Genomic DNA, 56047 nt, shown 5'->3' with positions numbered 1-56047 from the left:
AACCGCGACCACCGCTGCGACAACTATCCACCCGACCAGAACCAGCGCCCCGCCCACCGGGCCCAGCACCGCGTCGGGCCGCGACCGGTACAGCATCGCGCCGGCCTCCCCCGGCAGCCAGCGGGCGTGCTCGGTGACCGCGGCGACCAGCGGAGGGAACACCACCACCAGGGCCAGCAGCCCGACCAGCGCCGGGACCATGTGCCTGACCGACGCGGTGACGAGGTGGGAGAACACCCCGACCAGGACGAGATACACGGCGGCACCGAGCAGGCGGGCTGCGTCGTCACCGGGGGTACTGCTGCCGGAGTCTCCTGTCACCGTCGCCATCAGTACCCCGCTGCCCAGCGTCAGGATCACCGCGCCCGCCACCACGGTGCCCGTGGCGACGGTCTTGCCGAGCAGCAGGTGCCCGCGACGGGGCTCCGCGGTCAGTGTGGTCCGGAACTGCCCCCCGGCGTACTCGTGCGCGGTCGGCAGGATCCCCAGCAGGATGATGCCGACCTGCAGGAAGGGAACGATCTGCAGCACCGGCATATCCTCCGACGGCCCTCCCATCGCCGCGGTGAACACCACGGTGAAAGCCACGGTCGCCAGGACTGTCACGGTCACCGCGGGGAGGGTGCGCAGTTTCTCCAGCTCCGCTGCCGTGGTGCGCGCGATGCTCCGCGTCGGTGTGGCTGCCGGCGTGTCTACGGTACCCATCACGTCACCCGTCCCGTCGTTCGAAGACGACACCGGCGATGACCAGCATCACCAGCGTCCACGCCAGCATCACCAGCGCACCGGGCAGGGGTTCCAGGCCGCCCTCGGCACCCTCGATGCCGAAGAGGTTGCGTCCGGCCATGTCCGGCAGCCAGTTCGCCAGCTCGGTCACCCGGCTCAACAGGAACGTCACCGACACCAACGAGCTGTTGGCGATGAAGACCACCAGGGGGATCGTCCCGCTGCGGGTCAGGACGGTGACGGCGAAGGCGATCAACCCCATGCACGCCCAGTACAGCGTCGCCCCGCCGGACCGCAGCAGGGCGTCCGACAGCGACACGCTCTCCTGCGCCACGGACCCGGTCACCACCCACGCCACACCGACCGACGCCGGGACCGCCACCAGGGCCGTCGCGACTACGAGGGCCACAACCGTGACGACCTTCGAGACCAGCAGGTCCACCCGGCGCGGGGACGACACCAGGGTGGTGGCGATCTGACGTCCGCCGCCGGACTCGGCACGGTCCGCGGTGTACTCGCTGCCGATGACCACCACGCCGATGACCAGCGCCCCGATCACGCCGGTGATCGGCATCGCCGTGACCGCGGACTCGAACGGCGAGGTGCCTGACGAATCGGCGATCATGTCCTCCTGCCCGGAGGACACGGCGCCGCGCACGCTGACGGCGTTGAGGACGGCCAGGGCCACCGACCCCACCACCGTCACGGCCGCCCCGGCCCACACCGCGGGGAGTGTGGCCGCCTTGCGCAGTTCCGCACCGACGGTCGTCCTCATCGCCGCACCCCCGTTCCGCCGGTGAGGTCGAAGAACGCGTCCTCCAACGTCGGGTAGCCGCGAGTCACGTCCGCCACCGGGCCGGTGGCGACGATCCGCCCGCCGGTGATCACGACGAGGTCGTCGGCGATCTCCGCGACCTCCCCCATCAGGTGGCTGGACAGCAGGACGGTGCCCCCGGCGTCCGCGTGCGCACGCAGCAGGCGGCGCAGCCACCGGATGCCCTCCGGGTCGAGCCCGTTGACCGGCTCGTCGAGGACCAGGACATCCGGCTCGCCCAGCAGCGCGGTCGCCAGGCCGAGTCGTTGCCCCATGCCCAGGGAGAAGCGTCCCACCCGGGTGCGTGCGGCGTCGGTCAGGTCGACGGCGGCGAGGACCTCGTCGACCCGGCCCGACGGGATCCCGTTGCTGCGGGCGACCCAGGCGAGGTGGTTGCGGGCGGTGCGGGAGCGGTGCGCGCCCGACCCGTCCAGCAGCGAACCGACGCGGGTGACGGGACGGTCCAGCGACGGGTACGGCCTACCGTCCACCAGGGCGGTGCCCGAGGTGGCCCGGTCGATGCCGAGCAGGATCCGCAGGGTGGACGACTTCCCCGCACCGTTCGGCCCCAGGAACCCGGTCACCGCCCCGGGACGGGCCTGGAAGGAGACGTCGTCGAGGATGGTCCGTGGTCCCCGCGTCTTCGTGAGACTGTCGATTCTGATCATGACACCCATCCCACCCGGCGGGCGCGCCGTCAGTCATCGGCCCGGGGACCGGACTTCGCGCGGACCCCACGGACCGTGGTCCCTCGTACCGTGGTCCGATGTGGGCGTCGTCGCCGGCGGATAGACTCCGGAGCTATGCATGATGACCGGCCGACCTGGCGTTCGCGGACGTGGCTCGCCGCGACCGTGGCCATCGCCCTGGTGTTGTGCGGGCTGCTGGCGATGGGTGTCGACAGCCCGGCGGCCGCGTGGACGGCGGTCCTGGCCGCGGTGGGGACGAGTCTCGCCCTCGCCGCGGGCGCGGCCCTGAAGGCCCGGTCGGAACGGCGTCGCTACGAGGCGGAGCTGGAGACGTGGGCGGCGGAGAAGGCCACGCAGACCGAGCGGCTCCGCATCGCCGGGGAACTGCATGACCTGGTCTCCCACGGTCTCGGCCTGATCACCGTCCGCGCGGCGGCGGCGTCGGGCGCGACAGGCCCGCAGGGTGACGCGGAACGTCGGGCCGCGTTGGCCGACATCGAGGCGGTAGGGCGGGAGACGACGACGGAGCTGCGCCGCATGCTCACCGTCCTGCGCTCCCCGGACGCCGCGCACGACGCGCCGGACGCGCCGCTGCGTCCCGCGGAGACGCTCGGGGACCTTCCGGCGATCGTCGACGCAGCCGTCGGCGCGGGCGTCCCGGCCGAGCTGCGGCTCGGCGAGCTCGGCCACGTCTCCCCCGGCGTGCAGGTCGCGGTGTGCGCGTCGGTGCGGGAGGCACTGGCCAACGTCCTGCGCCACGCCGGGCAGACACCGGCGACGGTGGACGTACGACGCGACGGCAGCGACGGCGGGGACTCAGGGGACGTTGTCGTCACCGTCACGGACGCGGGCCCCGCACCCGACCACCGTCCCCAGCCCGGGGCGGGTCACGGACTGTCCGCGTTACGCCGGCGCGCCGAGGGCCTGGGCGGCTCCCTGACGACGCTCAGACAGGCCGACGGGTTCCGGCTCCGCCTCCGTTTCCCGGACGGTGACCTCCGGTGATCCGGGTGCTGGTGGTCGACGACCAGCCGTTGCTGCGCCACAGCCTGCGGCTGATCATCGACGGCGCGGACGGGTTGTCCTCCGTGGGCGAGGCGGCCGACGGTGAGGACGCCGTCCGGCAGGCGCGGACCCTGCTCCCCGATGTCGTTCTGATGGACATCAGGATGCCCGGTCAGGACGGCCTGGAAGCCACCCGCCGGATCACCGCCGATCCGGCGCTGGCCGCGACGAAGGTGATCGTGCTCAGCATGTTCGACCTCGACGAGTACGTCCACGAGGCGTTGCGCGCCGGTGCCAGCGGATTCCTGCTGAAGGACGCCCGGCCCGACCAACTGGTCGACGCGGTGCGCCGGACCTGTGACGGGGAGTCGTTGTTCGCCCCGGCGATCCTGGCGCGGCTGGTGGAGCACTTCGTCCACTCGCCACGCACGGCCGCCGGTGGTGGGCGGGTCGCGGGCCTGGCGCGGTTGACCGCCCGGGAGACCGAGGTGCTCACCCTGGTGGCCCGGGGCCGGTCGAACGGCGAGATCGCCGATGACCTGACCATATCGATGCGCACGGTGAAGACCCATGTCGGCAACCTGCTGGCCAAACTGGACGCACGGGACAGGGCGCAGCTGGTGATCGCCGCCTACGAGGCGGGGATCGTGGGGCGGTGAGGGTGGTTGGGTTGGTGAGGCGGTCGCCTGGGCCCTTACCTGGCCATTCCTTGGCCATTCCCTGGCCAATCCCTGACCCTCCCTTACCTGGGAGCCCGGGCCATTGTCGGTTTCCGGGCCTCAAAACCACCAACGCCCCGGGTTCTCAGGCGCACACGGGCCCGACGGCCCCGGCCGGGGGCTGCCACCCCGGACCTTTCCCCACCTGTACCCGTCCTGTATCCTGAGCTCGGTGGCTCGATCCACCACACGCACTTCCACGTGACGACCACGTGAATCATCGCGGAGAGGCCTGACCAGATCAGGACATGTCCGGATGGGGTGTGGCGCACGACAGCGCCGACTTCACGCCACCGATGCCCCGCCATCGGTCGAGGAAAGGACACACCATGCCGTCATCATCGTCGTCTAAGGACGCGAAGAACCTCTCCCGGGTACTCGACAAGATCGCCGGGATGGACGAACCACGCCGGTCCGTCATGCAGCACGCACACGACATCATCATGGCCGCGGCCCCCGACCTGAAACCCCGGATCTGGTACGGGATGCCTGCCTACGCCGCGTCGGCAAGTACTCCGGCACTGGTGACACTCCGTAACGACGAGCGGCTCAACCTCGCCCTCACCGAGAAAGTCACCACCGCCCCTGCCGGGGGCGCAGACGGGACGTTGACGCCCGCCGCATGGTACTTCGACAGCATCGATGCGGATGCCGAGAAGCGGATCGCCGAGATCGTACGCTCCGCAGTCTCCTGACCCCCGGCAGCGACCCCCGCCGCACGACCCACCCGGCTCAGTACGCGAACTGCCACATGTAGCGTCGGCCCTCGAGCGCGTACCCACGGACCGCGGCGTAGTGCGCGGCCAGGCGGAACATCAGCGCGTAGAACACCAGCGGGGCCACGAACCCACGCTGGTCACCGTCAATGCCGGGCAGGTCGAGGTCACGGCTGTCCAGCACCACCGTCTCCCCGGAGTACCGGGACAGGAAGTCCAGTGCGCGCTCCCCCATCGGGCGGGTCGCGTCCTCGCCGAGGAACAGGAAACTCCGCGTCTCGCTGTCGAAGACCTCGAAGGGCCCCTGGAAGAAGGTGTTGGCGTTGATCGTGGCGGCGTGCATCCACTGCATCTCCTGCAGGAAACAGGAGGTGAAGGTCTCTCCCGGCCCGACGAGCGGCCCGGACGCCACGAGGTAGGTCACCGGCACGTCCTTCATGTCCGCGGCGATGCGTGCGGCGCGGGGTTCGAAGGCGTGCACCGCCGCCTCGAGCGCTTCCGGCAGCGCCTCCAGGGCGGCCAGTTCCCCGGCGACGTCGACCCCTTCGCGCTGCAGCACCGCCAGCGCCACCAGCTGGAGCAGCAACTGGTTTGCCCAGCCGGACGTCCCGACGAACGCCGTGGGGACGGCGTCCGCGAGGGGTGAGTCGCCGCCCATCGTCACAGCGGCGACGTTGGCGCCACGCGCCACCGCCCACTGGGCGGCACGCACGGTCTCGGGGGTCTCCCCCTTCCCGGAGAAGACGAGCACCAGCGACGTCCCGTCGACGCCCCGTGGTGCGCGTGACACGAACTCGGCCGGGTTGACGTGGTCCGACGCCGTGACGGCCCGGCTGTCGAGCACGTACTTCATCGCCGTCAGCCCGGCGAACGACCCGCCGGCGCCGACGAGGTAGATGTGACGGAGGTCCGGGATGTCACGGACCCAGGCGGCGATGCCGTCCCAGAGGGACAGCCCCTCCCGGAGGGTCGGGACGTAGTCGTCGGGGATCGCGGCGGGGGTGGTGGGGCCGAGGTAGGTTCCGTCGGTCATGGTGGTACTCCTTCTGGTTGTTGCCTGGTTGTCAGTGCTGGTTGTCAGTGCTGATTGTCAGTGGGGGCTGTGTTGTGCGGCGACGGTGTCCGGCGCGGGATGCCCGAACGCGGAGACGGTCCCGCAGGTCGTGGCGGCGGCCTCGGCGGCGGCGGCGAGGAACTCCGGTGGGGCCTCGTGGCGCAGCAGTCCGGTGAGCACTCTCGCGAGGAAGGTGTCGCCCGACCCGAGGGTGTCGACGACGTGCGTGGGTGTCGCCGCCACGGACCACTGCCGGGCCCCGTGGAACAGGACGGCACCTGCGGCTCCGCGGGTCACGAGCACCCATTCGGCGCCCGCCGCGGTGACGGTGCCGGCCAGCTCGGCGACCTCGGTGTCGGTGAGGCCGCCGCCGGACACCGTGGCCAGCCAGAGGTGCGGGGCGACTGCGGCGATACGCCGTCGGTCCCCGTAGGTGGAGAAGTCGTAGGACACCTTCGTCCGGGAGCCGAGTTCGGCGACCCAGTCGTCCATGTGGGAGGACGCGCCGACGTGCACCGCGTCCGCCCGGGCGATCGCCGCGAGGTCCGCCGCGTCCGGGGTAAACAGTGACACCCCCAGGTCGGATCCGAGGAAGACCCGGTCGCCGTCACGGTGTCCGATGAGACACCACGCCGTCTGTCCGCCGGGAACCGTCCTGAGCAGGGAGGTCCCGACGCCTTCGGCGTCGAGGGAGCCGGCGATGAGCGTCCCTGCGTCGTCGTCGCCGACGGCTCCGAGGTAGGACGACGTGAGGCCGGAGCGTCGGGCGAAGACGGCGACGTTGACGCAGTTTCCTCCCGGGTACATCGTCTCCAGCGCCTGGTAGCGGTCGACGACGTTGTCCCCGACGGTGATCAGGTGGGGGGATGCCATGGGCTACTCTCCCCGGCGGAAACGCGACGGACGGAAGGTGTCCAGCAGCGGTGACGCGACACCGTCCGCGATCTCGGTGGCGAGGAGCTCCCCGACGAGCAGCCCGAGGGTCGCCCCGGAGTGGCTGAACGCGGTGTACAGGCCGTCGACCCCGTCCACCCGGCCGACGACGGGTTCCCCGTCACCGGGGATCGGTTTGTAGCCGGCGCCGATGTGGTCGAGTTCCAGGGTCGGGTGCCCGGCGAGGACGGCCGACGCCTCCTCCATCAGCCTGGCGACGACCGCGTCGTCGATGTCCAGCGAGCCGTCCTCCGCGACCCGGACGGTCTCCTCGGACCATCCCGAGTCCATGACGAGGCCGCCGTCGACCGCACGGCGGATCGCCACGTTCGGGGTGTTCAGGACGGTCTGCAGGTCCGACTCCACCGGCCGGGTCACGGCGACGAAGGCGGCGGGGCTGTCGTCACCGACACCGACCCCCGTCTCCCCCAGCAACGCCGGTGTCTGCGGCCCCGCGGCGACCACGACGGCGTCCGCGTCGATCCGCGAGCCGTCCCCGGTGGCGACCGCCGTCGCCCGGCCGTCCCCGGTGACGACGCTGCACCGTCCGGCGTTCTCGACGACGCGGCCGCCCCGGTCACGCACCTCGGCGGCCAGGACGCCGATGACGGTGGGCAGGTCGACCCACCCTTCACCGGGGTTGAAGATCGCACCTTCCGCCGCGACGGCCCCCGGGTCGATGCCGGGGACCAGGTCGGCGGCCTGGTCGGCGCTGACCCACACCGAGTCATAGCCCAGGGAGCGTTCATGGTCGTGGCGGTCCCGGAACGACTCCCCGTCGCCCGCCCAGGTCAGCCCACCGGAGAATTGCAGGGCGTCCGCGTGTTCCGGGTGGTTCAACCGCCAGGTCTTCCACCGGTCGATGCCCGCGAGCCGGAGGGTGTGGTACGGCAGGGAGCGGTGGCCTGCGGTGTTCAACCAGGCCAGGGACCGTCCGGACGCTCCGGACGCCAGGGCGCCGTCGGTCACCAGGGTCACCCGGATGTCCCGGCGCGCCAACTGGACGGCGGTGGAGACCCCGAAGATCCCTCCTCCGAGGACCGCGACATGACCGGGGGTGGAGTAACTATTCACAGCTCGTGCCTTTCAGTTGATGATTCGTTCGATGGTGTCGATGACTTCCAGGACGGCGAGGGGGCCGAGGGGTCCCGCCGGGTCCACGGGGACGGGTGCCCCGGTGGTGATCGCCGCGGCGAGAGACCGGTAGAACGCGGCGTAGTCTCCGTCGACGGTGGCGACGGGGTGCCGTTCCCCGCCGGTGCCGAGCACGCCCCACCGGCTGGCCGGGGTGGTGGCGAAGCCGTCGTCGCCGGGGCGCATGCCGTCCTTCAGCTGGGTCTCCTGCGGGTCCAGGCCCCAGCTCGTGTAACCGGCGCCCGAGCCGGCCACGTGGAAGCGGGGGGCCGGTGCCGGGGCGACCGCACTCATCCACAGGTGGCTGCGGACACCGGAGGCATGGTGCAGGGCGACGAAGACGTCGTCCTCCGCGCTGACCCGGGGACGGCGGGTGTCGAGCTCGGCGTACACGGCGCCGGCGTCGTCCCGGACCGGCCCGAACAGCTGGAGGGCCTGGTCGATGAGGTGCGTGCCGAGGTCGTGGAGCAGGCCACCGCCCTGGGCCCGGGTGCTGGTGGTCTTCCACGAGGCGGCGGTCGTGCCCTGGTCGGGTTTCCACCACTCGAACCGGGACTCGAAGCGGTGGACCTCGCCGAGCGTGCCCTCGGCGAGGAGCTTCCTGAGGGTCAGGAAGTCGCCGTCCCACCGTCGGTTCTGGAACACGGTGAGGAGCCGGCCGGCACCGGCGGCCTTGTCGACCAGGCGCCTGCCGCCTGCCGCCGACAGGGCGAAGGGTTTGTCGACGACGACGTGCAGGCCCGCGTCCAACGCCCGGGCGGCCATCTCCTCGTGGGTCCCGCTCGGGGTCCCGACGACCATCAGGTCGTACTGCTCCGGGTGGGCGAACACCTCGTCGGCGCTGCGGAGCAGGCGTGCGTGCGGGTACTCGGCGGCGGCCTGCCTCCGACGCCCGTCGTCGCCGGTGACGATGGCGCTGACCTCGTAGGAGGAGTCCGCGGCGAGGAAGGGTGCGTGGAAGACCCGTCCCGACGTCCCGAAACCGAGGACCGCGGTGCGCACAGGTGGCTGGCCCGGCATCTACAGCACCTCCGACAGGAAGGTCTTGAGCCGCTCGCTCTGCGGGTTGTTGAAGACCTGGTCAGGCGTGCCGGCCTCGACCACGCGGCCTTCGTCCATGAACAGGACCTGGTCGGCGACCTGTGCGGCGAAGGCCATCTCGTGGGTGACCACGACCATCGTCATCCCCTGCCTCGCGAGACGTTCCATCAGGTCGAGGATCCCCTTGACCAGCTCCGGGTCCAGCGCGCTGGTGGCCTCGTCGAAGAGCATGACCTCGGGGGTCATCGCCAGCGCGCGTGCAATGGCCACGCGCTGCTGCTGGCCGCCGGAGAGGTCCCGCGGCTTGTGGTCGGCGCGCTCGGCCAGCCCGACGTCCAGGAGCCTCTCGCGTGCCACCGCCGACGCCTCCTCCTTTCCCATCTTCTTGACGTTGCGCAGCGCCATCATCACGTTCTGTTCTGCGGTGTGGTCCGGGAAGAGGTTGAAATGCTGGAAGACCATCCCGACGCGGCGGCGCAGGTCGTCCTCCTTCATCGCGATGGCGTCCTCGCCGGCGAGGGTGACGGCCCCGGACGCCGGTTCATGCAGCCGGTTGATCCCGCGGAGCAGGGTCGACTTCCCGGAGCCGGACGGGCCGATGATGCATGTCGTGGTCCCGGGTTCCACCTCGACACTGACACCGTGGATGACGGTGATGTCACCGAAGGAGAGGACGAGGTCCTGGATCGAGAGGCCGGACCCGTGGTACTCACGGCCTTCCCCGGGTGCTGACGTCGGAGTGGGTGTGTTCATGGTTGTCCCCTATTCGTTGTCGGTGCGGTCGGTGCGGTCGGTGCGTGTGGTTCGTGCTGTGCCCTCGGTGCCATCTCCACCGGAGGTCGGCATGGGCGCGGCGGACACCGCGTTGACCGCGGCGACCTCCTCCAGGCCGCTCACCGGGGCGGACGGCCTGCGCCTGGAAGAGCGCAGCCGGTCATCGAAGTAGTTGACCAGGTGGGTCAGCGGCACGGTGATGACAAGGTAGAAGATCCCGGCGAGCAGCAGCGGCGACAGGTTGCCGGTGAGGACGGCGGCATCCTGCCCGACCCGGAACAGCTCGCGCTCACTGGTGAGCAGCCCGAGGAAGTAGACCAGGGACGACGCCTTGATGACCGAGATGAACTGGTTCACCAGGGCGGGGAGGACCCGGCGGATGCCCTGCGGGATGACCACCAGTCGCATACCGGAGCTACGTGACATGCCGAGCGCCCTGCAGGCCTCCAACTGGCTCTTGTCGACCGACTGGATGCCGGAGCGGAAGATCTCGCCGATGTAGGCTCCGGCGATCAGGCTCAACGCCAGGATCCCCAGCGGGTACGGGGTGGCGCCGAAGATCTCCTGGCTGATGCGTGCGAAGCCCTGGCCGATCAGCAGGATCGTGACGACCTCGGGAAGGCCGCGGAAGATGTCGGTGTAGATACGTGCCGGGTAGCGCAGCCACCGTGACCTGGATATGCCCATCACGGCGAGGATCATGCCGAGGACAATGCCGATCACGGTCGCGATGACCGCGAGGATCAGCGTGTTCTTCAGTCCCGTCCCGATCATGTGGGGCAGTACCTCGCCCATCGCACCGAAATCCAGGAAGGTACTCCGTAGGTTCTCCAGCCAGTCCATGATGTTGTCCTTCGTTCAGCGTCGGTCGGGGTTGGTGGTGGCGTCCTGCTCGTCGGAGGGCAGGTACATCGCGGGCATCGGGGTGTCGGGGAAGTACTTCTCGTGGAGTCGCTTCCATGTGCCGTCCTCCATCGCGTCACGCAGACCCCGGTTCAGGGCCTCGCGGAGCTCGGGACGGTCCTTGGCGACGGCGAACCCGGCCGGGGCGTCGAACGACGGGACGTCCTCGATGCTGGTGAAGTCCGGGGTGGTGCCGAGGTAGAGCTTCGCCGACTCGAAGTCGAGGAAGTAGGTGTCGATGGTGCCGTTGCGCAGGGCGGCGGTGCCCGCGTTGTGTTCGGGGAAGCGGACGAGGTCGGCCTCGGGGAAGTTCTCGACGGCGTAGAGTTCCTGCAGCGAGCCCTGGGAGACGCCCATCCGGGTGCCCGCCAGATCGTCCCGGCTGGTCACCGGCCCTCCTTTCGTGCCGAGGATGGTGAGGTAACCGGCGAGGTACCCGTCGGAGAAATCCACGGTGCGCTGGCGGTCTTCGGTGATGCCGATCGCGGCGACCCCCACGTCGAACATGCCGGTGGCCACACCGGGGAGCACGGAGGCGAACTCCTGTCCGGCGAAGTTGACGTCCTCGATACCGATACGGTGCGCCACGTCGGTGAACAGCTCGACGTCGAATCCGGTGAACTCACCGGCCATGTTGGCGTACGTGTAGGGCCGGAGGTCCCCGACGGCGGCGACACGGAGGCTGCCCGGGGAGATGAGTCCGTAGGGGTTCTCGTCACTGCCGGGGGTCGACCCACAGGCAGCCACGGCGAAGCCGACCAGTGCCGTGACGACGACGGCGAGCAGGCTCCGCAGCGGCGTGCGGGGGCGTGCGCAGGGTTTCACGATGGTCCTCTCGTCGGTGCACTGATGTGAGTCCGGTCTCACTTTGGGTCTGATACCGGTCTCAGTTGCGGCAACAGTAGACGTGACTCAGATAACATGTCAAGAGGTAGTTTCGACAGGAGGACAACACATGGCCGACACCCCCGCTGGCAGACAGCGCGAAGTCACCGTCACCGATGTCGCACGTCTGGCCGGGGTGGGGAAAGCCACCGCCGCCCGCGCCCTCGGCGAATACGGGCACGTCAGCGAGGAGAAACGCGAGCTGGTCCTGGCAGCCGCGGAACGTCTCGGCTACCGTCCCAACGAACTCGCGCGCTCGATGAACACCGGGCGGACACGGACCCTCGGGGTCATCGTCGGCGACATCGAGAACTCGTATTTCGGGAACGCGACACGCGGGATCACCGACGTCGCCCGCCGTGCCGGGTACGACGTGATCCTGCTCAATACAGATGAAAATGTCACCGTCGAGATCGAGGCCGTCCGGGTCCTCACCGAGAAACGCGTCGACGCGATGATCGTCTCCCCCGCCTCCGCCTACGCAGTCGACCACCTGCAGCACCTGGTGGACACGAACTACCCACTGGTCCTGCTCGACCGGACGATCGCGGGCCTGCCGGCACCTGCGGCGGTGATCGACATCGTCCCCGCCGCCGAAGAGGCCACCGCGCGGCTCATCGCCCTCGGCCACCGGAGGATCGCCTTCCTGTCGGCGCTCACCACCGACGGGATGACGTTCCACGGCCTCCCGCTGGGGGTGTCCTCGGTGGCCGAACGCATCTCCGGGATGCTCGCCGCCCTCGAGGCCGCCGGCATCCGGCCCGACCACGACCTCCTACGGTTCGGCGCCGTCGACCGTGCCTCCACCGACCGGATCCTCGGCGAACTCCTCCAGCGGGACGCACCCCCCACCGCCCTCGTCGCCTCGGACAGCACTGTGGTCCGGGACGTACTGGCCGCCCTGAAATCCCGCGGCCTCCGCGTCCCGGCCGACATCTCGCTGGTGAGCTTCGACGACACAGGCTGGGAGGAGTTCACCGACCCGCCGCTCACCGTGGTCTCGCAACCGGTGCACGCGAACGGCGAGGACGCCGCACGCATGGCCCTGCGGATCCTCGGGGTCGACGTGCTCGGGACCGGTGACAGCGCCGGGCACGGCGACCGGCTGACCGCCCACCTGGTGGAGCGCAGTTCACTGGGACCGCCGGCCTCCTGAGAACCCGCGGCGATGGTGGTTCCGGTGGAGCGAAACCACCAATCCCCCGGGCTGACGGGTCACGCGGGCCCCGGTCCCATCGCCGGCACCACGACCAGGGTGAAGGCGACCGACAGCAGGACGAGCACGGCGAGGCTGAGGACGGTGAACCGGAGCCGGTCGCGGATCACCCCGGCGAATTCGCGGATCACCGCGCTCGGGTAGTAGTACCAGGCGGTAGGCGCGCCGACGGCATGTGCGTTCATCCCCAGGGTCCTGGTCAGCAGGGCGGCACGGAACACGTGGTAGCTGCTGGTCGCAACGACCACCGGCGAGGAGGGGTCGTCGAGGAGTGCGCGGGAGAACCGAAGGTTCTCCTCGGTGTTGCGCGACCGGGTTTCGGCGACCACGGTGGCCGGGTCGGCGCCCTGCCGGATGAGGTAGTCGCGCATAGCCTCCCCTTCGGGCCGTGGCTCGTCGGGTCCCTGTCCACCGCTGGCGATGATCACGGGTGTGCCGTGGAACTGCCTCTGGACGGCCAGCCCGCGGTCGAGTCTGGCCGCGAGCAGCGGCGTGACGTCGCCGTCGATCAGACCGGCACCCAGGACGATCACCACCTCCGGTGGCTTACGGATACGCCGCCACCGGTAGAGCAGTGAGGCGGCGGTGAAGGCGGCGAAGATGAAGCCGAAGTAGAGCACGACCAACGTGGCCGACATGTGTACCGCGTACCGGACCATGCCGACGGCGTCGGCGCGGGGTGTGTCCGACGGGGCGAGCATCCCGAGCGTCGTCGGCAGGAACAGCAGGCCCACGCCCGCGATGAGGGCGAGGGCGTTGCCCAGCGAACGGCTCTCCCTACGCAGCACGGTGGCGCCCGAGTACAGCAGGAACAGCACTAGCAACGGGTACCCGACGACGATGCCCAGCAGGAGCGTACCGATCACGATGACGCTGGCGACCGTGAGCGGGACCAGGTTGCCCCGTTCGGCGAACAGCAGGCCCACCCCGAGGGCGAGCAGCCCCAGGCCCATCGTCAGGTAGACAGGCGTGGCGATGCGCCGACCGTCCCGGATCAGGCCGACGACCCCAGCCGCCAGGAGGACGGCCCCCAGGGCGGTGACGACGGCCAGGACGACGGACGGTGCTGCCATGGAGACTCCTCGTACGACGCTGGGACGGTAACGGAAGAAAACGGTCTGCCCGTGCCGGAGCCGGGCAGACTGCCAACCGTAGCTGATCCGGATGTCGCCGCAGGTACCACCGGCGTTCGCGGTTCCGCTGACGGATATGCCTTCGGAAACTAACGTAAACGGCGTAAACCATGTGATTCCATAACCATGCTGTACATAGAATCTCTCCGAAGGAGCACCATGAGCGCATCCACCCCTGCCGTCACCCTCACGCAGATACCCACATTGGCGAAGGGGACACTGCCGCTGTTCAAGTCCGGGGTCCTCGGACCCATGTCGCCTGTCGCCATGGGCAAGGCCCTCAAGTACATCTACCAGTGGGAGTTCCTGCCCGCCGGCATCCTCGCCCTCGGTGCGGCGCGCGACCCCCACCACACCGCCATCATCGACGACGCTGGCTCCATAACCTACTCGGAACTGCATGAACAGACGAACCTGCTGGCGAAGGCCCTCTACCGCTCCGGGATCCGGGAGCGCGACAGGATCGGCGTCCTGTCCAGGAACCACCGCGGGTTCATCATGGCGCTGTGCGCGCACGGACGTCTGGGCACCGACATCGTCCTGTTCAACACCGGTGCGTCGGCCCACCAGACCCGCGCGGTGATCAAGGAGCAGAAGATCGACCTGCTCTTCATCGACGAGGAGTTCATCCCCCTGCTCCCGGCGGGGTTCGACGAGTGCCCCGTGATCGTCAACTGGGAGGAGAACCACACCACGGCCGCGCGGATCCCGGAGGGGCACCAGTACGACGAGGTCGAGTACGCGGGCAACGTCGCCGAGGCGACGGCCACCGCGAACCACGCGACCAGGAACCCGGACTGGCCGACGTTGACCCAGGTCCTGCGTTCCACCCCGCACGAGCAGAAGATCCCGGCCCGTCCGCGCCGTGGACGCACGATCATCCTCACCTCCGGCACGACCGGCACACCCAAGGGCGCACGGCGGCCGGAACCACGGACGTACCTGCCGGCGTCGTCGATCATGTCGCGGATCCCGCTGAAGCAGCACCGCGGGTACTACATCGCGGCGCCGATGTTCCACACCTGGGGCTTCGCGCAGATCCAGCTGGGTCTGGCACTGCGCAGCACCCTGATCCTCCAGCGCCGGTTCTCGCCGGTCGAGGCGGTGAAGCTGATCGAGGCGAACCGTCCGGACGCGATCGCGATCGTGCCGACGATGCTGCGGCGCCTGCTCGCGGCCGTGCCGGACGACTTCAACCCCGGGACCCGGGTCATCACCGCCTGCGGCGAGGCACTGCCACCGGCGGTGATCGAGGAGACCACCGCGAAATTCGGCAACGTGCTCTACAACCTCTACGGCTCCACCGAGGTCAGCTGGGCGTCCATCGCGAAGCCGGAGGAGCTGGCCGAGCACCCGACCACCGCCGGCAAGCCGCCGATGGCCACCGTCCTGAAGATCTTCGACGACAACGGCACGGAACTGCCCGAGGGCGAGATCGGACGGATCTTCGTCGGCAACGACATGCTGTTCGAGGGCTACACGCGCCCCGGCGTGGACAAGGAGACCATCCGGGGGCTCGTCGCCACCGGCGACCTGGGGTACTACCGGGACGGGCTGCTCTACATCGCCGGACGCAGCGACGACATGATCGTCTCCGGCGGCGAGAACGTCTTCCCGCAGGAGACCGAGGATGTCCTCTACGGACTACCTGAGGTCGAGGAAGTCCACGTGCAGGGCGTCGACGACGCCGACTTCGGCCAGTCCCTCTGCGCCTACGTCGTCCTCGCCGGCGACGCGGCCGGGACCGACCGGGAGGCCTTCACAGAGAAGGCGAAGGCGGCCGTCAAGGACAAGCTCGCCCGGCACAACGTCCCCCGCAGCTACGTCTTCCTGGAATCGCTCCCCCGCAACGCGGTGGGCAAGGTCGTCCCCCGCGAGCTGCCGGACCCCGCCGGGGAGTAGCGGCCGGGGCGCTCACAGCCGGTCGAGCAGGTCCGCCACCCGGGCGGCGATGTCGTCCCGGATCAGCCGCATCCGTTCCGCACCGTCGATCCCCCGGTCGGACGGCTCGTCGGTGGGCCACCGTTCCAGCGTCCCGACGGCGTCGGCCGGGAGCTCGAGCTGCGCCTGGTGCCCGACGACGATAACACGGTCCGCCCGTCGCAGGAGCCCCGGGTCGACCCCCTTCGGACGGTCGCCGGACATGTCGGCGCCGACCTCGGCGACCGCCAGCTCCGACTGCCCGTTGAGCCGGTCACCGGGGTGGGTGCCTGCGGAGTGCACCTCGACGGCCTCCCCGGCGCGGTGCCGGGTCAGGGCCGCGGCCATCTGGGACTTACCGGCGTTGCTGACGCAGACGAACAGGACGCAGGGACGGGTGGTCATGACGGGACGTGCTCCTTCGGTCGACGGGTGGGTAGCGGCGCGGTGGGGTCTCCGGCGAACAGTACCGGCCCGGCCCGCCGCATGACGTACACGAGCGCGACGAGGACGGGGACCTCGATCAACGGCCCGACAGTGCCCGCCAGCGCCTGGCCGGAGGCGGCACCGAACGTCCCGATGGCCACGGCGATCGCCAGCTCGAAGTTGTTGCCCGCCGCGGTGAACGCCACCGACGCCGACCGGGCGTAGTCGAGCCCCGACACCTTCGCCGTCACCAGTGCGAGGGCGAACATGCCCAGGAAGTAGATCACCAGCGGCACGGCCAGCCGCGCCACCGCCCACGGATTCGCCGCGATCTGCTCACCCTGGAGAGAGAACAACAGCACGATCGTGTACAGCAACCCGATCAGGGCCAGTGGGGAGATTCTCGGCAGGTAGCTGTTCTCGTACCAGTCGCGACCCTTCACCTTCTCCCCCAGCAGGCGTGAGGCCACCCCGGCGAGGAGCGGGATGCCCAGGAACACCAGCACCGAGGTCACGATCGTCCAGAAGGAGAACTCCGCCGAGGTTGTCTCCAACCCCAGCCAGGACGGCAGTACCTGCAGGTAGAACCAGCCGAGCACCGCGAACATGAGCACCTGGAACACGGAATTGATCGCCACCAGCACAGCGGTGGCCTCCCGGTCGGCGCACGACAGGTCGGACCAGACCAGCACCATGGCGATGCAGCGGGCGAGTCCGACGATGATCAACCCGGTGCGCAGTTCGGGCTGGTCCGGAAGAAAGACCCAGGCCAGGACGAACATGAGCAACGGGCCGACGATCCAGTTCAGGACCAGCGACACGCTCATCAGCCGGGTGTCCCCGGCGATCCTGCCGGCTTTGTCGTACCGGACCTTCGCCAGCGGCGGGTACATCATCACCAGCAGACCCACCGCGATAGGGATGGATATGCCGCCGATCTCCAATGCCCCCAGGGCATCCCGGAGGCCGGGGACCGTGCGGCTGATGACCAGGCCGGCGGCCATGGCCAGGATGATCCAGACCGGGAGAAAACGGTCCAGGAACGACATCCGGGCCGGCGCGGCGTCAGATCTCGGTGGTGGGGTCACGGGCCTCGTCCTCGCTCCATATCGACAGTGGTCAATATCAGAAGGTAGTTCCCGTATCGACATTCGTCAATGTAGCGTGGTGACCATGAGCACCGCCCAGCCCCTGCCCGCCGCTGCCCCGGACATCGAGCAGTGTTGTTCACTCGGGACCGGCCCGCTGACCCAGGACGAGTCGGTGCACTACGCCGGGCTGTTCAAGGTGCTGGCGGAGCCGGTACGGCTGCGCATCCTGTCGCAGCTGGCCGCCGCGGGATGCGAGCCGGCCAGTGTCGGTGAACTCACCGGGATGATGGGGCTGAGCCAGCCGACGATCTCGCACCACCTGAAGAAGATGACCGAGGCAGGCCTGCTGGCACGCCACCGTGACGGTCGCACCGTGATCCACCGGGTCCGGCCCGAGGTCTTCACCGCGCTGCGGACCGTGTTACAGATCGGCTGAGCCCCGCCGCCTCGTTCACCCAAAGTTCACCCGGTCCGCGTTGACCGGGGTGGCCCGAGGTTGTCAAGATCGTCACGTGCCCCGAACCCCGCCCCACGGCCGCGACGTACGACCAGGAAACACAGGAGCAACCTGGGAGGTCTTCCTCGTTTTCCTCCGCCTCGGCCTCACCAGCTTCGGCGGCCCGGTCGCCCATCTGGCGTTCTTCCGCGAGGCCTTCGTGGAGCGCCGCGCGTGGTTGTCCGAGAAGGCCTACGCGGACCTCGTCGCGCTGTGCCAGTTCCTCCCCGGCCCCGCGTCGTCCCAGGTGGGGATGACCATCGGACTCCAGAGAGCCGGGTACGCCGGGATGTTCGCCGCGTGGTTCGCGTTCACGATGCCCTCGGTCGTGCTTCTCGTCGCCTTCGCCTACGGCCTGGCCGCCGTCGGCGACCTCTCCGACGCCGGCTGGATCGACGGGCTGAAGGCCGCCGCCGTCGCCGTCGTCGCACACGCCGTCCTGGGTATGGCCCGGTCTCTGACGCCCGACGCACCCCGGGCCACCATCGCGGCGGCGGCGATGATCGTCGTCCTGCTCTTCCCCGGCCCGGCGACCCTGGCGATCGCCGTCGCGGTGGCCGGCCTCGTCGGTTTCCTCTGGCTCACCCCGCAGGAGCAGGCCCCGCGGGCGGAGGACGCCTTCGCGGTCCGGGTGTCCCGACGGACCGCTGTCGCGTGCCTGGGGTTGTTCGCCCTGCTGCTGGCCGGGCTTCCCCTGCTCGCCGCGTGGACGCAGAACGCCTACCTGTCGCTGGCCGACGTCTTCTACCGCGCGGGGTCGCTGGTCTTCGGCGGCGGCCATGTGGTGCTGCCGCTCCTGCAGGCGGAGACCGCCGGCCTCGTCGACCCCGAGGTCTTCCTCGCCGGGTACGGGGCCGCCCAGGCGGTCCCGGGGCCGTTGTTCACCGTCGCCGGTTTCCTCGGCGCATCCAGCTCCGGGACGGTGACCGGCATTGTCGGCGCACTGGTCGCCACCGTGGCGATATTCCTGCCGGCCGCGCTGCTGGTGGTGGGCACGCTACCCTTCTGGGAGGCACTGCGGGGAAACGCCGCCACCCGCAGGGTACTGACGGGCATCAACGCCGGGGTGGTGGGCATCCTCGCCGCCGCGCTGTACGACCCGGTGTTCACCACCGGAATCCTCGGCAACGGCGTCAACGCCCTGGTACTGGCCGTCGCGGCGTTCGTGGCGCTCCACAGCTGGAAGGTCCCGGCCTGGGCCGTGGTGATCGCCGCGGGCGCCCTGGGGTGGGTCGTTTTCTAGGGGACCGTCACCGGAAACCGCAGGTCAGGGGACGCTACGCCACCAGGTTGTCCGACGCCCACTTCAGGTGCTCTGCGACTGCGCGACGGGCCGCCTCCGGGTCACCGGCCTCGATGGCCTTCACGATCTCCATGTGCTTCCCCACGTCCATGTTCCCCACCGCACGCTCCACCCCCGCATACATGATCGACATGCGGATCGACCCCTCCAACGACGTCCACGAGTGCAGCAATGTCGCGTTGCCGGTCAGGCTGCACAGCGCACGGTGAAAGCTGAGGTCGCACTCGATGCGGTCATCCAGTCGTTCGGTCCCGGCCTCTGCCATCCGGTCCAGTGCGGACTGAAGTTCCGCGACAGTCCCCGTGCGGTCGTCCTGGAGCGCCAGCTCAGCAGCAGCGAGCCCCTCCAGCGCAGAACGGACGACGAAGATCTCGCGGATCTCATGTGCCTCGAGGCTCCTCACCGACAGGCGACCGCGATCCCCCAGGACGACGAGTCCCTCCTGCTGCAGCTGACGGAGCGCTTCACGCAGGGTCCCTCTGCTGATACCGAGCTGTTCCGACAGTTCGGTCTCGATCAACGCACTCCGGGGCGGAAGACCTCCCCGGGTGATCGCCGTCCGCAGCGCAGACAGCGCCTGCTCCCGGAGATTCGTCTTCTTCAGCCCCAGAAGAGCATTCTGCTTCTCCGACACGTTCCACGTCCTCTCACACCACTGCTGACAGTCGTCAACCGACATAAGAACTGTACATCGACAGCGGGCAAACGCAGCACGAACGCAGTGACCGGGCCGCACGGACCGGTCAACCTACACCATCGCTCCGCACCTGCAGGCTTTCATTGTCGACAGTTAACCGTTACCGGTTGACAATATCTCGCGAAGGGGGGAGTCTTGAATCACACCAGTTTCACCGCTATCGGACAGATCACAGGCGTCCGGCGAGACAAAAAAGAAGGAGCAGGACCACATGTCACTCAGCACCCCACCCGAGATCGGCCAGCGCACTGCCGTGGTCACCGGAGCCGCCTCCCCCCGCGGCATCGGTCAGGCCACGGCCCGCCGGTACGCCCGCGAAGGCTGGGCGGTCGTCGTCCTCGACCTGGACGCGGCCTCCGCGCAGGCCGCGGCAGAGTCCATCGCCTCCGAATTCGGGGTCCCCTCCGCCGGCTTCGCCTGTGACGTGACCTCAGAGGACTCCGTGGCAAACGCGGCACAGACCATCGTCGACAGCGACCTGCCGCCCGTCGGGGCCCTCGCCAACATCGCGGGGATCCCCTCCCCCTCGGCATTCGAGGAGCTCGGACTCGACGAATGGAACCGCGTGATCGCCGTCAACCTCACCGGCAGCTTCCTGACCAGCAAGGAATTCGTCCCGCAGATGATCGCCGGCGGCTACGGCCGGATCGTCAACATGTCGTCGGTCACCGCACAACACGGGGGCGGGGTCTTCTCCAGAACCGCCTACGCCGCCGCGAAGGCCGGCGTCATCGGGCTCACCCGTGGCCTGGCGCGTGAACTCGCCGAACACGGCATCACCGTCAACGCCGTCGCCCCGGGGGTCGTCGACACCGACATCCGTGCCGGGTCCGACGACGAGAACGAGCGTCGACTCGCCCAGGCTGTGCCGCTCCGCAGGCAGGGCACTCCGGACGAGATGGCGGCGCTGTTCGTCTGGCTCTCCAGCCACGACGCCGGCTACATCACCGGCACGACCCAGAACATCAACGGCGGCTCCTACATCAGCTGACGGTCACCGCCCGTAGGCCACGACAGCGGGCAGAGAAAAGTCTGGCCCCGTGCACGGATCCGGGTGGATTCCGTGCACGGGGCCAGACTTCTTCTGTCACGTCCCCGCCCGGGGAAGCTCCCCGGCCGCCATTGTCCGGAAGCTCGTCAGGACGCTCGTCAGGACACTACGGGACGACGACCCAGAGTCCGCACGTGATGGCAAATCCGGTGAGGGCAAGCGTCAGGCCCATGACCGACCAAGTCTTCAGCCCATCGATGACGGAGAGACCGAGGTACCGCGTGGTGATCCAGAAGGCCGAGTCATTGACGTGCGTGAGGGAGTTCGATCCACAACCGATCGCGATCGTCAACAAGGCGACCTGGACGACGCTGTAGTCCCCCGACAGCACGGTCGCCGCGATGATGCCTCCGGTGGTCTGCGCAGCGACCGTCCCCGAGCCCTGCGCCGCCTTCAACGCCGCAGCAAGGAGGAACACCAGCGGCAGAATGGGCATACCCGTCGCAAGGAGCGCGTCGGATATCGCTTCGCCGATGCCGGTGGCCGTCAGAACTGCCGCGAATACCCCACCGGCGCCGGTGACGAAGACCACGACCGCTGCCGGACCAAGCGCGTCGTCCATGATTTCGGAGACCTTCGCACCGCGACGCTTATGCCGGATCCCCAGGAGGTAGTATCCGAGCACCGCAGCCACCAGGAGGGCGAAGGCCGGGGCACCGATGAAGCTCGTGTACTCAAGGGCCGCATGCCCGTCAGGAAGAACCAGGTCAGTGACCGTTCCGACCGCAATCATCAGCAGCGGAAGGAGGATACACAACAAGACTTCCCATGTTGCAGGAGTGGTCACATGGGCCGATTCATCGTCGACACGACCGTCGGCATCATCGCCATCCCCTCCGGCGTCACCGCCACCACCGTCACCGCCACCACCGTCACCGCCACCACCGTCACCGCCACCACGGACCGGTTGCGCATGTGCCGATGTCGAGACAGCTGCGAATCGCCGCGCGACATCGGGCGTCATGACATAGTCCTTCAGGTTCAGGAACTTCGCCATGTAGACCGCCACGAACCCGACCGGCACCGCGACAACCAACCCGACCATGAGCAGGACACCGACGTCTCCGCCGAGACTTTCCGTGGCCGCAGTGATTCCGGGATGCGGGGGCAACGTGTTGTGCAGGTAGACCATGAAAGGAGCAATGGGGAGTCCGAGGATCACCGGACTTCGATGCCCCGCCATCCGGGCGAAAGAATAGACGATCGGCACCAGCAGGATGAAAGCCACGTCATAGAAGATGGGTATGGCGACGAGTGATGCGGCGAGGAGAAGTGCGGTTCCGGACCGTTTCTCCCCGAGACGGCTCCGGAAGGAATGTGCGAGAACGGCAGCGGAACCGGATTTCTCCAGGATCCCGCCCAGCATCGCCCCGAGACCGACGAGGAGCGCCACACTTCCCAGGGTGCTTCCCATGCCGTCGATGATGAGTGGCATCACCTCACTCGGCGACGTCCCGGCGGCCAACGCCGTGACGACCGCGACGGCAAGCAAGGCGATATACGCGGGCCACTTCATGACCGTAACCAGAACGAGAAGGGCCACGATAGCGACAATCGCGAGAACTATTAAGTAACCGGCACCCATGGTGCCCCCTTTCACGTAAGCGCCCGGATGCTCACATCGGAAAGAAAATATGACGCAAACAACGCCTGCCATCACTGCAACATAGCAGCACGCAACGATTCCTCACCGCAGCCTCAGGCACTTACCCTTGAATTTTCCCGTGCCCCTCGGAGAAGCACGCGTACCGGACCAGAAATTCATCAACCCTGACTGGAACGAATGGTTCGTTCCATTGCCCCAGCACTGATTCCGTAGCGCTCCTCGAGGGTGGGGAGCGCGCCCGCACTCGGGAATTCATCAGGTAGTGCGATCGGCGTGATCTTCCGGCCGACGCCGTTCCGCGCGGCAGCTGACGCCACGGCAGAGAAGAGCCCGCCGACAACCGAATGGTTCTCCGCGGTGAACACCGGGCGCTCGGAACGGACGATCGCGTCGATGACCGCCTTCTCGTCGAGGGGCTTGATGGTCGCCAGGTGAAGAACCTCGACCTCGATACCGTCCCTGTCCAGCTTCTCAGCGGCCTCCAGGACACGTTGGGTTGCGAGACCGGAGCTGATGACCAGGGCATTCCCTCCGTCCCGCAGCTTCCGGGCCTTTCCGAGCTCGAACTCCCCGTCGTAGTTGTGCAGGATCTTGGGCACCCGCCCCCGCAGGAGACGCATATAGGTCGGTCCGTCGACCGCCGCCATCGCCGGCGTCGCCGCCTGGATGTCGGTCGCGTCACAGGGATCGAGGATCGTCAGGTGCGGACACGCCTGGAGGATCGCCAGGTCATCGAAGGCCATGTGACTGGGACCGTAGCCGGTCGTCAGCCCGGGCAGGGCACACACGAGGTTGACGTTGAGTTTCTGCTCGGCGATGTCGAGGAGCAGCCAGTCGTAGGCTCGACGGGTCGCGAACACGGAGTACGTGGATGCGAACGGTACGAAACCCTCCTGCGCGAGTCCCGCCGCTGCACCCATCATCGCCATCTCGGCCATGCCCACCTGGTAGAAGCGATCTGGGAGCGCGTCACGGAAGATGTGCATGTCCGTGTACTTCGCGAGGTCCGCCGACAACCCGACGATGCGGTCGTCGTTCTCCGCGGCGTCGAGCAACGCGTGCCCCAGGGGTGCGGACACCGTCTCGACACCCTCGCCCGCCACGTCGGCGATCATCGCGCCGGAGCGCAGGACCGTTCCGCTGTTCTTGTCACTGACCATTGCCGAATCCTTCCTTGAGCTGCTTTTTCACCTGTACCCACTCCTCTTCGTCGACCCTCATGAAGTGGAGCTTGTCCCTGTTCTCCAGCATGGGGACCCCCTTCCCCATCACGGTCCGACAGACAAGCACGTGGGGTCGTCCGTCCTCGGCGGCGCGGGCGGTCTCCAGGGCCCGGATGAGAGCCTCGATGTCGTGGCCGTCCACGTCATGCGCGGTCCAGCCGAAGGCTTCGAACCGCCGTGCCGTCGCGGAACCGTCCAGCAGTTCGCCAGGCCGCGTCGAACCGTCAGCCTGCTGACCGTTGACGTCGACGACAGCGACGATGTTCTTCAACTTCAGGTCACCGGCGACCTTGGCGGCTTCCCACGTCGACCCTTCGTCCAGCTCACCGTCCGACAGCAGATTCACGACGATCTGAGAACCGCCCTTCCTCGCCAACGCCATCGCGGCACCCAGCGCGATCGGAAGACCGTGACCGAGTGAACCTCCCGAGATCTCGACACCGGGCGTGTAGACCGCCATCGCCGACATCGGCAGCCGGGAGTCATCCGCGGCGTAGGTCTGGAGCTCCTCCTCCGGCAGGAACTTCGCCTCCACCAGGGCCGCGTAGAGGGCGAGACCGTAGTGCCCCATCGACATGAAGCACCGGTCACGCTCCGGGTCCGCGACGTCGTGTGGGTTGAGAACCAGCTGGTCGGCATAGAGGACCGCCAGAATGTCCGCGAGATCCAGAGCCTGGCCGATGTACCCCTGCCCTTGGAGTTCCGCCTGCGTGATGGCGTACTGCCGGATGCGGTACGCCGATTCCCGGATCCGCTGCACGCGTTCTGGGTCGATGACGTCATGAGCCACTGTCATTACCCGTCCCTTTCGTTGTCAACTGTTAACAATGCACCTGTACAGTGTGACCTGGATCGCAATCATTGTCAACAGTCAACTTTCCCCATCGTGATCACACGGCAGCGAAGGCCGTGCAGGTCTCCCCGTGACACACTCGCCCACCGCCCCAGCGAACAACCGCGCTGGACCTCATCGGGCAGGACTCACCTCTGACCCGACCCTGGGTTGTTCGAGGTGAAGCCCGACCCCCGCCCGGAATGCCCCGCACCCCGCAAATACCTGTCCGCACTGCGCGAAAACGTCACCCAACCTTCGGACGGGTACGGGTCAACAACAGCCGGATAGTCCATGTCCAGCTGTTGCACGACGGGACCGATGTCATCCGTAGCACCGTGTAGCGACCCAGGCATCGACCCAAGGACAAAGAGGGGCGAGTGACCCTGGCGTGCCAGACATCAGCCAACAACACCACCACGAAATGGTGAAACACCAGATCAGTGCCGGCCAGCCGCTCATCACCTGTCCGATAACGACTGAGGCTCGCCGCCGCACTCTACGACCCGGTGTTCACCACCGGAATCCTCGGCAACTGCGTCAACGCCCTGGTACTGGCCGTCGCGGCGTTCGTGGCGCTCCACAGCTGGAAGGTCCCGGCCTGGGCCGTGGTGATCGCCGCGGGCGCCCTGGGGTGGGCGGTACTCTAGGGGCGCCCCCACATAAACATCGGTACGCGCAGCGATCAGACCAACGTCCCCAGGAAGAAGCCGATGGCCGCATAGACCACACCCCAGAACAGGGCATTCGTCACGATAGGTTTGTGTGGCCCGACGGGAAGCTTCTCGGGATCCGAGCCGCGCCCCTCCTCGAACCTCGCCTTACGCTCGGCATGCGCCTTGCGGCTTTTCGGGGTTGCCATCGCCCATGCCAGCGCCGGCCCTCCGAGCCCACCCATCAGCACCGCCATGATGATCGATTCCACCGCAACTCTCCCTCTCTCGCGCTTTTCCTTGCCACGGGCATGCCGTGTTAATTTGTACACTGTACAGACTAACATAGCTTCACAAACACAAGGAGAATGATCCCCATGCTCACCACCCGGGCCAGAATCTTCGGCGTCGGCTGCGCCGCGGTCACACTGACACTCCCCCTGGCCGCCTGTTCCGGAGGGCAGAGTGTCCACGAGGCATGCCTGCAGACGAACATCGCCCTCTCAGCAACAAGGGTCGCACTGGACACCAACCTTGAAGCTGAGGCACAGAGTGCCGCGCAGGGCGGAGACATCGACCTCAACGAGGTGTACGCCGAGACACTCGCCCCCGGCACCGAGGCCCTCGAGCGCGCACAGGACGATGTCTCGAACAGCGAGGTCAAGGAAGCTCTGGACCGTTTCGCAGAGGAGTACCAGGCGTACGTGACCACCATCGCGGAGGCCGACCTCAGCACCTATGCGGCGTTCCACCAGCTCGACCCCGACTCAGGCGAGTACCTCCAGACCGTCGATGAGGTAGAAGCCACGTCCTTGGCGCTGCAGGACAAGATCACGGCGCACATGGAAAGTCTCCACGAGTCCAGCAGCGCACTCGTCGACGTCTGCAAGGAGTAGACTGCACCCGTAAACTCCGTGCGCGACCGATTCGGGAGAGGTTTTCGTACAGCACCCCATGGCGGATCACCAGGCGAAGAGGGGCCCACGCGGCGACATCAACCAGGACATGATCCTCAGGGCAGGTGACCGGCTCCTGCGTAACCGGGGCTCCCTGGAGGGCGTGTCGCTACGCGCGATCGCCACCGAGGTGGGGGTCGCCACGAACGCGCTGTACACCTACTTCCCGTCGTTGGCACGTATCTGGCACGACCTCGGGGACGAGCGTCTGGGCATGCTGCACCCGGAGGAGCTGCTGTCGTCGACCTGCCGGCACTGCGCCTTCCTCAGTCTCGCACAGCGCGCCCAGGAGATGATGACCGTTCCAGGCACACTCTCGCTGCTGCGCCACCAACCGATTCTCGGCACCCACTCGTTCCGCCTCAGTGAGACGATCCTCGCCCTCACCGCCGACGCCTGCGTCAATCCCCGTGACGCCCACGATCTTCTCCTCGCCTGGTTCTACGGCAGCATGTCGCTCCTGGAGGAGGGGTGGACGAGCGCGACCGACGAGATCAGGTCCCATAATGAACTCGCCGATTTCCCGTTGGTCGCCGCCAGGTCCGAACCGGACCTCGCCGCCCAGTTGGACGCGATTCTGCGGGGGATCGGAATCATGCACACATGCGGTGTCCGCTGAGCCCGCCGACGACTCCCGATCCCGTGCGTCACGCCCCCTCGCCGCCGAGCCGGCCCGAGAACCGGTCGAGGCGTTCCTGGCTGGCGCCGTCGAGACCGATGATGTCGACGGTCTTTCCACGTGCCCGGAACTTCGTGGTGATGCTGTCGAAGGTGGCGACCGTGGAGGCGTCCCACACGTCGGCCTCCGTCAGGTCGATGACGATGTGTTCGGCCGGGTCGGTGTAGTCGAAGCTGTAGACGAGGTCATTACTGGAGGCGAAGAACAACTGCCCGTGCACCCGGTAGGTACGGGTGCCGATCGCGCCGTCGTGGTCGGTGTCGAGTTCCGCGACTTTCTCGACGCTCACCAGGTGGGCGACCCGTCGGGCGAACATGATCATCGCCGTGACGACGCCGAGCACCACGCCGATGGCCAGGTTGTGGGTGGCCAGGGTCGCAACCACGGTCACCACCATCACGGCCGTCTCACTCAGCGGCATCATCGGCAAGGTCCGTAGGGAATGCCAGTCCATGGTGCCCACCGACACCATGACCATCACCGCGACGAGGGCCGCCATCGGGATCAGCCCGACGATGTCACCGAGGGCGACGACCAGGATCAGCAGGAAGATTCCCGCCAACAGGGTGGACAGGCGGGTGCGGGCGCCGGAGGAACGCACGTTGATCATGGTCTGTCCGATCATGGCGCACCCTCCCATGCCACCGAACAGGGAGCTGACGATGTTGGCGACACCCTGCCCCCAGCCTTCCCGGGTCTTGTCGGAGTGCACGTCGGTGATGTCGTCGACGAACTTCGCCGTCATCAGTGACTCCATCAGGCCCACGAGCGCCATGGCCAGGGCATAGGGCGCGATGATCGTCAGGGTGTCCAGGTTCAGCGGGACGTCGGGGACGAAGAGGCCGGGCAGACTGTCGGGGAGCTCCCCCTGGTCGCTGACGTCGGGCACACTCCAACCGCTGACCACGACCACGACGGTGATCAGGACGATCGCGACCAGCGGGGCGGGGATCACCGTGGTCAGCTTCGGGAAACCGACCATGATGACCAGGCCGACCGCCACCAGTGGGTAGACCAGCCAAGGCACGCCGAGCAGGTGGGGAAGCTGGGCGGTGAAGATCAGGATCGCCAGGGCGTTGACGAAGCCGATCATCACCGAGCGGGGGATGAAGCGCATCAGCTTGGCGACCCCGAGCACGCTGAGGGCGACCTGGAAGACGCCCGCGAGCAGGACGGTGGCGATGAAGTAGTCCATGCCGTGGTCGCGGGCGACCGGCGCGATCACCACCGCGACGGCACCGGTGGCCGCCGAGATCATCGCCGGCCGTCCGCCCGTGAAGGCGATGGTCACCGCCATCGTGAAGGAGGCGAACAGCCCGACCCTGGGATCCACACCGGCCAGGATGGAGAACGAGATGGCTTCCGGGATCAACGCGAGTGCGACGACCAGCCCGGCGAGTACTTCGGTGCGCAGGCGCGGAAGTGAACTGAACGCGTAGCGGAACGAGGCGACGACCCCGGTCGGGGCGGGCGGGTCGGATCGCGTGGCCTGGTCGGCGCCAGACTCAGTGGTAGATTGGGTCACGAAGAACCTCCGAGAATAGTGGGTCCAGGCCCGCTGAGACAGACGACCTGGCGAGACATAGTGAAATCAGCATTAGAGCGAACTCTACCGTAACGGTAGGGTTTCCCGGAGGCAATCCCGGTGCGCTGACAGCGCCCCGTGGCAGGACGGCAGAGGGAGCGGACATGGCGGTACACGGCAGCAAGATCGGCCAGGTCGCCGACGCCACAGGCATGTCGATCCGCACCTTGCGCCACTACGACGAACTAGGAATCGTCAGCCCGTCCGGCCGTAGCGCAGGCGGCTTCCGCCTCTACAGCGACGGGGACGTGGAACGGATCCTGCTGATCCGCCGCATGAAGCCGCTGGATTTCACACTGGAGGAGATCGGTGTCTTCCTCCGCGCCGTGGACACCCTCGCCTCGACAGATGCCACCCCAGCCGACAAGGAACACGCCAGCCAGCTCATCGCGGACGTCCGTTCACAGACCGGTGAGCGCCTCGAGAAGCTGCGGACCCGGGTCGCGTACGCCGAGGAGTTCCTGACCCAGCTCGACGAGCTTCCCGACGAGGCGTGACGCCCCGTCCGGGAAACACCTTCTACACCACCGCCCCCAGCTGCTCGGCGATGAACCGCTGCCCGGCCTGCGAGGGATGGATGATCATCTTGTAGTCCGGCGTGGTGGTGTCGACGAGACCGGCGATGTACCGCTCGGCGTCCGGGGCGCAGGAGTCGTGGCCCCGGCTGGCGGCCTTCAGGTCCACGAACCTCGCCCCGATCTCCGCGGCGGACTGCCGCTGCATCGTCTGCACCGCGCTCTCGGCCGTCGCCAGGTACGGCACCGACAGACCCGCGGGACGGTCCGGCACCACGTTGACGACGCAGTACCGGTCGCCGTCGCCGATCTGCGGCATCCCGCCGACCACCAGCGAGGCGCCCGGGGCGACGGCGCGGACCCGGCGCGCCGCTTCACGCATGTCCGCCCGGTACGCGTCCTGCACCGCATCGACGTCGGTGACGTCGACACCGTCCTTCTGTCCCCACGGGCCGAAGTTGTTCAGCCCGACGGGAAAGATCACCGTATCGGTGTCGGCGGTGAGGTCGCCGGCGGCGATGCTGGCGTCGATCCGGTCGAGCATCGTGCGGGACGTCTGCGCGGTGCAGGACCAGTCACGCACGTCCACTCCCCTGTCCCGGAGCAGACGCGGCCAGTTGTCCGGGGCCTGGAGGCACTCCTTGCCCGACGCCAGTCGGCCGGTCCTCGGGTAGTCGGCGAGGAACGGCTTGAGCTCCTCGTACTGGTTCGCCACGCCGACGACCTGGCTGGGGTTGGCGGTGTAGGAGTCGCCGTAGGTGACCACCGTGGTGGAGGCCGGCGCAGCCTCGCCGGCCGCTGCGGCGGGACCGACGGCCGCGGACGACAGCAGGCAGGTGGCGAGAACGCCGGTGATGTAGGGGATACGGGTGAATCGACGCATTGAGGGGTGTCCTTCCGGGGAGAGTCCGGCCGCCGGTGCGACCGGCCACCCAGAACTGTATCCCGCAGACGGCCGGCCCACAGGGTGTGCGGGAACGTCGGCAGCGTCAGCCGCGCTTCCCCGTGTCACTGAGCACGGCGTGGGTGTGGCGGATCATCATGTGCGCCAGCTTCCGGTTCGCCCGCGCACCCAGCACCGCCCCGACCCCGAGGGGCAGCATCTTCGCGAAGGCCGCACCCGCCATGCGTCGGCGCAACTGCCGAAAGGCGATACGTCCCAGCCGTGAGTTGATGGTCCTTTTCTCCGCGTCGCTGGCACTACCGAGCTTCCGGAGCCCCTTGACACCCTTCGCTCCCGAGGCCGCCGAGACCGCCTCGTTGCCGGCGGCGCCGGCGATGCTGAACAGGATCAGGCGTCGACGTGCCTCCCGGTGGCTGATGTCGATTCCCCGCAGCCGCGCACTGGACAGGGTGTACAGGGCGAAGACCTCCACGACGCCGAGGGCCTCCCCGCTCGCTGCCCCCATGCTGAGCAGCGTCCCGATTCCGGGGAAGAACGCCAGCGCACCCGTCCCGGCGCCGGTGCCGGTCGCCAAGGTCCGGAAATGACGGTCGATGACCTTCTGCTGCCGGTCGACGGACTTCCTGCCGTGCCGTTGCCGGATGTAGCCGACGTACTTCTCGATCGCCGGGGCCTGGATCTCGGAGGCCTTGTCCACGGCCTTGAAGAACTGGCGGGCGAGCTTCCCCTCCGGCTCGTCGAGGTCCGCGATCCCCTTGAGTGCTTCCCTGGACTCGGGGGACAGTTCATCGTCGCCGACCTCGGGGGCCTGGGTCCGCACAGGGTCGACCGGAGTGGAGGCGTCGGCATGACGACGGGAGAAAGGCTTCGGGAGCTTCACGGTGGTCCTCCGGTGTGTTGGCGGTGTGCTGGCGGTGTGACCGGGTCGATTCTAGCGACTTCGCCGGTCCATCCGGCGTGCTAAATATTCACCGTCAGGTACCACACCGTGCCTGGCGATGCCGGGCCGAACCGGGCCGAACCGGGCCACGGTAGCCTGGAGCACCATGGACGACTCCGCGCGCCCCACGCTCGATGCCTCGCTCAGCGGTGCTGAGTTCCGTCGCTGGTACTGGTTGAAGGACGAACTCGCCGACGCCGCCCGCGCACTCGGTATCCGCTCCACCGGGAGCAAGGACATCCTCTCCGCCCGTATCGCCGCCGCCCTGGACGGCGCCCCCTTCACCGAACCGACGTCGACACGACGGCCGTCGACGCCACAGCTTTCCGGGCCGCTGACCGCAGCGACCGTGATTCCCGCGGGGCAGCGGTGCAGCCAGCCGGTACGTGCCTGGTTCGTCGAGCAGGTCGGCACGTCCTTCCGCTTCGATGCCGCGATGCGTGGGTTCTTCTCCCGCACCGACGGTACCCAGACACTGCAGGACGCCCTCGACCACTACCGGGCCACCCGCGACCCGGCACCGACCGACATCGACGCCCAGTTCGAGTACAACCGCTTCACGCGTGCCTGGCACCAGGCCAACTTGACCGGATCCCGACGCGAACTCTCGGCCGCGTGGCAGGCCTACCGGAGCCTTCCCGTCGATGAGCGCGGACACGCCTGATCTGCGGCGCACAGACCACAGCGGTCACGACGGGGACCGGCTCACTCCCGACTGGCGTCATCCGACGGACCGGGGCCGTCACCGTCACCAACGACAGGGTCCGCGGCAGCGCCGAGCTCCCGCAGTAACTCCAGCCCCTGTCGGGCCCAGGCGATCTCCATCTCCGCTCTGGCGACCCTCCCCTCGTAGGCGAACCGCTTGAACGCGATGGTCTCGCAGTGCCTGTCCTCCGGGGTCCTCGCCAGTCGCCGGACCAGGTTCGGGCTGGTTCCGGCGTCGATCCGGTTGAGCTCGTCCCGGGCCAGGGACTGCTGGGCCTCGAAGTGGGAGATGTGCTCCCTCAAGTTGTTCTCCGCCACCCCTGGCGCAGCCATCTCGAAGTAGGCCGCCTTCAGCCGGGCGGGGTCACGGTCCGGAACGTAGACGATGGGCTCGGCCTGCCACTCACGCAGTGCCGTCAATCCCAGGTCGTTGATGGAGTACTCGGTCTTGGTGACGCCCTTGGACCCCCAGGGAACCTCCCGGGTGTCCAGCAGCCCCTCCTTCTCGAGCCTGCGCAGTTCCGGGTAGATCTGCGAGTTCGCCGCATGCCACAGGAAGCCCACCGACGACGCGAACCTCTTCGCCACGTCGTACCCGGTCATCGGGCCGGAAGACAGCAGTGCAAGCAGCGCGTTCCTTAAGGTCACGCCCCCGTTGTACCCCACCGGTCACACAATCCCAAGCACACCGCCGCCGGGACGCGACGACCCCCGCACCCCACCATTTGACTTACCCCACAAAAGCACTTAGTTTGTGATGCACGACACTGACTATCTATCGACTTAGATAGTCGCCTAGACATTCGTTCCTGGAGCCTCATCATGACAGCACCGTCCACCGCCGCCACGACCGCCAAGATCCTCTCGCACCCGCTCAACGCCTGGTACGCCGCCGCATGGGACCACGAAGTGACCGCCAAGGGGATCACCGCCCGCACAGTCGCCAACAAACCCCTCGCGCTCTACCGCACCCAGGACGGCCGCGCCGTCGCGCTGGCCGACGCGTGCTGGCACCGCCTCGCCCCGCTGTCCAAGGGCAAGCTCGTGGGACGGGACGGCATCCAGTGCCCGTACCACGGGCTCCAGTACAACTCCGCCGGCCGGTGCACCGCGATGCCTGCCCAGGAGACCCTGAACCCCTCGGCTGCCGTCCCCTCGTACCCGGTGGTCGAGAAGTACCGCTACGTGTGGATCTGGCTCGGTGACCCCACCCTCGCCGATCCCGCCCTGGTACCCGACATGCACCAGATGACGCACCCCGACTGGACCGGCGACGGAAGAACCATCGCCGCTGCCTGCAACTACCAGCTCGTCCTGGACAACCTGATGGACCTGACCCACGAAGAGTTCGTCCACGCCTCGTCGATCGGCCAGGACGAGCTGTCCGAGGCGGAGTTCGTCACCACGCACACCGAAAGCTCCGTCACCGTGACGCGCTGGATGCGGAACATCGACGCTCCGCCGTTCTGGAAGAAGAACATGAACGACAAGTTCCCCGGCTTCGACGGCAAGGTCGACAGGTGGCAGATCATCCACTACTACTACCCCTCCACCATCTGCATCGATGTCGGCGTCGCCAAGGCCGGGACCGGCGCCCCGGAGGGGGACCGCAGCCAGGGCGTCAACGGCTACGTGATGAACACGATCACCCCCGAGACCGACCGGTCCTCCCACTACTTCTGGTCGTTCCAACGTAACTACCGGCTGGACAGCCAGCTCATCACCACGCAGCTGCGCGACGGCGTCCACGGCGTCTTCGGGGAGGACGAGGAGATGCTGACCGCCCAGCAGGACGCCATCGACGCCAACCCGGACCACGAGTTCTACGACCTCAACATCGACGCCGGCGGTATGTGGGTGCGTCGCATCCTCGAGGAGGCACTCGCGGCCGAGGACCGTCTGAACATCCCCACCACGTCCCCGACGAAGAAGGCGTAGCACCGATGGCGATATCACACTCTGTCACCTGGCAGGACGCCACCGTCGCGGAAACCTCGACGGTCGCCGAGAGGATCCGCCGGATCACCCTGCGTCCGGAGGTCCCCCGCCCCGTCCGCCCCGGCGAACACGTGAAGGTCCTCGTCGACATCGACGGGTCGTCCGCCACCCGGTCCTACTCCGTCGTCGACGCCGCCGACGACGGCTCCGAGATGTCGCTCAGCGTGTTCCATACCCCGCACTCCCGGGGCGGTTCGTCGTACATGCACTCACTGCGTGCGGGGGACCGGCTGCGGGTCAGCGCCCCACTGCAGGATTTTCCCCTGCGCATCGGCGCACCTGACTACATTCTCGTCGCCGGCGGCATCGGGATCACCGCCATCCGCGGCATGGCTTCGCTGCTCAGGCGTCTCGGCGCCGACTACGTGATCCACTACTCGGCACGGTCCCCCGAAGCCATGGCCTACCGGGACGAGCTGCGGAGCGAGCACGGCGACCGACTCCACTGCTACCTCGACTCGGACGGCGAGTTCCTGGACATCCCGGGGCTCGTCGCCGCGGCCACACCGGGGACCGAGCTCTACATGTGCGGTCCGATCCGTCTGATGGACGCGATACGACGGGCGTGGGGAGCGAGCGACCTGGACCCGACCAACCTGCGTTTCGAGACCTTCGGCAACAGCGGCTGGTACGCACCCGAGCCGTTCTCGGTGACCATCCCGCGGCTAGGTGTTTCCGCGACTATCGGGGAGAATGAATCGATCCTCGAGGCACTGGAGGGCATCGGTATCCCGATGATGTCGAGCTGCCGCCGAGGTGAATGCGGTCTATGCCAGGTCACCATCCTTGAAACACAAGGTCAGGTCGACCATCGTGACGTGTTCTTCTCCGACTCCCAGAAGGCCACGTCCACCCGGATGTGCGCCTGTGTCTCCAGGCTCGTCTCCGACACACCGTCCCACCCACCGGCCGCCGGCGACGGCGCCCGGATCAGCATTGACGTGCCCTAGAAAGGCAGCACCCCATGAACATCCGACAAGCGATCGACACCACCCCGATGGGTGGACTCCAGTGGTACATCATCGGACTGGCCACCCTGCTCAATGCGCTGGACGGCTACGACATCCTTGCCATGGCCTTCTCCGCCACGTCCGTGACCGCGGAGTTCGACCTGAGCGGCAGCCAACTCGGTCTGCTCCTCAGCTCCGCCCTGGTCGGCATGGCACTCGGATCGCTGATCCTCGGCCCCTTCGCCGACCGGCTGGGACGGCGCCGGATCCTGATCGCCGCACTGGTGCTCAACCTGTCCGGCCTCCTGCTGACGACGACGGCCGGCTCCCCGGTGGAACTGGCGATCTGGCGCGTCCTCACCGGCATCGGCATCGGCGGCATCCTCGCCACGGTCACCGTGATCACCAGTGAGTTCTCGAACAACAAGAACCGTGGGCTCGCCGTGAGCATCTACACCGCCGGTTACGGCGTCGGCGCGACCGTCGGCGGCGCACTCGCCACACAGCTCATCCCCGCCTTCGGCTGGCGCGCCGTCTTCTTCGCTGGGGCCGCCGCCACCCTGCTCTCACTCGTCCTGGTCATCGTCAGCATCCCCGAATCGGTGGACTACCTCCAGGTCAAGCGTCCAGCCGGCGCCGAGGAGAAGATCCGGAAGATCGCCCGGCAGCTCGGCAAGGACGGTGTCACCGACGTGGCACCGTCGGCGACGGAGACCGGGTCGGTCAGCCTCTCCAGCCTGCTGGTGGGCACCGTCCGGACGACGACCCTGAAGCTGTGGACCGCGTTCTTCATCATCATGTTCGGCTTCTACTTCGCCAACACCTGGACCCCGCAGCTGCTGGTGGAGTCCGGGATGTCCGAGAACCAGGGGATCATCGGTGGACTGGCCCTGACCATGGGCGGCACCTTCGGGTCCCTGATCTACGGTGTGATCACGGTCCGGTTCGACGCGCGACGCACCCTCATGGTCTTCTCCGTGGTGTCCGCGGCGACCCTCGTCGTATTCATCACCACCACGTCCGTGCCTGCGCTCGCCTTCCTCAGCGGTGTACTGGTCGGCATGCTGCTCAACGGCTGTGTCGCCGGGCTCTACACTGTCACGCCGTCCGCGTACCCCTCGGCGCTGCGGACCACGGGTGTGGGCTGGGGCATCGGCATCGGACGCTTCGGCGCGATCCTCGCCCCGATCACCGTCGGTGCCCTGCTCGACGCCGGGTGGACGCCGGTCCACCTGTACTGCGGGGTGGCGGTCGTCGTCATCCTGGCCGCCGTCGCACTCATCGGCATCCGCCCCTACCTGGGGACCGCGTCGTCCGGGAACGACAACGCCTCGACGCCCGGGCTCGCCGGAGAAGACCCCGACACGGCACCGACGGAGGATCCCGCGGCCGCCCGCTGATGGTCGGGGTTCACTGTATGGGACCTAACCCCACCCGGGTATGATCCCGTCCTCTGGCCGCGGTGCCCGCGTCTCGGCGTCCACCCCGGTCGTCCCGGGCCCGTGCCGGCTCCCGCGAGACACCGGGCGCGCACTGGCCAACAGCAGGCCTTCGAGACCTCACGCAAGGTAGCGGAGGCCAGATAGCTCTAGGCGTTCAGCCGCGCGACCTGACCGTCCGCCAGATGCTGGACGACGGCGTCGTCGACATCCCCGACGGCCAACATGTCGAACGTCCGGTCCCCCACGGTGCCGACGATGTAGCGGGCCGTCTGGCCCACCGCTTCAGCCCCGATGTCCTCGCCGTCCATGAACAGCCCGGTCACCGTCACGTCGGCGGCAGTCAGCTCGTCGGCACCATCGACGCTAAGATCCACCGGCGTCGCCTGGAACGTCTTCGACATGGCGCCGAAGGCACTGTCCGAGTCGCTGGTGAACTCGCCGCACCCGGCCACATCGGGCATTCCGCCCTCCGGGGCCCCGGTCGTCACCCGCACGAAGACACCCGACTCATCGTCCTCACCGAATGTGAAGGACACGACGGCAGTCTGGTCCGCCGGCTCCATCATCCACTGGAAGACCATGCCCGCGTCGACCGCCAGGGGCGCACACTGCGGCGGTGTGACGACTTCTCCGCCCTCCGCGTCGTCGCCCCCGAACAGGTCGCTGAGGTCCTCGTCGCTCTCCGAGCCTGCGGATTCATAGGTGTACCCCTCCGGCGCGCTGGCCTCGTCCAGGATCAGATCGGCCGGGGCGTCGGATGCGGGCGGGTTCTGCAGTGCCTCCTGCGATGCCGCGTCCTTCCCGGACGCGTCGGAATCATCCGAACCGCACGATACAAGGACACCGGAGACTGCCAGCGGCAGCACGGCGAGGGACAGGGGCCTGGCGAAGCGACGGATCATAGGGGTCGGCACATCCTTAACTCTCTGAAACATGTAGTCCGGAGGAATGTACCCCGTCGGCGTCCGTATTTCTCACTTATGCTGATAGCTCACCACGCGTTCCCCAGGTCCGCGTGCTGACGGACCCAGGTGTGCATGGCGATGCCGGCGGCGACGCCGGCGTTGATCGACCTCGTCGAACCGAACTGGGCGATCGACACCGTCAACGCCGCGGCGTCCTGCGCCTGGGGCGTCACCCCCGGCCCCTCCTGGCCGAACAGCAGCAGGCAGCGTTCCGGCAGCCGGGCGGTCTCCAACGGCACCGACCCCGGGGTGTTGTCGACAGCCACCACGGTCAGGTCGTGCTCGCGGGCGAACGCCGTCACCGACGCGGTGTCCGGGTGGTGCATCAGGTGCTGGTAGCGGTCGGTGACCATCGCGCCACGCCGGTTCCACCGCCTACGCCCCACGATGTGCACCGTGTCCACCGCGAACGCGTTCGCCGTACGGACTACGGTGCCGATGTTCGAGTCGTTCTCGAAGTTCTCGATCGCGATGTGCAGCCGGTGGCGGCGGGAGTCGATGTCCGCGACGATCGCCTCCAGGCGCCAGTAACGGTAGCCGTTCACGACATTGCGCCGGTCCCCCTCGGCCAGCAGCTCCGGGTCGAAATGGGCGTCCTCGGGCAGCGGGACGCCCGGGTACTCCTCGCTCCACGGACCGACGCCCACCGGGTGCTCGAACCACTCCGTGGGGCCACGTCCGGACGGCTGCTCCGCTGGCTCGTCGCTCACTTCTTCTGCCCCGTCAGGCCCTCGACGATCAACAGCTGCGCGGCCACGTACGTCGCCATGACCAGGCCGTCCACCAGCCCGTCCAGACGCTGTACCGCCGGGAAGCCACCCCGCAGGAACGCCAGGCGCGCCAGGATCAGCCCGTCCGACAGGACGAACAGGTTACCGCCGAGGCCGAGCCCGGACAGGTCCGCCGACGAACCGTCCGTACGCGCCTGCGGATCAGCGGCCAGCACCGAGGTGGCCGCCAACGCCGTGCCGTAGCCGGCGGCGGCGGGAAGGGCCGCCGGCGCACCCGTCGCCGCAGTGACCATCCCCGAGACGAGCACCGGCACACGCAGCACCACCGTCGACCGGCGGGGACGGTGACCCCGTCGCCACAGCTCACCGATGTAGGCCACCTGGTTCACGCTGAACGCGGCAGAGCCCCGGTTCAGGTTGCGGGCGCGGACCGCCGGGTCGTCGCTACGGCCGTCGTCGCCCATGAGGATCACGTCGCCCAGCAGACCACCGGCGAGCCCGGCGAGCACCACGGGCAGACGGTTACCCTGAGTGGCGCGAGAGGCACAGGCGGCACGGGTGCACGCGTGGGCACCCAGCAGCGGCATCAGCGTTGGCTTGACCACCCGGGTCATCCGGTCGCCACGACGTCCGGCCGCGGCCGCCGCCACCGACGCCGCGCCGGCGGCGAGGTACGCCGCCCGCCACAGCCGCATCAGGCCAGTCCCAGGTCTTCCAGACCGAGCAGGCTGCGGTACTCCACGCCCTCGGCCTCGATGACGTCCTTCGCGCCCGTCGCGCGGTCCACGACGGTGGCCACGCCCACGACCGTGGCGCCGGCTTCACGCGCCGCGGCGACGGCGGTCAGCGGCGAGTTCCCGGTGGTGGTGGTGTCCTCGACGACGAGCACACGCCTGCCCTCGATGTCCGGGCCCTCGATCCGACGCTGCATGCCGTGCTTCTTGGTCTCCTTGCGCACCACGAAGGCGTCGACGCCGTCGCCGGCGTGCATCACCGAGGTGGCCACCGGGTCGGCACCGAGGGTCAGCCCGCCGACGGCGACGTAGTCCCAGTCCGCGGTGAGTTCACGCAGCAGCTCCCCGATCAACGACGACGCCTCGCGATGCAGGGTGGCCCGACGCAGGTCCACGTAGTAGTCGGCCTCCTTGCCCGACGACAGGGTCACCCTGCCGTGGACGACGGCGAGCTCGGTGACCAGCTCAGCGAGTCGCTGCAGTTTGTCGGGGTTGACGGTGGGCGTGCTCATGGAGGCGTCCTTACATCTCGTACGGCTGTGACGGCTTACTGGTGAGGATCTTACGGGGTTCAGTTGTCCTCGGGGTCAACGACCTCGGCGTCGACCTCCGGGTAGTCGTGGCCCTCCCCCGGATCCCCCGCGCGACGGGCGTGACGTGCCGACGGCGCACGGTGCCGGCCGCGCGCGCCCTGCCCCGGCACCGTGCCGATGATGTCGACCTCCGCCGAGGTGGTGCGGACGGCGTCGGTGTCGGCGGCGGTAGCAGTCTCTGTGTCGGTGTCGGTGTCGGTCTCGTCCCCGAAGATCGTGGAGCGCTGCCCGGACGCCCGGATCACCCGCGGGCCACCGCCGGAGATCCTCCGGCTGTGCTCCGGGTCCTCCCCGACCGCGGGGATGGCGTCGGCGCCACCGGCCTCGCCGTCCCCACCGTCGCCGCCGTCGCCGCCGATCCTGTCGTGCTCCGGGAAGCCCGAGACATCACCCATCGTCTGCGCCTCGGAACGGGTCGGGAAGTCCACCGGGGTGGTGGAGCGTTCCATCCGTGGGCGGGACTCCCCGGCGCCCGCGGTGGCGGCGTCGTCGGCAGGGACGTCGTCCACGTCGGCCGGCGCGGCGTCCGGTGCGACCGCGTCCGGGACGGCGCGCAGGTGGCCCCGCTGCGTCGCGCCTTCGTCCGGGTCCTGCGGACTGCCGTCATGGCCGTCATGCCCGTCATGGCCTCCGACGGCGGCGTCCACCGTCCCCCGCACCCGCGGGCGCGTCGGATCGGCGTTGGTCATGTCCAGTTCCTGCGAGGTCACCCGCGGGGGCAGCACCCTCGACGCCGCGACCAGCGCGCGGCCCTGGAAGATCACGTGGTCCCAGATCGGCGGGTCGGTCCGCCGGGACATCCGCATCGTCACCCACGTCGTGCTGAACGCGATATCCGACACCGACCCGGCCAGGGCGTGCAGTGCCGCGTCGACCCGGCTGTCGAGCATCCGGTCGAGGGCGCGGTTGTCGGAGGAGTAGCCCGTGTACGGCGGACGGTCGCACAACTCGGAGTGGCGCATCCCCGCCGGCATCGCCGCCCCGTCCGACAGGTGCACCTGCACCGGGGAGAAGACCTCGCGCCGCAGCGCCACCACGGTGATCCCGTTGACCTCGGCGAGGTGGAACTGATGGCCGCCGGTGAACCCCGAGACCAGGTCCCGGGCGACGGTGGTGGAACCGGCGGAGGCGTCGTCCCGGACCAGGGCCATGAGGCTGTCCGGCCACTCCCCCGGCAGGTAGCGGTCCTCCTTGGCGTACTCGTAGCCGTGGGAGTGCGCCCACTGACGACGGGTACGACGCCCGGCGAACAGGCCGGACGAGTACGTCTCCGACGTCTCCGCCGACTCCGCTACCTCGGCCTGGGCAGTGTCTGCTGACCCGGCGGCGCCGGTGGTACCGCGGGACTCCGGGATCGGTTCGCCGACCTGCGCCGTCTCCGGTGCTGTCCCCTGCCCCGTCGCCGGCGCGACGTCCTCCGCGGAGTCCGCCGCAGCATCCGCCGCAGTGTCGGCCAGGGACTCCTGCGCGGGTTCCCCGTCCACCGGAGCGGCCGTCTCAGCGACGTCCTCCCACCCGGACGTCGGCTCCGGTGCAGAAGGGGCCCCGTCGCCACCGGACGGGCCCGACGGAGCTGTCGGTCCTGCCGTCCGGGGCCGCGGACGTCGGGCCTGCGACTGGTTCGACGCACGCCAGAACAGGCCCGCGGCGAAAACCAGCAGCGCGAACCCGAGTACCAGAGCGACAACAGCGACAGTCATCATGCCAAGCATAAACGAGGCGGCCCCCGACGGACGATCCCCGACGGGGGCCGGCGGGCCCCGCGCAGCCGCGTCCTACTGGTTGGCGGCGGCGTAGGCCTCGTGGTCGAGCAGGTCACCGTCGGCCGGGGCGGCGGACACGGTGACCTCGTAGAGCCAGCCGGCACCGTAGGGGTCGTCGTTGATCACACCGGCGTTGTCCTCCAGGTCCTCGTTCACCGCGGTGATCTCGCCGGACACCGGGGCGTAGATGTCGGAGACGGACTTGGTCGACTCGACCTCGCCGTAGGGCTCGCCGGCCTCGATCTCGGTACCGACCTCGGGCAGCTCGACGAAGACGATCTCGCCCAGGGCCTCGGCGGCGACGTGGGTGATGCCGACGCGGACGGTGTCACCCTCGGAGACGTCGGTGGAGTTCACCCACTCGTGCTCCTCGGAGTACAGGCGGTCGGTGGGAAGTGCGGTCATGGTTTTCTCCTCAGGGGGGTCAGAACAGGGAGTACAGGGTCTGTGACGGATGGGGGGATATTACGGCTGACGTGAGTAGAACGGCAGTGCGACGACGGTGTAGGGGTGTGCCTTGCCACGGATGTCGACGGTCACCGTCGACCCCACGGCCGCCGCACCGCCCTCGGCGGCGGCGTCGGCGGACACATAGCCCATCGCCACCGGGTAGCCCAGCGTCGGCGACAGGGCGCCGGAGGTGACCTCACCGAGACGGTGACCGTCGGCGTCCTGGATCTCGTAGCCGCCGCGGGCCGCCCGACGACCCTCGCCGACCAGGCCGACCAGCGTCTGCCGGGTGCCCTCCTCCTTGGCGCGGACGATGGCGTCGCGTCCGACGAAGGAGTCCTTCGACTTCGTCGCCGCGAGGATCCCCAGCCCGGCGTCCACCGGGGTGAGGTCCCTGCTCAGCTCGTTGCCGTAGAGCGGCATGCCGGCCTCCAGACGCAGCGTGTCGCGGGCGGCCAGCCCGCAGGGACGCACCCCGTGGGGCTCGCCGGCGGCCAGGGCCGCGTCCCACACGGCGGTCGCCTGGGCGCCGTCGGTCCCGTTCCCGACGAAGATCTCGAAGCCGTCCTCACCGGTGTAGCCGGTGCGGGCGATGACCGCCGGGACGCCGGCGACGGTGCCCTGGAACGCGGCGTAGTAGCCCAGCCCGGCGACCGCGGCCTCCACGGTGTCCTCGGGACCCGAGGCGCTCGAGGCACCCGAGGCTTCCGGGGCGTCGGTCACGCTGTCGACGATCTCCAGCATCACCGCGGCGGCCTGCGGGCCCTGCACGGCGATCAGCGAGATGTCGTCGGTCTCGTCGGTCAGGGTCACGTCGAAACCCTCCGCCCGTTCCCGCAGCGCCTCGGCGACGGCGGGGGCGTTACCGGCGTTGGGGATCACCAGGTACTCGTCCTGCGCCAGGACGTAGGTGATCAGGTCGTCGATGATGCCGCCGTCCTCGGTGCAGATCATCGAGTACTTCGCCTTGCCGACCTTCACCGCGGACAGCCGCGAGACCAGCGCGTGGTCGAGGAAGGCCGCGGCGTCCGGCCCGGTGACCCGGACCTCACCCATGTGCGACAGGTCGAACACGCCGACGGCCTCGCGGACCGCGCGGTGCTCCTCGAGCTCCTTGTCGTACTTCAGGGGCATGTCCCAGCCGCCGAAGTCGGTGAACTTCGCGCCGAGGGCCTCGTGGACCGGGTGCAGTGCGGTGTGCTTGGTCATCAGTTCTCACTCTCAGCATGGGCGTCGATGTCGAAGTCCTCCAGCGGCGGGCAGGAGCACATCAGGTTGCGGTCGCCGTAGGCGTCGTCGATCCGGCGCACCGCGGGGAAGTACTTGTCGCGGCGCAGCGTGCGCACCGGGAACGCGGCCTTCTCGCGGGAGAAGTGCCCGTGGGAGACGGCGTCCTCGAAGTCGTCGCGGATGACGGACTCGGCGGTGAACGGCGCGTGGCGCAGCACGGAGTCCTCCACGGCGACGTCCCCGGCGATGACCTCGTCGATCTCGGCGCGGATGGTGCGCAGGGCGGTGATGAACCGGTCGAGCTCGTGCTTGTCCTCGGACTCGGTCGGCTCCACCATCAGGGTGCCCGCGACGGGGAACGCCAGGGTCGGGGCGTGGAAGCCGAAGTCCATGAGCCGCTTCGTCACGTCCGCGGCGGTGACGCCGGACTGCTTGGTCAGCTCACGCAGGTCCAGGATGCACTCGTGGGCGACGAGGCCGTTCTCCCCGGTGTACAGGGTGGGGAAGCTGTCGGCGAGCTGACGGGAGATGTAGTTCGCGTTCACCAGGGCCATGCGGGACGCCTCGGTGAGGCCCTCGTCCCCCATCATCGCGATGTAGGTCCAGGAAATCGGCAGCACGCCGGCGGAACCCTGGTACGCGGCGGAGACCGGCCGGCCCTCCCGGACGCCCGGCTCCACGGTGACGTCGGCCCACGGGTCGGACGGCAGGAACGGGACGAGGTGCTCCCCCACGCACACCGGGCCGACGCCCGGGCCACCGCCGCCGTGCGGGATGGTGAAGGTCTTGTGCAGGTTCAGGTGGCTGACGTCGCCGCCGAACTCGCCCGGCTGCGCCAGGCCGACCAGCGCGTTGAGGTTCGCGCCGTCGATGTAGACCTGCCCGCCGGTGGCGTGCACCTTCGCGCACACATCGCGGACGTGCTCCTCGAACACACCGTGGGTCGAGGGGTAGGTGATCATGATGCCGGCGATCTCGTCGGCGTACTTCGCGATCTTCGCGTCGAGGTCGTCCAGGTCGATCGACCCATCCTCCGCGTTCTTCACCCCGACGACCTTCAGCCCCGCCAGGGCGGCGGACGCGGCGTTCGTCCCGTGTGCGGACGCCGGGATCAGGACGAGGGTGCGCTGGTCGTCACCGTTGGCGACATGGTAGCGACGGATCGCCAGCAGCCCGGCGAGCTCACCCTGCGAGCCGGCGTTGGGTTGGACGGAGACCGCGGCGTAGCCGGTGATCTTCGCCAGCCGGTCCTCCAGGTCGTCGATGAGCTCCCACCAGCCGGCGGCCTGGTCGGCCGGGACCATCGGGTGGATCCCGGCGAACTCCGGCCAGGTGATCGGCTCCATCGACACCGCGGCGTTGAGCTTCATGGTGCAGGAGCCCAGCGGAATCATCGTGCGGTCCAGCGCCAGGTCCCGGTCCGCCAGACGACGCATGTAGCGCATCATCTGCGTCTCGGACGACACCGAGTGGAACACCGGGTGGGTCAGGATGTCGTCGGTGCGCAGCAGGTCGGCCAGCGGGCCGTCCTGCGCGGTGAAGGACGTGGTGTCCACCGAGCTGTTCACCGACGCGACGACCTGCAGCAGGTCGGCGATGTCGCCGTCGGTGGTGGACTCGCCGACGGAGACACCGACGTGGGTGTCGTCGACATGGCGCAGGTTGAAGCCCCGGTCACAGGCGGCGGCGACGGTGGCCGCGGCGTCCTGCACCTCCACGGTGACCGTGTCGAAGAAGCGGTCGTGCGCCAGCGTCAGCCCCGCCTCCGACAGGCCGACGGCCAGGGCGGTCGCGCGGCCGTGGACGGCCGTGGCGATCTCACGCAGACCCTGCGGGCCGTGCCACACCGCGTAGAAGCTCGCGACCACGGCCAGCAGCGCCTGCGCGGTGCAGATGTTCGACGTCGCCTTGTCACGACGGATGTGCTGCTCACGGGTCTGCAGCGACAGCCGGTAGGCCGGGGTGCCCTCCGCGTCGACCGACACACCCACGATGCGCCCCGGCAGCTTACGCTGCATGTTCTCCCGGCACGCCAGGAACGCCGCGTGCGGGCCGCCGAAGAACAACGGCACACCGAAACGCTGCGCCGAGCCGACCGCGATGTCCGCACCCAGCTCGCCGGGCGAGGTGAGCAGCACCTGCGCCAGCAGGTCGCAGGCCACGGTGACCAGGCCGTCGCGCCCGTGGACCGCGGCGATGACCTCGGCCAGGTCGTCGCGCACCCCGCCGGTCGTGCCCGGGTTCGAGACGACGACACCGACCAGGGCGTCCTCACGGGCGGCGACGACGTCGGCGGTGACGTCCACGACCTCCACCGGGATGCCCACCGCGGCGGCGCGGGCACGGGTGATGTTGATGCTGGAGGCGTGCAGGGCGGCGTCCAGCAGGACCACACCGTCCTTCTTCGCCGCCTTCGTGTTCAGCCGGGCCATCATCTGCACGGCCTCGGCGACGGCGGTGGCCTCGTCCAGCAGGGACGCACCGGCGATCGGCAGGCCCGTGAGGTCCTCGACCATCGTCTGGAAGTTCAGCAGCGCCTCGAGCCGGCCCTGGGAGATCTCCGGCTGGTACGGGGTGTACGCGGTGTACCAGCCCGGGTTCTCGACCACGTTGCGACGGATCACCGCCGGGGTGACCGTGTCGTAGTAACCGGCGCCGATGAGCTGCTTCTTGACCGTGTTCTTCGCGGCGAAACCACGCAGGGTGGCCAGGGCCTCCGTTTCGTCCAGCGCCGGGGCGAGGCCGATCGGCCCCTGCTGCGCGATGCTGGCCGGCAGGGCTGCGGCGGCGAGCTCCCGGGCACTGCCGTACCCAAGGGTCGCGAGGATCTCGCCGGTGGCGTCGGCGTCAGGGCCGATATGACGGTTCGGGAATGCGTCGTGGGGCGTTGCCATGTGTCAGGGGGTCTCTTCCTGTGTGCTGTCGTGCGGACACGGGTGTACTCCCTCCCCACTCTGTCGATGGTGCCTGAGAGCTTTTTCTCCTTCGGCGGCCGAGCCACGGACGACGGTGACCGGCTCTTTCCAGAGCTGCCTCGCCACAATGGTGCTGGTGCCTGAGAGTGTCGACGGGGAGGTGTTGCTCCTACGGCGGCCGGCGCTGGACCTGGCCTCTCCCACAGTGGCTGCGAACGGCGGATTCAGTTGTGGATGATGCGTCGAACGGGGTCAGTATAACCGTAGACGTGACCTGCCACACCCTCATCGCCTGATTGTGGGCCCCTGCTCGCTCCCCCTGCCGGGGTGGTGGTGCGGTGGCGGTCGGGTGGTGGTGTGGTGTGTTCGCGCCGTGTTCGGGTGCCAGGATCGGGATTCCGCCGACAGCGGATCGCCGATTCCGGCACCCGAAACCGGAACCGTGTCAGACCGGGTCAGGCCGCGAGCACAGCCGCCAGGACCGCGGGAATGACCGCGATCCACCCCGCGCACCAGTAGCCGAGCATCCCGACGGGCACCCCGCCAGTGATCCCGTCCTCGATGACCGTGAAATCGTCGTTGGTCCGGGGTCGTCCCCGGTGCAGTGCCCCCGACACGATCGCCAGCGCGGCGAGCACGGCGAAGACGAGCGGCGAGGCCGGCACCCCTAGTAACCACTGCGCCCCCACACCGGCCACGGTGAGCACGCCAAGGACCGCCCACCGCCACAGCGTCTCACCGGGCACCCCCAGTGCGGTGGCACGCCATGCGGCCGAGGCCAGCACCGCCCACAGCACGAGCACCACGGTCCGTGTGACAGGCGCGGATCCCGGCGCCGCGACGATCCCCAGCAGAGTGACCACGGCGAGGAGCGCCGGGATGTAGGACCGTCTGCAGATCCGCCGGACCATCACCGTGGGCAGGACAGGTCCCCGCACGGGACGGGCACGGACCGTGGCGTTGCGGAGCCATCCGGCCGCGTAGATGTTCGCCGCGGACTCGGAGTCGAAGAGCATCGGCGACGCCGAGAACATGGCCCGAGTGATGCCGTCGTCCAGCATGCGGGGCAGCCGTCGAGCATGACGGACGCCGGCGACCCACCGCAGCGCGGCGACGAGAACCCCGGTGACGACGGCGCCGGGAATCCCGGCGAGCAGGTAGCCGGTCAGGATGCCGGTAACGCCGAAGGCACCGACCTGACGGACACCGACGGTATCGATCCCGGGGAACGTCCCCCGTGGCCGGTGACCCCACTCCCACCGGTCCCGCTCCACGGCACGCAGGGGCAGCATGCGCTCGGCGACGGCGGTGAGCAGGACGAGGGCGACGACGGCGCAGACGACCCTGACGACGATCACAGTGCGATGACCCCGTCGGCGGCCGTGACGATCTGCGGTGCATGGGTGGCGACGACGACCGCTGCCCCGGCCTCGCTGCACTCCCGGAGCCGGCCGCACAGGTAGTCGATCCAGTCGGCGTCGAGGTGCCTCTCGGGCTCGTCCAGCGTGACCACCGGCGCCCGCTGGACCAGCTGCAGGCCCAGGTAGGAGCGTTGTCGCTGACCGCTGGAGAGCCGACTGGGCAGACTGCGGAGCAGCGGCGTGACCGCCCAACGGTCCACCTCGGCGTCGACCTCGTCGGCGCGTCCGGTGACCTGTGCCGTCAACGACACGTGCTCGCCGATGGTCAGGTCCGGGAAGAACGACGGCTCCGAGAGGTGGATGACCGCCCCGGCACCCTCCGGTGACGCCGGGTCGAGGTCCCCGTCGGGGCCGTGCACCCGGACGGTCCCGTCGAGGGGTTCCAGCTCGCCGGCCACGGTGTCCACGAGGGTGGACTTCCCGGCACCGTTGGCACCGGTGACGGCCACGATCTCCCCCGGATACACCACCGTGTCCACCGTCCCGACGACATCCCGGTATCCGAAGGTGCAGTTCACGGTCAGGGCGGGCACGGTGTGGGGAGACATCGAACCCGACAGTACCTTAACCAACCCGCTCCGGGCTGCCCGGGCGAGCGCCGGAAAAGTCTGAGCCCGTGCACGTTTCAGGGGCTGTGGCTGCACGGTGACAGACTTTTTCCGCACCGAACCGGCGCAGCACGAGGGTCAGGCGGGTATCACTGGTTACATGACGAAAACATCCTTCCTCTCCCGCTACCGCACCCCCAGGCTCCCCGTCCCTCACCAGGGGGACACCGCACTGGTCACCGGCGCCACCTCCGGCATCGGCCACGCCACCGCGAAGGAGCTGGTCAGACGTCAGTTCCGGGTGATCGGCACCTCACGCACCCCCGACTCCCCGACCAGCCGCGCCAACGCCCCGGACGGGGTCGAGCTCATCCCGCTGGACCTGGAGGACCCCGACTCCATCGCCGCCGTACCCGCCGATCTGGAGAAACTCGGTGCCGGGCCGGTCACCGTCCTGGTGAACAACGCCGGGGAGAGCCAGAACGGTCCCCTCGAGGAACTCCCCCGCGAGGCACTCGTCCGGCTGTTCCAGGTGAACGTCATCGGCCATGTGGAGCTCACCCAGCTGCTGCTCCCGCAGATGCGGGACGCCCGGCGCGGACGCGTCGTCTTCGTCGGGTCGATGCTCGGCAGCTTCCCCCTGGCCTACCGGGGCAGTTACGGAGCCTCGAAAGCCGCGGTCAAGGCCTTCGCGTTCTCCGCCCGGCGCGAGGTCAGCCGCTTCGGTATCGGGGTCAGCGTGATGGAACCCGGGGCCATCAACACCGGGCTGTCGGAGCGTCGCACCATCTACGTCGACGACCACGGCCACTACGCCGAGGAGTTCCGGACGATGCTGAACCACCTCAACGACAACGAGGCGACCGGGATCTCCGCCGCGGAGGTGGCCGACGAGATCCTCAAGGCCATCTCGGACCGCCGCCCCCGGCCCCTCTACGCCACCGGATCGAGTTCACGTCTCGCGTTCCCCGCCGCGCGCCTTCTGCCCCGCGACACCATGGGCGGGATCATCGCCGCAAAGCACGGGCTGTAGAAGGGGGTCAGGGACGCCGGGAGTATAACAGGTCCCGCCATGGGCGTGCGGACAACGCCACGACCGCGGCGCCGACGATGCCGGTGAACATGCAGGCGCCGGCGATCACGTTGACCCACAGCAGCATCCCGCTGCCGAGCACCAGTTCCAGCATCACGACGACGGCACCGATCGTGCCCACCCAGCTCAGGCCGGTGAACACCCGGTTGACCGGGTGCCGGGCCGGGCCGAAGTAGCCGCGTCCGGTGAAGACGACCGCGCTGAGCATCAGCAGGATCAGGACGCCGAAATACAGGTAGAAGATCAGTGCCCCCCACTGCGGGTTCACCCGGTCCCCGAGACGGGTGACCCCCAGCAGCATCAACAGGACGCACGCCACGGTGGTGAATCGACGGAACATGGCACCAGCATAGGCGTTGCCCGGGTCAGAACCGGAACAACACGTCCCCGGGTTCGGACGGCTCCCCCGCCATCAGCACCTCCTCGACGCCGCCGTCCTGCTGCATCATCACCACGGACACGATCGGGTCGAAGCCGAGCCGGCCGATGTACAGCGGTGCGTAGGTGGTGACGCGTTCGCCGACCCGAACCCGGTCCCCCTGCTCCACATGCAGTGAGTAGCCCTGTCCGTCCAGGTGCGCGGTGTCGATGCCGATGTGGACCAGCACCGGGATCCCGTCGTCGGTGAGGATGAGGAAGAGGTGCGGCATCAGGCGGGTGACCACGCCCTCCACCGGGGCACAGACGGCCACGTACTCCACACCGGGATCCGGGACCACAGCCATCCCCGGGCCGACGGTCCCGGCGGCGAACAGCGGGTCGGGAACCGCCGACAGCGGGGCCACGGTGCCCGGCATCGGGGTCACGACGTCGATAGTCCCCAGGCACTGTCCGGCACCGGTGTCAGTGGCGTCCTGCTTCGCTGCGTCCTTCATGGGGACCTCCGTATCCTCGTGCGGTGCGTGTGTGGCGCTGGCAAAAGAATAGACCGCGGGCGGCCACCGGCGTGGCGTAACCGCGTAATTTCGGGCGGAAAAGCGCCAGGTATCAGCCTGTGTCAGCCTGTGTCAGCCTGTGTCAGCCTGTGTCAGCCTGTGTCAGCCTGTGTCAGCCTGTGTCAGCCCAGTGCCACCGGACGCGAACGGTCGGACGCCCACTGCGACCATCCCCCGATGTAGTGGCGTGCCACCGGCAGGCCGGCGTGCTCCATCAGCGCGATGAACAGCGCCGAGCTCACCCCGGAACCGGAGTAGACGACGGCCTCGGCGGCCACGTCGTCGCCGGTGACACCGTGTGCGGCCAGACGCTCGCGCACGACCTCCGGGGCCGGGACGCGTCCCTCGTCCAGCAGGTCGGCGACCGGCACCCCGATAGCCCCGGGGATGTGCCCGGCCCGACGGTCCAGGCGTTCGCGCAGCCCCTCGTAGCGGTCCGTCGGACGGGTGTCGATCAGCAGCGGTGCCGCCGCCCCCGTGGCTGCCGTGGCCGAGATCTCCATGACGTCGGACAGCCCGACGGTCGGCATCGTCGGCGCCCCGCCGGCGAGGATCTCGAAGGTCCCCCTGCCACGCAGACACCCGATCCCGGCGGCGATGTCGCCCCCGGCGGCGAGCCAGGCCGGCGTCCCCCCGTCCAGGATCCGCACGTCCGTGACACCGGCCCACCGCAGCACCCACCAGGCGCGGGCGGCGTAGATCAGCCCTCCTCGGTCGTAGATGCGCACCGGCTGACCGGGCCGGATGCCCCAGTCGTCGATGTGCTGCTGCAGGACGTGCCGGTTCGGCAGCGGGTTACGCCCGGCCTCCGGGGACGGCGAACCGGAGAGCATGGTGCCGGGGTCGCAGAAGAACGAGCCCGGGATATGCCTGGTCACGTAGAGGTTCCAGGCAGCGTTCTCGCCCCATTCCCAGTCCGAGTCGAGGACGGTCACGGGTTCGCCACGGGTACTGGCCTCGAAGAGTTCCTGGGCGGGGATGAACGGTTCGGCAGGGGTTCCGGCGGGAAGGTCAGCGTGGCTCAGCGTCATGGGGACCAGTTTACGAGGGAAAGCGCCCCGCCGCTGTGCCGAGGTCGTCCCGAGGTCGTCCCGCGGTCGCGCCGAGGCCGCAGACGCCCGCCCGGCACTCCCCCGGGGTCACAACCAGCCGCGTTCCCGGGCGATCCGCCACGCCTCGAACCGCGTCGAGGCACCCGTCTTCCCCATCGCCGAGGACAGGTAGTTGCGGGTCGTGCCCGCCGCCAGATGCACCGCCGCGGCGATCTGCTCGACCGACCCGCCCTGGCCCGCGACCTCGAGCAGCTGCGCCTCCCGCTCGGTCAACGGCGACTCCCCCGCCCCGATCGCCGCCGCCGCGAGCTCCGGGTCCAGGTAGCGGCGCCCGGCGTGCACCGTACGCACCGCCGTGGCGAACTCCTCCGCCGAGGACGTCTTCGGGACGAACCCGAGCACCCCGCCCGCCAGGGCCCGTTTGAGCTGGCGCGGTCGGCCGTGGCTGGTGACGATGAGCACCCGCACCCCGTCCGGCAACGCCCCCGCGGTCTCGATGCCGTCCTTCCCGCCCATCTGCAGGTCCATGACCACCACATCCACCTCCGGACGGCGGCGGCACCAGTCGACCGCCTCCTCCCCGGAGCCGAGGACGGCGACCACGTCCAGGTCGTCCTCCAGCGACAGCAGCGTCGACAGGGAGCTGGCGACCAGGGACTCGTCGTCCACCACGACGACGCGGATCACGGCACGACCGCTCATGGACTACTCCTTCAGGCTGAGGGTGACATGGAAGAGACTACCGTCGCGCTCGGCGACGAGGGCCGCCCCGAGCGGCTCCGCCCGACGCCGGATCCCCGCCAGCCCCGACAACCGTTCGATACCCCGGGTCACGCCGTCGTTGCTCATCGTGACCGACCCGGTGCCACCGTCGGTGGTGAACACCAGGCGTACCCACGTGGCGGCGGAATGGCGCACCACGTTCGTCGTCCCCTCCCGCACCAGCCAGGCCGCCAGCTCACGCATCGGCGCCGACAGCGCCGTCGGGTCGCCCTCGACCTCCAGACGGACACCGGCGCTGTCCAGCAGCTCCCGGGCGCCCTCCACCTCCGTGGACAGGTTCACCGCCCGGTAGCCGTCGACGACCTCGTGCATCTCGGTGACCGACGTGCGCGCCAGCTCCTGCAGCGCCGCGAGCTCACCGTCCAGGCGGTCGTCGCCGCGGCGGGCCAGGGCGCGGGCGAGCTCCGCCTTCACCGACATCGCCGCCAGCCGCTGCCCCAGAGTGTCGTGCAGCTCCTGGGAGAACCGCAGCCGCTCCTCACTGACCTGCAGGGCCGACTCCGTGAGGCGCGCGCGGTCCAGCTCCTTGGCGATGCCCACCGTCCACGCGGACAAGGTGGAGGTACACAACAGGAACGTGGCGAAGAACATCGGCAGCCAGGACGTCTCCTGCCACATCACCACCGACGTCACCAGGGAGAACGCCACGGTGACCGTCCACCGCCAGGGCAACCACGCCAGCACGGTCAACGGGGCCAGGATCACCGCGGCGAACGCCAGGCACATGCCCGTCAGCGCCGTCGACCCGTCGCCGACGAGGTAGGTGACCACCCCGCCACCCCAGACCACGGCGCTGAACACCGCGGTCGCCACCACCAGGCGCTCCGTGGGCCGCCGCGGCCTGGTGTTGAACTCGGGACGCCGCTCGACGACCACCAGACCGGCCACGACCAGCACCAGGACGACCGCTCCGATCACCAGCAGCTGCCAGAGGTCGAACACCCGCTCCCGCCGGGTGGACAACACCGGGAGCGCGACGGCGAACACGCCGAACGCCAGCACCGCCGACTGCACCGACAGGCGGGTGTAGACGATGAGCTTCGCGCCCGCCCCGAGGCCACGCCAGGTCCGGCGCGGGCTGGTGACGGACTGCAACACTGTCGGGTTCATGGGCTCCATTTAATCAGCGGCGGTCACCCTCAGTGCCGGACGTCCCACCGGACGTACCGCGCACCCGCCCAGACACAGACCCCGGCCCAGACGACCAGGATGAGCATCATCTGCCAGGTCTCCCCGAGCACCTCGCCGGACGTCAACGGAGCGACGTCGTTCATGCGGTCCACCGTGGTGTTGCCGGCCCAGCCGTACTGCAGCAGATCGAAGATCAGGGCGAACGGTGTGCGGGCCAGGACCTCGTTGACCCCCTCCGGGTACATCTGACGGAAGTTGCCCATCGTGGCGAACATCAGCAGCATCACCGGCATCGAGGTGATCTGGGCCGCCTCCGGGTTCTTCGTGAAACCACTGGTCACCAGGGCCAGGCCACTGGTCACGACCAGCCCGAGCAGGACGGCGACGATGATCGGCACCACGTTCACCGGCCCCGGCGCGCCAAGGGCCATGAGCAGGCCGGACATCACCACGGTGAACAGCACGGTCAGGACCGCGCCGGGGAAGGACGAGGAGCCGAGGATCTCGACGTCCCGGGCCTCCCCGGTGCGCAACCGCTTGAGCACACCCTCGTCGCGCCGGGTGGTGACCATGGACAGCACGGTGTAGAACTGCACGAACATCAACGCGAAGAGCAGGAAGTACTCCATCGCCACCGCGCTCGCCTGGATCTTCGACTGCTCGTCGTCGCCGGAGAGCACGAGGTACATCGCCAGGCCGAAACCCATGGGAAGCAGCGTGGCGTTGACAAGCAGCGTCTTGTTGCGGAGGAACTGCAGGCTCTCGGCACGCGCCAAGGAGGTGAAGCGCCTGACAGGGGATCCCCCAGGGCGGGTGGAGGTGCGGGCCGTGGTGGGGGTTGTCGCGGTACTCATGGTGCTTCCTTTCAGACAGCGGTGTCGGCGCCGGCGATCTTGCTGAAGACGCGCTCGAGGCTGGCGGGGCGGGCGGAGAAGTGGCCGAGGGTGACGTCGTTGGCGGCGGCCCAGTCGAGCAGCCGGTGGGTATCCCGCTGCAGGTCCGAGGTCTCGATACGCAGATCGTCACCGTCGCGGGTGACCTGCGCGCCGGGGAACGTCGGGAACACGTCCTGCACGCGTCCACCCGTGGCCTGCGGGAGGGTGAAGCTGATCTCGGCACCCTCGGTGGCGGCGAGGTCGTCCAGCCGCCCCTCCACGGCGATCACGCCCCGGTCCATGATGGCGATCCGGTCGGCGAGCCGCTCCGCCTCCTCCAGGTAGTGGGTGGTGAGGATCATGGTCACGCCACGGTTCTTCAACGACCCCAGCAGCTCCCACGTGCGGCTGCGCGACTCCGGGTCCAGCCCGGTCGTCGGCTCGTCGAGGATGATCACGCTGGGGTCGTTGAGCAGCGCGCACGCCAGGTCGAGGCGCCGCTGCTCGCCGCCGGAGAGTGATCCGACGCGGACGTCGGTGCGGTGGCCCAGGTCGACCTCGTCGAGGACGCCGTCGACCGGCAGCGGGGTGGAGCAGGTGCCCGCCCACATGCGCATCGTCTCGGCGACGGTGAGCTCCTTCGGCAGGCCACCGGACTGCAGCATGATGCCCAGTTCGGGACGGATCCACGCCCGGTCGGCGACAGGGTCCTTGTCGAGGACACGGACCGTGCCGGCCGTGGGTGCGGCGAGCCCCTCGACGATCTCCAGGGTGGAGGTCTTCCCCGCGCCGTTGGTGCCGAGCAGGCCGTAGACCTCGCCGTGGTGGACGTCGAAGGAGACGCCCTTGACGGCGGTGTAGGCGTCCTTCTTCTTTCTCGACTGGTAGGTGCGTGTCAGGTCCCGGACGCTGATGGCTGGTGTCGTGGTCATGACCCCCATCCTGCTGGTTCCGCGATGCCCCAGGTAGAGGGGTTTGTCATGGGCTGGGCCGCGGATGTCACAGGTTCCGCATGACAGATGTCATGCAGCGGCGGGACGGCGGCGCGACGGCGGCGCGACGGCGGCGCGACGGCGGCGGGACGGAGCAACCCCGCAGGTCGGTCACACCGTCCTACGGGGTTGCTCTGTCGCGGGGGCCACGCCTGACCGTGGTACGCAGAAAGGCACCGTCCTGTACCCGCAGTCAGGATCGACCGCGGGCACAGGACGGTGCCTGTCTCTCCGCCGGAGCGGGGGCCGCTACCCCTCGTGCTCCACGGACCCGATGGCCAGTGCGTCGGCGGTGGGGTCGGCGACCCCGTCCACACGCGGCACGTCGACCTGCACCGTGTCACCGTCGCGCACGTCGCCGGCCAGCAGCTTCTTCGCCAGCGCGTCGCCGATCGCCTTCTGGATCAGGCGGCGCAACGGCCGGGCACCGTAGGCCGGTTCGTAGCCACGCTCGGCGAGCCACGCCTTGGCGTCGTCGGTAACCTGCAGGTCCAGGCGCCGGGCAGCCAGTCGCTCGGCGAGCTGGGCGACCTGGATCTCCACGATCGAGGTCAGCTGCTCGGCCGACAGGGCGTCGAAGATGACCACGTCGTCCAGGCGGTTGATGAACTCCGGCTTGAACGCCGCCTTCACCGCGTTCATGACCTGCTCGTCCGAGCCACCGGCGCCGAGGTTCGAGGTCAGGATCAGGATGGTGTTACGGAAGTCCACCGTCCTGCCCTGACCGTCGGTCAGGCGCCCTTCGTCCAGGACCTGCAGCAGCACGTCGAAGACGTCCGGGTGGGCCTTCTCCACCTCGTCGAACAGCACCACCGTGTAGGGGCGGCGCCGCACGGCCTCGGTCAGCTGTCCACCGGCGTCGTAGCCGACGTATCCGGGGGGCGCACCGACCAGTCGTGCCACGGAGTGCTTCTCGCCGTACTCCGACATGTCGATGCGCACCATGGCGTGCTCGTCGTCGAAGAGGAACTCCGCCAGCGACTTCGCCAGCTCGGTCTTGCCCACACCCGTCGGCCCGAGGAACAGGAAGGAACCGGTCGGACGGTCCGGGTCGGCGACACCGGCACGGGACCGCCGCACGGCGTCCGACACCACGGTCACGGCCTCGTCCTGCCCGACGACGCGCCCACCGAGCACCTTCTCCATGGCCAGCAGCTTCTCGGTCTCGCCCTCCAGCATCTTGCCGGCGGGGACACCGGTCCACGCGGAGACGACCTCGGCGATGGTGTCCGGGGTGACCTCCTCGGTGAGCATGCGCTGCTCCTCGGCCTGGGCTGCCTCGTACTCCGCCTCACCGACCTGCTTCTCCAGCTCCGGGATGCGGCCGTAGCGCAGTTCGGCGACACGGGCGTAGTCGCCGTCGCGTTCGGCGATCTCGGATTCGGTGCGCAGGTTGTCGAGTTCCTCCTTCAGTTCACGCAGACGGTCGATGGCGCCACGCTCGTTCTCCCAGCGGGCCATGAGCCCGTTGAGCGTCTCACGCTCGTCCTCGAGTTCGGCACGCAGCTTCGCCAGACGGTCCTTCGAGGCCTCGTCGGTCTCCTGGCTGAGGGCCATCTCCTCGATCTCGAGGCGTCGGACGACGCGTTCGGCGTCGTCGATCTCCTCGGGACGCGAGTCGATCTCCATGCGGAGCCGGGACGCGGCCTCGTCGACCAGGTCGATGGCCTTGTCCGGGAGGAACCGGCTGGTGATGTAGCGGTCCGACAGGGACGCGGCACTGACCAGCGCGGAGTCCTGGATGCGGACACCATGGTGGACCTCGTAGCGCTCCTTGAGTCCGCGCAGGATACCGACGGTGTCCTCCACCGTCGGCTCGCCGACGTAGACCTGCTGGAAACGGCGCTCCAGCGCGGCGTCCTTCTCGATGTACTTGCGGTACTCGTCGAGGGTCGTCGCACCGACGAGACGGAGTTCACCACGGGCGAGCAGCGGCTTGATCATGTTGCCGGCGTCCATCGCGGATTCGCCGGTGGCACCGGCGCCGACGATGGTGTGCAGCTCGTCGATGAAGGTGACGATCTCGCCCTCGGCCTCCTTGATCTCGTCCAGGACGGCCTTGAGCCGCTCCTCGAACTCGCCGCGGTACTTCGCACCGGCCACCATGGAGCCCAAGTCGAGG

At 68.8% G+C, this 56047-nt stretch carries 57 protein-coding genes and 1 riboswitch (2 of these 58 only partly in view); of the genes, 17 read left to right on the top strand and 40 right to left on the bottom strand.

Features of this window, described 5'->3' with window-relative positions:
* The 3 genes in view from MUN33_RS00995 to MUN33_RS00980 are tightly spaced (at most 4 nt apart) and all read right to left on the bottom strand, a layout consistent with a single transcriptional unit that may run on beyond the window.
* A protein-coding gene (locus tag MUN33_RS00995; protein ID WP_244803075.1) for a hypothetical protein crosses the window boundary here: on the bottom strand, positions 1-705 show its 5' portion. Its footprint begins 27 nt before the window's first position; 705 of the gene's 732 nt are visible here — the first part of the coding sequence; it begins with the start codon at positions 703-705; its stop codon lies off the left edge, out of view.
* 4 nt (positions 706-709) lie between these two features.
* The gene (locus MUN33_RS14150; RefSeq protein WP_305037363.1) at positions 710-1501 is read right to left on the bottom strand and encodes a hypothetical protein; all 792 of its coding nucleotides are present in this window, start codon (positions 1499-1501) and stop codon (positions 710-712) included.
* On the bottom strand, positions 1498-2208 hold the full coding sequence (locus MUN33_RS00980) for an ABC transporter ATP-binding protein (protein ID WP_369414909.1): 711 nt from the start codon (positions 2206-2208) through the stop codon (positions 1498-1500). The genes MUN33_RS14150 and MUN33_RS00980 overlap by 4 nt, the downstream gene beginning before the upstream one ends.
* A gap of 135 nt (positions 2209-2343) precedes the next feature.
* On the opposite strand from MUN33_RS00980, the gene MUN33_RS00975 reads away from it, so the two are divergent.
* The 3 genes from MUN33_RS00975 to MUN33_RS00965 all read left to right on the top strand — a co-directional run bounded on the left by MUN33_RS00975 (position 2344) and on the right by MUN33_RS00965 (position 4648).
* On the top strand, positions 2344-3234 hold the full coding sequence (locus MUN33_RS00975) for a sensor histidine kinase (RefSeq protein WP_244803042.1): 891 nt from the start codon (positions 2344-2346) through the stop codon (positions 3232-3234).
* Positions 3231-3893, top strand: coding sequence for a response regulator (locus MUN33_RS00970; RefSeq protein WP_244803041.1), 663 nt, complete (start codon positions 3231-3233; stop codon positions 3891-3893). Before MUN33_RS00975 ends, MUN33_RS00970 begins: the two co-directional genes overlap by 4 nt.
* Positions 3894-4282: 389 nt before the next feature.
* A complete protein-coding gene (locus MUN33_RS00965) occupies positions 4283-4648 on the top strand; it encodes a DUF1801 domain-containing protein (RefSeq protein WP_244803040.1) in 366 nt (121 codons plus the stop codon).
* Between the two features lie 37 nt (positions 4649-4685).
* Here MUN33_RS00965 and MUN33_RS00960 read toward each other — a convergent pair whose 3' ends face one another.
* Genes MUN33_RS00960 through MUN33_RS00930 form a run of 7 tightly spaced genes read right to left on the bottom strand, consistent with a single transcriptional unit; the run spans position 4686 to position 11333 of the window.
* Entirely contained in the window at positions 4686-5702 is a 1017-nt protein-coding gene (locus tag MUN33_RS00960) for an SIS domain-containing protein (protein WP_244803039.1), read from the bottom strand.
* 57 nt (positions 5703-5759) lie between these two features.
* Positions 5760-6596 carry a PfkB family carbohydrate kinase gene (locus MUN33_RS00955; RefSeq protein ID WP_244803038.1) on the bottom strand — a complete coding sequence of 279 codons (837 nt, stop codon included), beginning with the start codon at positions 6594-6596 and terminating at the stop codon, positions 5760-5762.
* 3 nt (positions 6597-6599) lie between these two features.
* Positions 6600-7730, bottom strand: a complete 1131-nt coding sequence (locus tag MUN33_RS00950) for an NAD(P)/FAD-dependent oxidoreductase (RefSeq protein ID WP_244803037.1) — start codon at positions 7728-7730, stop codon at positions 6600-6602.
* A gap of 12 nt (positions 7731-7742) precedes the next feature.
* A complete protein-coding gene (locus MUN33_RS00945) occupies positions 7743-8810 on the bottom strand; it encodes a Gfo/Idh/MocA family protein (RefSeq protein WP_244803036.1) in 1068 nt (355 codons plus the stop codon).
* Positions 8811-9584, bottom strand: coding sequence for an amino acid ABC transporter ATP-binding protein (locus MUN33_RS00940; RefSeq protein WP_244803035.1), 774 nt, complete (start codon positions 9582-9584; stop codon positions 8811-8813).
* A gap of 9 nt (positions 9585-9593) precedes the next feature.
* Positions 9594-10448, bottom strand: a complete 855-nt coding sequence (locus MUN33_RS00935; protein WP_244803034.1) for an amino acid ABC transporter permease — start codon at positions 10446-10448, stop codon at positions 9594-9596.
* Between the two features lie 15 nt (positions 10449-10463).
* On the bottom strand, positions 10464-11333 hold the full coding sequence (locus MUN33_RS00930; RefSeq protein ID WP_244803033.1) for an ABC transporter substrate-binding protein: 870 nt from the start codon (positions 11331-11333) through the stop codon (positions 10464-10466).
* A 130-nt stretch (positions 11334-11463) separates the two neighbouring features.
* Here MUN33_RS00930 and MUN33_RS00925 point away from each other — a divergent pair, with 130 nt between their 5' ends.
* Entirely contained in the window at positions 11464-12549 is a 1086-nt protein-coding gene (locus MUN33_RS00925) for a LacI family DNA-binding transcriptional regulator (RefSeq protein WP_244803032.1), read from the top strand.
* A 59-nt stretch (positions 12550-12608) separates the two neighbouring features.
* On the opposite strand, the gene MUN33_RS00920 is transcribed toward MUN33_RS00925, so the two are convergent.
* Positions 12609-13682: a YdcF family protein gene (locus MUN33_RS00920; RefSeq protein WP_244803031.1), complete on the bottom strand. Its 1074-nt coding sequence runs from the start codon at positions 13680-13682 to the stop codon at positions 12609-12611.
* Between the two features lie 219 nt (positions 13683-13901).
* On the opposite strand from MUN33_RS00920, the gene MUN33_RS00915 reads away from it, so the two are divergent.
* Complete coding sequence (locus tag MUN33_RS00915; RefSeq protein ID WP_244803030.1) at positions 13902-15644, top strand: AMP-binding protein; 1743 nt, start codon at positions 13902-13904, stop codon at positions 15642-15644.
* Positions 15645-15656: 12 nt separating this feature from the next.
* On the opposite strand, the gene MUN33_RS00910 is transcribed toward MUN33_RS00915, so the two are convergent.
* Both MUN33_RS00910 and arsB read right to left on the bottom strand, forming a co-directional pair.
* Entirely contained in the window at positions 15657-16067 is a 411-nt protein-coding gene (locus MUN33_RS00910; protein WP_244803029.1) for an arsenate-mycothiol transferase ArsC, read from the bottom strand.
* Positions 16064-17137 carry an ACR3 family arsenite efflux transporter gene (arsB, locus tag MUN33_RS00905; protein WP_244803073.1) on the bottom strand — a complete coding sequence of 358 codons (1074 nt, stop codon included), beginning with the start codon at positions 17135-17137 and terminating at the stop codon, positions 16064-16066. Before arsB ends, MUN33_RS00910 begins: the two co-directional genes overlap by 4 nt.
* A 124-nt stretch (positions 17138-17261) precedes the next feature.
* On the opposite strand from arsB, the gene MUN33_RS00900 reads away from it, so the two are divergent.
* Both MUN33_RS00900 and chrA read left to right on the top strand, forming a co-directional pair.
* Positions 17262-17615, top strand: coding sequence for an ArsR/SmtB family transcription factor (locus MUN33_RS00900; RefSeq protein WP_244803028.1), 354 nt, complete (start codon positions 17262-17264; stop codon positions 17613-17615).
* A 76-nt stretch (positions 17616-17691) separates the two neighbouring features.
* Positions 17692-18918, top strand: a complete 1227-nt coding sequence (gene chrA, locus MUN33_RS00895) for a chromate efflux transporter (RefSeq protein ID WP_244803027.1) — start codon at positions 17692-17694, stop codon at positions 18916-18918.
* A 34-nt stretch (positions 18919-18952) separates the two neighbouring features.
* Here the strand turns inward: chrA and MUN33_RS00890 are convergent, their stop codons facing one another.
* Complete coding sequence (locus MUN33_RS00890) at positions 18953-19612, bottom strand: GntR family transcriptional regulator (RefSeq protein WP_244803026.1); 660 nt, start codon at positions 19610-19612, stop codon at positions 18953-18955.
* A 274-nt stretch (positions 19613-19886) separates the two neighbouring features.
* Between MUN33_RS00890 and MUN33_RS00885 the strand changes: the two genes are divergently transcribed.
* On the top strand, positions 19887-20666 hold the full coding sequence (locus MUN33_RS00885; RefSeq protein WP_244803025.1) for an SDR family NAD(P)-dependent oxidoreductase: 780 nt from the start codon (positions 19887-19889) through the stop codon (positions 20664-20666).
* A 166-nt stretch (positions 20667-20832) separates the two neighbouring features.
* Here the strand turns inward: MUN33_RS00885 and MUN33_RS00880 are convergent, their stop codons facing one another.
* The 3 genes from MUN33_RS00880 to MUN33_RS00870 form a co-directional block, all read right to left on the bottom strand.
* A complete protein-coding gene (locus MUN33_RS00880) occupies positions 20833-22311 on the bottom strand; it encodes a GntT/GntP/DsdX family permease (protein WP_255804992.1) in 1479 nt (492 codons plus the stop codon).
* A gap of 179 nt (positions 22312-22490) precedes the next feature.
* Complete coding sequence (locus MUN33_RS00875) at positions 22491-23492, bottom strand: transketolase family protein (RefSeq protein WP_244803023.1); 1002 nt, start codon at positions 23490-23492, stop codon at positions 22491-22493.
* Positions 23482-24351: a transketolase gene (locus MUN33_RS00870; RefSeq protein WP_244803022.1), complete on the bottom strand. Its 870-nt coding sequence runs from the start codon at positions 24349-24351 to the stop codon at positions 23482-23484. Before MUN33_RS00870 ends, MUN33_RS00875 begins: the two co-directional genes overlap by 11 nt.
* 545 nt (positions 24352-24896) lie before the next feature.
* Here MUN33_RS00870 and MUN33_RS00865 point away from each other — a divergent pair.
* Positions 24897-25037: a hypothetical protein gene (locus MUN33_RS00865; RefSeq protein WP_244803021.1), complete on the top strand. Its 141-nt coding sequence runs from the start codon at positions 24897-24899 to the stop codon at positions 25035-25037.
* Between the two features lie 35 nt (positions 25038-25072).
* Here MUN33_RS00865 and MUN33_RS00860 read toward each other — a convergent pair whose 3' ends face one another.
* A complete protein-coding gene (locus MUN33_RS00860; protein ID WP_244803020.1) occupies positions 25073-25312 on the bottom strand; it encodes a hypothetical protein in 240 nt (79 codons plus the stop codon).
* 105 nt (positions 25313-25417) lie between these two features.
* Here MUN33_RS00860 and MUN33_RS00855 point away from each other — a divergent pair, with 105 nt between their 5' ends.
* Both MUN33_RS00855 and MUN33_RS00850 read left to right on the top strand, forming a co-directional pair.
* Positions 25418-25936 carry a hypothetical protein gene (locus MUN33_RS00855; RefSeq protein WP_244803019.1) on the top strand — a complete coding sequence of 173 codons (519 nt, stop codon included), beginning with the start codon at positions 25418-25420 and terminating at the stop codon, positions 25934-25936.
* A 58-nt stretch (positions 25937-25994) separates the two neighbouring features.
* Positions 25995-26615 (top strand): TetR/AcrR family transcriptional regulator, encoded by a 621-nt coding sequence (locus MUN33_RS00850; protein ID WP_244803018.1) that lies wholly within the window; start codon positions 25995-25997, stop codon positions 26613-26615.
* 28 nt (positions 26616-26643) lie between these two features.
* On the opposite strand, the gene MUN33_RS00845 is transcribed toward MUN33_RS00850, so the two are convergent.
* Positions 26644-28200: a SulP family inorganic anion transporter gene (locus MUN33_RS00845; RefSeq protein ID WP_244803017.1), complete on the bottom strand. Its 1557-nt coding sequence runs from the start codon at positions 28198-28200 to the stop codon at positions 26644-26646.
* A gap of 164 nt (positions 28201-28364) precedes the next feature.
* Here MUN33_RS00845 and MUN33_RS00840 point away from each other — a divergent pair, with 164 nt between their 5' ends.
* Positions 28365-28757, top strand: coding sequence for a MerR family transcriptional regulator (locus MUN33_RS00840; protein ID WP_244803016.1), 393 nt, complete (start codon positions 28365-28367; stop codon positions 28755-28757).
* 22 nt (positions 28758-28779) lie between these two features.
* Here the strand turns inward: MUN33_RS00840 and MUN33_RS00835 are convergent, their stop codons facing one another.
* The gene (locus tag MUN33_RS00835; protein ID WP_244803015.1) at positions 28780-29658 is read right to left on the bottom strand and encodes a GDSL-type esterase/lipase family protein; all 879 of its coding nucleotides are present in this window, start codon (positions 29656-29658) and stop codon (positions 28780-28782) included.
* Positions 29659-29764: 106 nt separating this feature from the next.
* Positions 29765-30559 (bottom strand): hypothetical protein, encoded by a 795-nt coding sequence (locus MUN33_RS00830; RefSeq protein ID WP_244803014.1) that lies wholly within the window; start codon positions 30557-30559, stop codon positions 29765-29767.
* A 166-nt stretch (positions 30560-30725) separates the two neighbouring features.
* Between MUN33_RS00830 and MUN33_RS00825 the strand changes: the two genes are divergently transcribed.
* Positions 30726-31283, top strand: a complete 558-nt coding sequence (locus tag MUN33_RS00825; RefSeq protein ID WP_244803013.1) for a DUF6434 domain-containing protein — start codon at positions 30726-30728, stop codon at positions 31281-31283.
* Positions 31284-31324: 41 nt separating this feature from the next.
* Here MUN33_RS00825 and MUN33_RS00820 read toward each other — a convergent pair whose 3' ends face one another.
* Positions 31325-31972, bottom strand: a complete 648-nt coding sequence (locus MUN33_RS00820; protein ID WP_244803012.1) for a PadR family transcriptional regulator — start codon at positions 31970-31972, stop codon at positions 31325-31327.
* 174 nt (positions 31973-32146) lie between these two features.
* Between MUN33_RS00820 and MUN33_RS00815 the strand changes: the two genes are divergently transcribed.
* Genes MUN33_RS00815 through MUN33_RS00805 form a run of 3 tightly spaced genes read left to right on the top strand, consistent with a single transcriptional unit; the run spans position 32147 to position 35672 of the window.
* Positions 32147-33262 carry an aromatic ring-hydroxylating dioxygenase subunit alpha gene (locus MUN33_RS00815; RefSeq protein WP_244803011.1) on the top strand — a complete coding sequence of 372 codons (1116 nt, stop codon included), beginning with the start codon at positions 32147-32149 and terminating at the stop codon, positions 33260-33262.
* Positions 33263-33267: 5 nt separating this feature from the next.
* A complete protein-coding gene (locus MUN33_RS00810) occupies positions 33268-34272 on the top strand; it encodes a PDR/VanB family oxidoreductase (RefSeq protein WP_244803010.1) in 1005 nt (334 codons plus the stop codon).
* A gap of 14 nt (positions 34273-34286) precedes the next feature.
* Positions 34287-35672 (top strand): MFS transporter, encoded by a 1386-nt coding sequence (locus MUN33_RS00805; protein ID WP_244803009.1) that lies wholly within the window; start codon positions 34287-34289, stop codon positions 35670-35672.
* Between the two features lie 188 nt (positions 35673-35860).
* Here MUN33_RS00805 and MUN33_RS00800 read toward each other — a convergent pair whose 3' ends face one another.
* The 10 genes from MUN33_RS00800 to MUN33_RS00755 form a co-directional block, all read right to left on the bottom strand.
* Positions 35861-36628 (bottom strand): hypothetical protein, encoded by a 768-nt coding sequence (locus tag MUN33_RS00800; protein ID WP_244803008.1) that lies wholly within the window; start codon positions 36626-36628, stop codon positions 35861-35863.
* Positions 36629-36705: 77 nt separating this feature from the next.
* Positions 36706-37389, bottom strand: a complete 684-nt coding sequence (locus MUN33_RS00795; protein WP_244803007.1) for a TrmH family RNA methyltransferase — start codon at positions 37387-37389, stop codon at positions 36706-36708.
* Entirely contained in the window at positions 37386-38105 is a 720-nt protein-coding gene (locus MUN33_RS00790; RefSeq protein ID WP_244803006.1) for a lysoplasmalogenase family protein, read from the bottom strand. Before MUN33_RS00790 ends, MUN33_RS00795 begins: the two co-directional genes overlap by 4 nt.
* Positions 38105-38656 carry an orotate phosphoribosyltransferase gene (gene pyrE, locus MUN33_RS00785; protein WP_244803005.1) on the bottom strand — a complete coding sequence of 184 codons (552 nt, stop codon included), beginning with the start codon at positions 38654-38656 and terminating at the stop codon, positions 38105-38107. The genes MUN33_RS00790 and pyrE overlap by 1 nt, the downstream gene beginning before the upstream one ends.
* A gap of 59 nt (positions 38657-38715) precedes the next feature.
* On the bottom strand, positions 38716-39990 hold the full coding sequence (locus MUN33_RS00780) for a TtfA family protein (protein WP_500790164.1): 1275 nt from the start codon (positions 39988-39990) through the stop codon (positions 38716-38718).
* A gap of 522 nt (positions 39991-40512) precedes the next feature.
* Positions 40513-40905 carry a glycine cleavage system protein GcvH gene (gene gcvH / locus MUN33_RS00775; RefSeq protein WP_244803003.1) on the bottom strand — a complete coding sequence of 131 codons (393 nt, stop codon included), beginning with the start codon at positions 40903-40905 and terminating at the stop codon, positions 40513-40515.
* A 60-nt stretch (positions 40906-40965) separates the two neighbouring features.
* Positions 40966-42159 (bottom strand): glycine cleavage system aminomethyltransferase GcvT, encoded by a 1194-nt coding sequence (gcvT, locus tag MUN33_RS00770; protein WP_244803002.1) that lies wholly within the window; start codon positions 42157-42159, stop codon positions 40966-40968.
* Positions 42159-45074, bottom strand: a complete 2916-nt coding sequence (gene gcvP / locus MUN33_RS00765; protein ID WP_244803001.1) for an aminomethyl-transferring glycine dehydrogenase — start codon at positions 45072-45074, stop codon at positions 42159-42161. The genes gcvT and gcvP overlap by 1 nt, the downstream gene beginning before the upstream one ends.
* Positions 45075-45124: 50 nt before the next feature.
* Positions 45125-45217, bottom strand: a riboswitch (glycine riboswitch).
* 333 nt (positions 45218-45550) lie between these two features.
* Positions 45551-46453: a hypothetical protein gene (locus MUN33_RS00760; protein ID WP_244803000.1), complete on the bottom strand. Its 903-nt coding sequence runs from the start codon at positions 46451-46453 to the stop codon at positions 45551-45553.
* The gene (locus MUN33_RS00755; RefSeq protein WP_244802999.1) at positions 46450-47064 is read right to left on the bottom strand and encodes an ABC transporter ATP-binding protein; all 615 of its coding nucleotides are present in this window, start codon (positions 47062-47064) and stop codon (positions 46450-46452) included. Before MUN33_RS00755 ends, MUN33_RS00760 begins: the two co-directional genes overlap by 4 nt.
* Before the next feature lie 160 nt (positions 47065-47224).
* Here MUN33_RS00755 and MUN33_RS00750 point away from each other — a divergent pair, with 160 nt between their 5' ends.
* Entirely contained in the window at positions 47225-48097 is an 873-nt protein-coding gene (locus MUN33_RS00750; protein WP_244802998.1) for an SDR family oxidoreductase, read from the top strand.
* A 7-nt stretch (positions 48098-48104) separates the two neighbouring features.
* Here MUN33_RS00750 and MUN33_RS00745 read toward each other — a convergent pair whose 3' ends face one another.
* The 8 genes from MUN33_RS00745 to clpB all read right to left on the bottom strand — a co-directional run.
* The gene (locus MUN33_RS00745; protein WP_244802997.1) at positions 48105-48497 is read right to left on the bottom strand and encodes a hypothetical protein; all 393 of its coding nucleotides are present in this window, start codon (positions 48495-48497) and stop codon (positions 48105-48107) included.
* 25 nt (positions 48498-48522) lie between these two features.
* The gene (locus MUN33_RS00740; RefSeq protein WP_244802996.1) at positions 48523-49032 is read right to left on the bottom strand and encodes a PTS sugar transporter subunit IIA; all 510 of its coding nucleotides are present in this window, start codon (positions 49030-49032) and stop codon (positions 48523-48525) included.
* Positions 49033-49214: 182 nt separating this feature from the next.
* Entirely contained in the window at positions 49215-50123 is a 909-nt protein-coding gene (locus MUN33_RS00735; protein ID WP_244802995.1) for a sulfurtransferase, read from the bottom strand.
* A 108-nt stretch (positions 50124-50231) separates the two neighbouring features.
* Positions 50232-50846 (bottom strand): response regulator, encoded by a 615-nt coding sequence (locus MUN33_RS00730; protein ID WP_255804971.1) that lies wholly within the window; start codon positions 50844-50846, stop codon positions 50232-50234.
* Between the two features lie 3 nt (positions 50847-50849).
* On the bottom strand, positions 50850-52037 hold the full coding sequence (locus tag MUN33_RS14145; RefSeq protein ID WP_305037362.1) for a sensor histidine kinase: 1188 nt from the start codon (positions 52035-52037) through the stop codon (positions 50850-50852).
* Between the two features lie 29 nt (positions 52038-52066).
* On the bottom strand, positions 52067-52912 hold the full coding sequence (locus MUN33_RS00720; RefSeq protein WP_244802994.1) for an ABC transporter permease: 846 nt from the start codon (positions 52910-52912) through the stop codon (positions 52067-52069).
* An 11-nt stretch (positions 52913-52923) separates the two neighbouring features.
* The gene (locus MUN33_RS00715) at positions 52924-53865 is read right to left on the bottom strand and encodes an ABC transporter ATP-binding protein (RefSeq protein WP_244802993.1); all 942 of its coding nucleotides are present in this window, start codon (positions 53863-53865) and stop codon (positions 52924-52926) included.
* A 309-nt stretch (positions 53866-54174) separates the two neighbouring features.
* Positions 54175-56047: the 3' portion of an ATP-dependent chaperone ClpB gene (gene clpB / locus MUN33_RS00710; protein WP_244802992.1), read on the bottom strand. 719 nt of this gene lie beyond the right edge of the window; only the last 1873 of its 2592 coding nucleotides appear in the window; its start codon lies beyond the right edge, outside the window; it ends in the stop codon at positions 54175-54177.

The organism is Corynebacterium kalidii (genome assembly GCF_022869005.1).
Lineage (GTDB): Bacteria > Actinomycetota > Actinomycetes > Mycobacteriales > Mycobacteriaceae > Corynebacterium > Corynebacterium kalidii.
Note: the sequence above shows the minus strand (reverse complement) of the source record. Positions and strands in the feature narration are given on the sequence as shown.

What these genes read in the sequence shown, in the direction of transcription:
- MUN33_RS00875 (WP_244803023.1), bottom strand. Translation starts at nt 23,492, where the DNA reads ATGGTCAGTGACAAGAACAGCGGAACGGTCCTGCGCTCCGGCGCGATG.
- MUN33_RS00920 (WP_244803031.1), bottom strand. Translation starts at nt 13,682, where the DNA reads ATGGCAGCACCGTCCGTCGTCCTGGCCGTCGTCACCGCCCTGGGGGCC.
- MUN33_RS00945 (WP_244803036.1), bottom strand. Translation starts at nt 8,810, where the DNA reads ATGCCGGGCCAGCCACCTGTGCGCACCGCGGTCCTCGGTTTCGGGACG.
- MUN33_RS00870 (WP_244803022.1), bottom strand. Translation starts at nt 24,351, where the DNA reads ATGACAGTGGCTCATGACGTCATCGACCCAGAACGCGTGCAGCGGATC.
- MUN33_RS00910 (WP_244803029.1), bottom strand. Translation starts at nt 16,067, where the DNA reads ATGACCACCCGTCCCTGCGTCCTGTTCGTCTGCGTCAGCAACGCCGGT.
- MUN33_RS00935 (WP_244803034.1), bottom strand. Translation starts at nt 10,448, where the DNA reads ATGGACTGGCTGGAGAACCTACGGAGTACCTTCCTGGATTTCGGTGCG.
- MUN33_RS00855 (WP_244803019.1), top strand. Translation starts at nt 25,418, where the DNA reads ATGCTCACCACCCGGGCCAGAATCTTCGGCGTCGGCTGCGCCGCGGTC.
- MUN33_RS00915 (WP_244803030.1), top strand. Translation starts at nt 13,902, where the DNA reads ATGAGCGCATCCACCCCTGCCGTCACCCTCACGCAGATACCCACATTG.
- MUN33_RS00835 (WP_244803015.1), bottom strand. Translation starts at nt 29,658, where the DNA reads ATGCGTCGATTCACCCGTATCCCCTACATCACCGGCGTTCTCGCCACC.
- MUN33_RS00840 (WP_244803016.1), top strand. Translation starts at nt 28,365, where the DNA reads ATGGCGGTACACGGCAGCAAGATCGGCCAGGTCGCCGACGCCACAGGC.
- gcvP (WP_244803001.1), bottom strand. Translation starts at nt 45,074, where the DNA reads ATGGCAACGCCCCACGACGCATTCCCGAACCGTCATATCGGCCCTGAC.
- MUN33_RS00900 (WP_244803028.1), top strand. Translation starts at nt 17,262, where the DNA reads ATGAGCACCGCCCAGCCCCTGCCCGCCGCTGCCCCGGACATCGAGCAG.
- MUN33_RS00825 (WP_244803013.1), top strand. Translation starts at nt 30,726, where the DNA reads ATGGACGACTCCGCGCGCCCCACGCTCGATGCCTCGCTCAGCGGTGCT.
- arsB (WP_244803073.1), bottom strand. Translation starts at nt 17,137, where the DNA reads ATGTCGTTCCTGGACCGTTTTCTCCCGGTCTGGATCATCCTGGCCATG.
- MUN33_RS00720 (WP_244802994.1), bottom strand. Translation starts at nt 52,912, where the DNA reads ATGAGTACCGCGACAACCCCCACCACGGCCCGCACCTCCACCCGCCCT.
- MUN33_RS00745 (WP_244802997.1), bottom strand. Translation starts at nt 48,497, where the DNA reads ATGTTCCGTCGATTCACCACCGTGGCGTGCGTCCTGTTGATGCTGCTG.
- MUN33_RS00955 (WP_244803038.1), bottom strand. Translation starts at nt 6,596, where the DNA reads ATGGCATCCCCCCACCTGATCACCGTCGGGGACAACGTCGTCGACCGC.
- MUN33_RS00960 (WP_244803039.1), bottom strand. Translation starts at nt 5,702, where the DNA reads ATGACCGACGGAACCTACCTCGGCCCCACCACCCCCGCCGCGATCCCC.
- MUN33_RS00940 (WP_244803035.1), bottom strand. Translation starts at nt 9,584, where the DNA reads ATGAACACACCCACTCCGACGTCAGCACCCGGGGAAGGCCGTGAGTAC.
- MUN33_RS00790 (WP_244803006.1), bottom strand. Translation starts at nt 38,105, where the DNA reads ATGCGGCTGTGGCGGGCGGCGTACCTCGCCGCCGGCGCGGCGTCGGTG.
- MUN33_RS00850 (WP_244803018.1), top strand. Translation starts at nt 25,995, where the DNA reads ATGGCGGATCACCAGGCGAAGAGGGGCCCACGCGGCGACATCAACCAG.
- MUN33_RS00730 (WP_255804971.1), bottom strand. Translation starts at nt 50,846, where the DNA reads ATGAGCGGTCGTGCCGTGATCCGCGTCGTCGTGGTGGACGACGAGTCC.
- MUN33_RS14145 (WP_305037362.1), bottom strand. Translation starts at nt 52,037, where the DNA reads ATGAACCCGACAGTGTTGCAGTCCGTCACCAGCCCGCGCCGGACCTGG.
- gcvT (WP_244803002.1), bottom strand. Translation starts at nt 42,159, where the DNA reads ATGACCAAGCACACCGCACTGCACCCGGTCCACGAGGCCCTCGGCGCG.
- MUN33_RS00715 (WP_244802993.1), bottom strand. Translation starts at nt 53,865, where the DNA reads ATGACCACGACACCAGCCATCAGCGTCCGGGACCTGACACGCACCTAC.
- MUN33_RS14150 (WP_305037363.1), bottom strand. Translation starts at nt 1,501, where the DNA reads ATGAGGACGACCGTCGGTGCGGAACTGCGCAAGGCGGCCACACTCCCC.
- MUN33_RS00925 (WP_244803032.1), top strand. Translation starts at nt 11,464, where the DNA reads ATGGCCGACACCCCCGCTGGCAGACAGCGCGAAGTCACCGTCACCGAT.
- MUN33_RS00965 (WP_244803040.1), top strand. Translation starts at nt 4,283, where the DNA reads ATGCCGTCATCATCGTCGTCTAAGGACGCGAAGAACCTCTCCCGGGTA.
- gcvH (WP_244803003.1), bottom strand. Translation starts at nt 40,905, where the DNA reads ATGACCGCACTTCCCACCGACCGCCTGTACTCCGAGGAGCACGAGTGG.
- MUN33_RS00980 (WP_369414909.1), bottom strand. Translation starts at nt 2,208, where the DNA reads ATGATCAGAATCGACAGTCTCACGAAGACGCGGGGACCACGGACCATC.
- MUN33_RS00750 (WP_244802998.1), top strand. Translation starts at nt 47,225, where the DNA reads ATGACGAAAACATCCTTCCTCTCCCGCTACCGCACCCCCAGGCTCCCC.
- pyrE (WP_244803005.1), bottom strand. Translation starts at nt 38,656, where the DNA reads ATGAGCACGCCCACCGTCAACCCCGACAAACTGCAGCGACTCGCTGAG.
- MUN33_RS00810 (WP_244803010.1), top strand. Translation starts at nt 33,268, where the DNA reads ATGGCGATATCACACTCTGTCACCTGGCAGGACGCCACCGTCGCGGAA.
- MUN33_RS00735 (WP_244802995.1), bottom strand. Translation starts at nt 50,123, where the DNA reads ATGACGCTGAGCCACGCTGACCTTCCCGCCGGAACCCCTGCCGAACCG.
- MUN33_RS00885 (WP_244803025.1), top strand. Translation starts at nt 19,887, where the DNA reads ATGTCACTCAGCACCCCACCCGAGATCGGCCAGCGCACTGCCGTGGTC.
- MUN33_RS00815 (WP_244803011.1), top strand. Translation starts at nt 32,147, where the DNA reads ATGACAGCACCGTCCACCGCCGCCACGACCGCCAAGATCCTCTCGCAC.
- MUN33_RS00755 (WP_244802999.1), bottom strand. Translation starts at nt 47,064, where the DNA reads ATGTCTCCCCACACCGTGCCCGCCCTGACCGTGAACTGCACCTTCGGA.
- MUN33_RS00740 (WP_244802996.1), bottom strand. Translation starts at nt 49,032, where the DNA reads ATGAAGGACGCAGCGAAGCAGGACGCCACTGACACCGGTGCCGGACAG.
- MUN33_RS00880 (WP_255804992.1), bottom strand. Translation starts at nt 22,311, where the DNA reads ATGGGTGCCGGTTACTTAATAGTTCTCGCGATTGTCGCTATCGTGGCC.
- MUN33_RS00975 (WP_244803042.1), top strand. Translation starts at nt 2,344, where the DNA reads ATGCATGATGACCGGCCGACCTGGCGTTCGCGGACGTGGCTCGCCGCG.
- MUN33_RS00805 (WP_244803009.1), top strand. Translation starts at nt 34,287, where the DNA reads ATGAACATCCGACAAGCGATCGACACCACCCCGATGGGTGGACTCCAG.